The organism is Nannocystis sp. RBIL2 (assembly GCF_026626745.1).
In the GTDB taxonomy this organism is placed as follows: Bacteria; Myxococcota_A; Polyangia; order Nannocystales; family Nannocystaceae; genus Nannocystis.
This window is the reverse complement of sequence record NZ_JAPNJW010000001.1, coordinates 1,202,501-1,260,171: the sequence shown is the minus strand read 5'-3', so window position 1 is coordinate 1,260,171 and position 57,671 is coordinate 1,202,501. Positions and strand designations below refer to the sequence as shown.

The following is a 57,671-nucleotide window of genomic DNA, read 5'->3' as shown; positions in this document are numbered from 1 at the left end:
CCGTCCTCGGCGCCCCAGTCGAACAGGCCGGCGCCGACGAGGGTGCGGGTGTCGCCGCTGGCGAGGTCGAGCTCGCGGATCGCCGAGGTCTCGCTGTCGGCGATCCACACCCGGTCGCCGGCGCGCGCGAAGCCGGACGGCTGGGCGAAGCAGGCGACCCGCGGCGGGCCGTCGACCAGCGCCTCGCGGCCGTCGCCGGCCAGCATGTCGACGGTGAAGCCGCCGTCCGCGGCCGGGACGAGCACGCCGAGCTGGTGCGAGCCGGCCAGACACACCAGGATCCGCTCGCCGTCGAGGACGAGGTCCCAGGGCGAGCGCAGGGCGGTGGTGCGGGCCGGTGAGGGGCTGGCGATCGGGACATGTCCCATGGAACCTGTCCCGGCGACCGTGTCCAAACGGTCATGCACGAGGTCGGCGCGGACGACGGTGTGGTTGCGGGCGTCGCAGATCCACAGCGAACCGTCGCCCGACCAGGCGAGGCCCTGCGGGTCGTCGAGGCGGGCCTCGGCGAATGCGCCGTCGCGGTGGCCGCGGTGGCCCGAGCCGATCGTGACGAGGACGTCGCCGTCCGCCGAGAGCACGAGGACGCGGTGGTGGCCGGAGTCGGCGACTGCGATCCGGCCGTCGCCAGCGACCGCGACCTTGCCGGGGAAGGCCAGCGGACGCGGCGGTGGCGGCTCGCCGCGCGGAATCGTCAGCGGCTCGCGGGCGAGGGTGCCGTGGGCTTCGCCCTCGGCCAGGAGCCCGCGGACGAGGGTGTCGAGGGCGGCAGGGTCGGGCTCGCCGGGGGCGACGGCGGCGATCGTGCCGTCGGGGCGGACGACCACGAGGGTGGGCCACGAGCGGATCGCGTAGCGCTCCCAGATCGCCAGGCCGTCGTCGACGACCACCGGGTGGGCGACGTCGTGGCGCGCGATCGCGTCGGCGACCCGCTCGGGGGCAGCCTCGCCGGGGAACTTGGCCGAGTGGACGCCGATGACGACCACCGGCTTGCCGGCGTAGCGCCGCTCGAGGTCCCGCAGGACCGGCAGCACGTGCATGCAGTTCACGCAGCAGGACGTCCAGAAGTCGAGGACGACGACGTGACCGCGGAGCTCGCGGAGTCGCAGCGGGCGAGTGGTGCCGAGCCAGGCGCGGGCGGGCTCCAGCTCGGGGGCGCGGAGGCGTTCCATGGCGGGACGCTAGCCGACCGGGGGACGCGGGCGAGGACCGATGCGCGTGAGGTGGCGTGACGTCCGGGGTGTCGCCGAACGTGATCATGCGGACCGGCGGCGGTTGAAACAGGGGGGTCCGGGCACTAGGCTTTGCCCGCGATGCAGCCGTTCCCCTCGCTCGTGCTCCGCGCCGGCGGCGCGGCCGCCCAGGGGGCCTTCGCGGAGGCCCAGGCGGCGTTCCTCGACCCCGATCCGGCCACCGTGCGGCGGCTGCGCGAGCTGCTGGAGGCCAGCGGCGCGGGGATCGTGGCCCACTTCTACATGGACGCGGAATTGCAGGGCGTGCTGTTCGCCTGCGACTGGCCGCACATCCACATTTCCGACTCGCTGGTGATGGCCGACCGGGCGCTGCAGATGGCCCGCGACGGCGCGCGGTCGATCGTGGTGCTCGGGGTCGACTTCATGTCGGAGAACGTCCGCGCGGTGCTCGACGCCGCCGGCTTCGAACATGTCCCGGTGTACAGGGTGGCCGAGGAGGCGATCGGCTGCTCGCTGGCGGCGGCCGCCGAGGCGCCGGCCTACGCGGCCTACCTGCGCCGCGCGGCGCAGACGCCCGATTCGCTGCACGTCGTGTATATCAACACCAGCCTGCGCACCAAGGCGTACGCGCAATCGCTGGTGCCGACGATCACCTGCACCTCGTCGAACGTGATCCAGACGGTGCTGCAGGCGTTCGCGCAGGTGCCCGAGGGCCACGTGTGGTTCGGGCCCGACACGTACATGGGCGAGAACCTGCGGGCGCTGCTGACGAGCCTGGCGGAGATGGACGACGCGGCAGTGCGCGCGCTCCACCCGGCCCACGACGCGGCCAGCATCCGCGCGCTGCTGCCCCGCTTCCACCACTTCGAGCAGGGTTCGTGCATCGTCCACCACATGTTCGGCGCCGAGGTGGTGCGCCGGGTGCAAGAGCACTACGCCGACGCCCACGTCACTGCCCACCTCGAGGTGCCGGGCGAGATGTTCGCGCTGGCGCTGGAAGCCCAGCGCGCCGGCCACGGGGTGGTCGGCTCGACGTCGAACATCCTCGACTACATCACTGCGCAGGTGAAGAAGGTCGGGGATGTCCCCGGGGACAGGTCGCCGGTGCGCCTGCAGTTCGTGCTCGGGACCGAGGCCGGGATGGTGACTGCGATCGTCCACCAGCTGCGGGCGCTGCTGCAGACGCTGCCGCGCCCGGTCGAGGTCGAGATCGTGTTCCCGGTGGCCGACGCGGCGGTGGTAGCGACCGGCGACGTCCACCTGCCGCTGGTGCCGGGCGTGGCCGGCGGCGAGGGCTGCTCGACCGCGGGCGGCTGCGCGACCTGCCCTTTCATGAAGATGAACTCGCTGGACGCGCTGCTCGAGGTGCTGGCCCGCGCGCCGGAGGCCGGCGACAAGCTGGTGGCGTTCGCGCCGCGCAAGTACGTCGAGAAGATCGGCGAGCAGACGATCGCGCAGCTCGGCGAGCTGCCGATCCGCCACATGCGCGAGTTCTCGCGCACCAAGCAATTGCCGGCGGCGCTGGTCACAGACATCCGCGCGCGGGGGCTGTCGGCGGCGTCGTAGCGGGGCTCCGTGCGAGAGACGACGCGCGGGCTCTCGAGGCCGGCGCGTCGCGGCGCGTGATTCACCAGCCGAGGTGCTCGCCCAGCGCGGTCACCAGGTTCTGGCCCATGGCCTCGTGCGTGGCGACGCTCGGGTGGCCGTCGCAGCCCCAGCCGTTGGCCTGCGCATTGATGTCGGCGAAGGCGACGTCCATGTCGCCGGCCTGGTGGCGCTGGTCGACTGCGCTCTGCAAGTAGCCGGCGACCATCGTCGCTTCGTCGCCCCACAAGAGCGGCGCGACCGGGAGTATGAAGGCGTCGGGGTAGACGTCGCGCAGGTGGGTCAGGAACGCCACGTAGGCCGGTACGAACACGTTCTCGGCGGGGTCCTTGTCGGTGCTGAAGTCGTTGGTGCCGAGGTTGATGACGACGACGTCGGGTTGCCAGCGCGCGTGGTCCCACGCGGTGCCGCCGTCGCCGGCGATCGTGCGGTCGTAGATCTGCGGCATCGGCTCGAACACGTCGTCGCCGTAGTTGTTGACCATGCCCTTGCCCGACCAGGCGACCGTGTGCAGCTCGGCGCCGACGGCCCGCGCCGCGACCGCGCCGTAGGTGAGCCAGTGATTCTCGGTCTCGGCCGAGAAGCTGCAGGGGGAGATGCCCTCGTTGCCGTAGCCGCAGGAGATCGAGTCGCCGATGACCTGGATCCGCCGCGTCACGGGCGGGGGCGAGAGCAGCTCGCCGGTGATGTCGAAGCCGAGGACGGTGGTGACGCCGAACGAGCCCTCGGTGCGGCGGTACAGCTCGACGGTGTGCTCGCCGGGCGCGAGGCCGGTCGCCAGCGGGTAGGTCTGCGCGCCGGGCTGGGTGTTCAGCGGCGGCTGGACCGCGCCGTCGACGACGACGGTGAACCATCGACCATTGTCGTCGAGGCTGACGTGGAGATCGGTGCCGTCGAAGCGGACGACCGCGCCGACGCCCGACCAACTCATGCGAATGGCGCTCGGATCGCTGTCGTCGTGGCGGCCGACGTAGTGAATCCCGGGCGGACGGGCCGGCTCGCCGGTGGTGCTGTCGTCGGTGGTGCCGGTGGTCGTCGTCGTAGGATCGACGGGGTCGGTGGTGCTGGTGGTCGAGGTCGTGGGCGCGGCGGTGTCGGTGACGGGCTCGTCGCCGCTGGTGCCGACGGTGTCGCTCGAGGCGGTGGTGCTCGTGCTCGCGTCCGCGGTGGAAGTCGAGGCTGTCGAGGTGCCGGTCGAGGCGTCGGTGTCGCCGGGGTCGCCGCCGCCATTGCAGGCGACGAGCAGCAGCAAGGAGATCGAGAGCGTCCGCATGGCGCAGCGAGTCTATCAGCGGCTCGCGAGGCGCACGGCGGCGCGGGCCCGCGCGGACCTTCGCGGCTGCGGACCGGTGCTCACCGATGTCGCCGCCGGGCCCGAGCGAAGTGGATAGTCACCTGTCCCGAAGTGCAGATGAGCGCGGCGTGCCCGGCGAAGCAGACTTCGCGCGAGCGCGGCCGGTGGTTTGAAGATCAGCCGGAGCGATCGGGCGGGGGCTCAAAAAATCTCGGCGATCAGGCAGCGCAGGCTGCCGCCGGCTTTTTCGAATTCGTCGACCTCGACCGGGAGCAGGCGGAAATCCCAGCTCTCGAGCGCGGCGCGCGAGGCCGGGCGGAGCGCGCGGAAGGCGGTGGCGCTGAGCATCAGGTCGCGCTCCGAGACTGCGATGCAGTTGGCGGCGAAGGCCTGCTTCTCGGCGTCGTCGAGCTCGAGGGTGCGGCCCTCGTAGGCGCGGGCGATCGCGGCCGGGACCTCGGGGTCGGCGAACGAGCCGGGGTGGAGGACGCAGGCGCGCCCGGCCAGCACCGCGAGGACCACGTTGGTGTGGTACTCGCTCGGCTGCAGGGCGAAGCGGAAGGTCAGGCGCAGGCCGAAGGCGGTGTGCATGGCGGCGCACCCGAGCTCGTCGGCGCGCTGGCTGAGTCCGCACAGGCCGAGGCCGCGCCGGCGGTCGATCACGAGCGGGCCGGTCAGCTCGGAGACGCCTGGCTTTTGCGTCATGTCCGTGAGGGCATGTCCGAAGGTCCAGGTGAAGAGGTCGCGCACGTCGTTGCGGGCGGCCTCGGCGCGGCGGACCGGGTGGCGCATCGAGCCGACGATCAGGCGGTCGGGGATGGTGGCGAAGGCGTTGTTGGTGAACACTGCGTCGTCGAGGCCGTCGCGGCCGGGGAAGACGAGGACGGGCAGGCCGCAGGCGCCGAGGGCCCGCACGAGGCCGTGGTGCTGGGCGAAGGCGCGTTCGAGGTCGATCTCGCCGGCCTGCATGTAGGCGTTGTCGGTCGCCTCGGGGCTGATCCGGAAGCCGATCGGGCTGACGACCATGGCGGCCGACATGGTCGGCTTGCCCCACGCGCCGCGGGCCTCGATCTGCTCGGGGAGGGCGGCCAGGAAGTCTGCCGGACTGGTGACGATCATCGGCCGCGCATGCTACCACCCGGGGCCGGGCGACTGGCGGGCTCAGCCGGGGGAGACGCTCAGGAGCCACTCGTATCGCGGCTGGGCGCCGCAGTCGCCCGGGACGTCGGCCCGCGCGAGGGAGAGGTCGCCGTAGAGGTCATCACCCTCGGGCGTGCCGAACAGGAACAGCGGGATCGTGGCGCCGGGATCGACGGGCGGGCTCTCGATCTCGGCGTTCCACAGCGCGGCGATGAAGCGGAGCCGGCGCGCGCCCGGCGGCTCGAGGCAGCAGTCGCCGGCGCAGGGGCACGCGATCGCGCCCGGGCCGTGGGGGATTCCGGTGAGCGCGAACGGGCCGACCGGGTCGGTGTGCGGCACGGCGCCGGTGAATCGGTACATGAACTTCGGGACAGGTTCCGGGTGACCGCGACGGAGGCCGACCACGGCCAGGCCGCCGACCTCGCACTGCGCCGGGTCGGCGCCCGCGCGGCTCCACTCGACGTCGAGCTGCAGGCAGTCGCCGGCGGCCAGCTGCGCCGGCAGGCCGACCAGGCCGTCGGGGAGCGCGAGCGCGAGGTCGAGCGTGACGGCGGGGTCGCAGGCGCCGCAGGTCGCGTCCGCGCAGACCGAGACCTCGAGGTGATCGACGCCGGCGGCGATCACCTGCAGGCCGGAGAGCTGCTCGACGGTGCCGCACTCGCGCGCGCTGAGGTCGGTGGCGAGCCCCTGCTCGACGCGCGTCAGCGTGACGTCGACGCCGTCCGGCGCGTACGGACAGTGGCCGAAGTCGGGCTCGCCGGTGCTCGTGTCGGCCGCGGTGGTGCTGTCCGAAGGGTCCTGTCCCGGGGTGGAATTCTCGCTCGTGGCGGTGCTGGTGGGCTCTTCGCCGCCGGAGGTGGTGCCGGTGGTCGGGGCCACCTCGGCGGTGTCGCCCGGGGCGGAGGCGCCCGTGGTCTCGCTGTCGCCCGGCGCGCCCGAGCCATCGTCCTGCTCGGGATCGTCGGGCTTGGGGCAGGCGGCGAGGACGGACGCGAGCGCCAGGGGAAGGAGGTTGCGGGGGGTCGAGAGCGCGAGGGGCATGCGCGCCAGTCTCGGGTTCGCGCACGATCTGTGGCAGGACACGCGGATCTGCCTGCGAGCTCCGCGAGGGCCGCGCGGGCGCGCGCCGTCAGAACTTGCTCACCGGGATTTCGATGATCTCCGGCCACTCGAGGGTTTCGGCCAGCCAGCTCTGCACCTCGGGGCCGTCGAGGCGCGTGGCGGCGAAGCCGACGGCGTCGTCGCGGCCGCACACGTTGTGGCGAGTGAAGGCGAAGGCGGCGCCGAGCGGCTCGAGCGGGGTCTCGTCGGGGATGGCGCGGCCGTCGGGGATCCCGAGCACGCGCGCCGCGGTGACGCCGACGACCTGCCGATAGCCGCCGCAGGTCGCTACCACGGGGCCGCCGCTGTCGCCGTGGCACAGGCCGTGGGCGTCGGCGGTGAGGCCTCCGGGCGGGGTGTACGGGAGCAGCGTGTTGGTGTCGACGCAGTGCTGGCCGCCCGAATCGACGCACAGCTTGGGCTGCGCGACGAGCCCGACCTTGCGCAGGATGCCCCAATCGAAGGTGCCCGCCGCGACTGCGCCGACGCCGAAGCCATAGACCTCGGCCGTGGTCTTGCAATCGGCCAGCGGGTCCAAGCCGGACAGCGCCACGGGCGAGACGGAGACGGCCTGGTCGAGCTCGACGATCGCGAGGTCGAACTTGAGGGCCGGCTTGCCGCCGTCCCAGCTCGGGTGCCTGGCGATCGAGACGGCGCCGATCGTCGGCTCGTTCGGGTTCAGCACCGGCTGGGGCTCGCCGACGCTGATCTTCAGGTGCTTGGCGGCGGTGGTGTCGTGGAAGCAGTGCGCCGCGGTGAGCACCTGGGTGGGCGTCACGAGCACGCCGCTGCACGAGCGCACGCCGCCGTACGGCCAGTCGTAGGCGATGTGGACCGCCGCGGCCGCGACCTCGTCGCCGGGCTGGATCTCGTCGTCGCCGACGCCGCCTGGATCGGGCGCCCCGGTGAGCTCGAGGTTGCCGAGGTTGCCGCAGCTCCACGGGCCGCTGGCGTCGCTGATGCTCACGCTTGGGAAGTCGCGCAGGTTCTCGGGGTAGGACGTGGTGCCGGCGCCGAGCACCATGTTCATGCGAGAGAGGTTGTCGGTGACCGCGGTGGGCAGGTCGGAGATCCGCAGCAGCGCGTGGCCTCCGAGTGAGGAGCTGGTGACCTGGTACTCGCAGTCCTCGCACACCGCTTGTTCGTTGGCGCTGTTCCACAGCGACCAGTCGACGCCGGCGAACCACGCCGGATTGCCGGCGGTGCCGGGCAGGCCACTGACGTTGTCCACGCGCTTGACCGAGAGATCGACGCACAGGTCGAGGTGAGCCTGGCCGGGGGTCTTCGAGGGGACGACGCGGAAGTCGGTGACGCACCCGCGGCAATAGCTGCCGCCGGGGCTCTCGTCGAGCACCGGGTCGCCCCCGAGCTCGTTCTTGCGAAATTCGGCGTCGGGCTCGACATCGCAGGCGACGAGGTTTGCGAGCAGCGTGCTCGCCAGGACCGAGAGTGCAGTGGACGAAATTCGCGCGTAAACCATGGTGAGCTCCTGTATCGAGGTCTTGCCCACCCGCCGGGCCTGACTGATACGCGAAACTTCGCCATGGCAGTGAGCGTCGTCACTGCTCGCTTCTGCGACGTCCGATCGGCGTCCCCTCGCTCCATTCTCCATCGTCGTCGTTCGTGCGCCTGCAACGATCACGGCACGAACAGCCGCAGCATCCGCAGGTCGTCCTGCAAGCTCGGCTCGAGGCTGGCACGGGCCGAGAGATAGGCGGCGCGCCACGCCTCGGCGACGTCGCCCGCGGGCAGCGAGGCGAGCGCGGCGTAGAACTCGAGCGCGAAGGTGCGGGTGGCGTCGGCGTCGACGTCGCGCACCGAGCCGACGACCTGTCGCGCACCGCGGAGCAGGAAGGCGTGCGCCAGACTGAGGCCGCCGCCGAGAGTGTCGGCGTCGACGAACGAGGAGCGACACGCCGACAGGTAGACGAGTCGCGGCACCGCGGGCGCGGCCAGGATGGCCTCGCGCGTGAGCACGTGGGCGCCGCCGAAGGCGAGCTGGACGTCGGCGGCGAACACCGCCTCGTCGGCCGGGTGCTGCCCGTGCGCGGCGAGGTGGGCGAGCGCGGCCCCGCCGGTCAGGAGCGGCGCGAACGGTTCGGGCGAGTCTGCGGCGCGGTGGTCGACCCGCACGCCGCCGGCCGCGAGCGCGGCAGCCACCGCGCGGCCCTCCTCGGGCAGCGAATAGTCGCTGCCGCTGATCACGAGGGCCCCGCTGCTGCGCGGAGAGGGCTCGCCGCAGGCGGCGACGTCGAGGCCGTACTGCACCGGCGCCGCGTCGAGGAGGATGCCGCCGTCCCACGGCAGGGCGTGGAACGGCAGGGCGTGCAGCGCGTCGGTCGGGAAGATCGTCACGACCTCGGCGGCGGCGATGTCGGCTTCGAACGGCGCGAGCAGCTGTTCGGTGAATGTCGATAGTGTCTCTTCGGACAGGCGATGCATATCGCCGGGGAGCGGCGCGACCCGCAGCGCCTCGGCGCGCACACCGGTGGTGGTGACTGCGAAGCCGACCCACGGGGCGAGGTCGCCGGCGCCGGCGGGGTCGAGCGGGAAATACACCAAGTGCAGCGCGCCGGGCCCGGGCAGGTCGTCGCGCGGCCGCTCGGCCTCCTGGCACCATTCGCGCGCGTGCATCCGCAGGGCGCGGTTGCGGGCGTTCCGCGCCAGCGACAGCGCCGCCCCGTCGTCGCCGTCGCCGAGCAACAGGTCGAGCAGGCGCCGCGTGGTGGTGGCGAACATGCGATAGCGGCCATCGGCGGCCGCGCCGTAGGCGGCGACGTTGCGCGCGTGGGCGTGGGCCTCGAGCACCGCCTCGGCGGCCTCGTAGGCGGCGATCGCCGCGTCACGATCGCCGCGCGCCTCGTCGACCAGGCCGCGCGTCCAGGCGACGAACCATTCGCCCATCGGCACGACCTCGCCGAGTTCGGCGCCGGCGAGCGCGGCCTGCCATGCATTCGCCTCGTCGACCCGGCCGCCGGCCAGGGCCGCGCGCAGGCGGACGATGTTCAGCCACATGCGCTCCTCCGGGCTCATCGCCGCGTCGCCGAGGCCGGCGAGCGCGCTGTCGACCTCGTCCAGGGCGCCGCGCTGCAGGGCCGCGAGGGCGAGGTTGATGCGCACGTTGTTGGCGTGCGAGCGGTCGCGCGTGCCGTCGGCGGTGAAGGTGGCGAGCGCCGACGTCAGCAGCGGGACCGGATCGGCGCCCGCGAGCCCGGCCTCGCGCAGGACGAGCAGGCCCCAGGCGATCTGATTGCGCAGGACCGCCGCGGCGTAGGCGTCGCCCTCGCGCGCGAGCACGTCGAGGAACAGCGACAGCGCGGCGAAGCTGCGGTCCCAGGCCACGCGGTTGCGCAGGTGGGCGGCGAGCTCGGTGCGCAGCGCGGCGCTGGCGGCGAGGTCGCGGGTGAGGTCGAGGAACTCCGCGGCGCCCTGCGGATCGCTACGGAACAGGCGGGCCAGGAACAGCGGCTGGGCGGCCTCGACGACGCGGCGCAGGGCCGCCAGCGCGGCGGCGAAGTCCATCTGTCGCTGCCAGTGCAGCGCCCACATGAAGTGATAGCGCGGGAGCTGCAGCGGGTCGGCGAGACAGCCGGCGTCGGCGTAGCGCCGGAGATATTCGCCGGCGCAGCCGAGCTCGGGCAGCCGCTCGCCGCACACGCGAAACCCGGCCTGGGCGGCGTCGCAGGCGGCGGCGAGGTGGTCGGGCGAATCGCCGGCGAGCGCGGCCAGCTCGCGGTCGACGAGGTCGAGCTCGCGCTGCGGCTCGCCGGCGCGGTGGGCCGCGCGTCGCTCCTCGCGCAGCGCGGTGGCCGGATCGCTCGGTGATTCGAGGCCGGTCGCCCGGAGCCACAGCGCCGCCGCCAGGATCGCCGGATTCATCGCTGCACCGAATGGCTATTCGACGATCAGCCGCGCGGGCGGATCGAGCCACACGAACTGCCCCGATTTCGTGTCGCGCGCGCCGCAGGTCACCTGCCAGGTGCCGCGGCCGAGGTCGGCGAGGACGTGCAAGGCCTGGCCGCGCTCGTCCTGCGGCGCCGGCTTGCCGCCGAGCATCCGCTGATTCGCCGGCTCGCTCGCCTTGGTGGCCCGCACCGCGACGATCTCGAGCGAATCGTCGCCGCGGCACTGCAAGTAGAAGTGATCGCCGCCGGCGACCCGCAGCTCGGCGCCGCCGGCCTCGTCGCCGCGCAGCGCCGGGAACACGCGCACCTCGCCCGCGCCGGTGCCGTCGCCGACCGGGCCGGACGGCCGGAACACGATCAGCAGCATCGCGGCGGCCGCAGCCGCCAGCGGGGCGGTCCAGCGCAGCCAGCGAGTGCTCCGCGGCGCCAGCGGCACGACGTTGCTCGGCCGTGGTGCCTCGGCCGGGGCCGCCTGCTCGGGCCGCGGGAGCTCGGTCGATGCAATGGACCGTGGCGCCGCGACCGGGGCCGAGAGGGTGGCGAGCGCGTGGGCGACCATGCGCGAGCGCGCGGCGGGATCGAGCGGCGCCAGCTGTTCGCGCAGCGCGGGATCGTCGGGGAACGCGGCCTCGGGGGGCGTGCGGCCCTCGCCGACGGCCAGCCACGGCTCGGGGATGTCTTCGAGCGCGCGCAGCTCGGCGTCGAGCGCGTCGTCGTCCGTCGTCGGTGGATTCGAGTGGTTCGCCGGGGCCTTCATGCCGTACCTCCCTGGGGCCTCAAGAACTGCGCGAGTCGCCGCAGGAGCCGTGATTTGCGTTGTTGATAGGTCTGCGCCGAGATGCCGAGCCGCTCGCACAGCTCGTCCTGCGCGAGTTGCTGGTCGTAGATGAGCGCGAACAGCTCCTGGTCGCTCGGCGACAGCGCGCTCACGGCCCGCTTGGCGTCCATCAAGCGGTCGAGCACCTCGATGCTCGAGCCGGTGGTGTCGCTGGGGTCGGTCGAGGTCATGTCCTCTTCCAGGAGTTCCCAGGCGAGGGCCCGTTTACGACACAGCTTCTGCAAGCAAAGCATCGTGACCCCCATCACGAATCGCCGCAGCGCGCCCTCCTTGTGGACGAAGTCGGGGCTCTCGCCGAACTTCCGCAGGACCCTCGCGTCGCGATTAAACAGGTATGTGAGCACTGACTGCACGTCGTCCTCTTTGCTGCGCTCGGGACCGACGCGGAGCCACGGTTTCCTGTGAAACAGCAGGGCGCGGGCCGCGATGACCGGTGGCTCGAGCTCGGTCACCAGCGCCTGCAGTTCGGCCGGATCGCGGCTGTCGAGCGCGCGCACGAGCCTGTCTCGGGTCCAATCGGACATCGCTTCTGGTAGCACGGCGCCGCGCGGCCCATACTGAACGAATTGCTGTGAGCTTGGACGACGGCGCGCCCCGGTCAGCCTCGCCGGCGTCGGGGGAACTGGTCGCTCCCGGATCTCCGCACGCGTCCGGGGCCCGGGGTCGCGGGCCGATCCGCGCTGACAGCGGGCGCGGCTTCGCCCGCTGTCAGCGGGGTTCGAGCCGCCGCGACGGGGGCATGGGGAGTCACGCCCGAATCGAGGGTGTGATGATTGCGGGGGCCACGAGTGCCCTCAATGCAATGGGGCATCGTCACCAGCGCGAATGCGACGATGCCTCGAAGAGACGCTCACTCGGCTTCGGGGGTCGAAGCGGGGGCTTTCCCGCGCGATCGCGGGTTCGCGCGGCTCGGGCCAGGCCCCACTGCGACCCGGGGGAAGCTCCAGTGAATGGCGGCAGCGGCGTGAGCTTGTCGCGGCCGTGACGGGCTCGCGCCCCGGAGCCTCGTGGTATGCACGCCCGACTTCGGGAGCCCGAGACTTATGCAGATGAATTGGATGCAACCCTTGCGCGCGCCCGCGTGGGCGCTCGCGCTGGCGGCGAGCGGGTGCGGTGCGAGTGGCGGTGATTCGGCGACGCAGCCGACCACGACCGACGACACGAGCGCGAGCACGACCGACGGCGGACCGACCACCTCGACGACCGACACGCCGCCCACCGGGACGACGAGCACGGACACGACGGCGAGCGAGACCACCGGTCCGGACCCGACCGAGGGCACGACGACGACGACCACCACGACGGTCGGCACGGACACGACCGACGGCGTCACCAGCACCAGCACCGACACCACGGCCACCGAGACCGCCGGCGAGACGACGGTCGGGACGACCGACACGACGACCGAGGCGACGACCGAGACGACCGGCGAGGAGACCTTCGTGAAGGTCCAGATCGTCGCGTTCAACGACTTCCACGGCAACCTCGAGCCGCCGAGCGGCAGCGGCGGCAAGGTCAAGATCGACGCCAATACCTCGGTCGATGCCGGCGGTGCGGCCTTCCTGGCCCACCACGTCGCCGCGCTGCGCGAGCAGAACCCCAACACGATCGTGGTCTCGGCCGGCGATCTCATCGGCGCGTCGCCGCTGGTGTCGGCGCTGTTCCACGACGAGCCGACGATCGAGGCGATGAACCAGATCGGCCTCGACTACAACGCCGTCGGCAACCACGAGTTCGACGACGGCGCGAACGAGCTGCTGCGCATGCAGGGCGGCGGCTGCCACCCGGTCGACGGCTGCGGCGACGACACGCCGTTCCCGGGGGCCGCGTTCCAGTTCCTGGCCGCCAACGTGCTGACGCAGGAGGAGCCGGTCGAGACCCTGTTCCCGAGCTATGCGCTGCACATGGTCGAGGGCGTGCAGATCGCCTTCATCGGCCTCACGCTCGAGGCGACCGGCAGCATCGTCTCGCCGAGCGGGATCGTCGGCCTCACCTTCGCCGACGAGGTCGAGCGGGTCAACGCGCTGGTGCCCGAGCTGACCGGCGTGGGCGTCGAGACGATCGTGGTCCTGATCCACGAGGGCGGGCTGCAGAGCGGCCTCTACAACGAGTGCCCGGGGATCTCGGGCCCGATCGTCGACATCGTCGAGGGCCTCGACGACGCGGTCGATGTGGTCGTCAGCGGCCACACCCACCAGGCCTACAACTGTGTCATCGACGACAAGATCGTGACCAGCGGGGCCTCGTTCGGCCGCGTCTTGACCGACATCGACCTCGAGATCAGCAGCAAGACCGGCGACGTCACCATGGCCACGGCCACGAACGTGGTCGTCACCCGCGAGTCGGCGGACCCGGTGATCGAGGCGTTCGTGGCCATGTACAAGCAGCTGGCTGCGCCGCTGGCGAACCAGCAGATCGGCACGATCACCGCCACGCTCGAGAAGTTCGCGCCGGACGACTCGCCCGGCCTGTCGACGATGGGCGCGGTGGTGGCCGACGCGATGCTCGACGCCACCCAGGACCCGATCCTCGGCGGAGCCGAGCTCGCGCTCATGAACCCGGGCGGCGTGCGGGCCGATCTGGCCTACCCGAAGTCGGGCGGCGAGCCGGTCGACGGCATCGTCAGCTACGGCGAGGCGTTCGCGGTCAACCCGTTCGGCAACAACCTGGTGGTCTTGACCCTCACGGGCGCGCAGATCGACGCGCTGCTCGAGCAGCAGTTCGCCGACGGCCAGCAGGACAACATCCTGCAGGTGTCGGCGGGCTTCTCGTACGCGTACAGCGAGAGCGCGCCGGTCGGGTCGAAGATCGACCCGGCCAGCATCGAGCTGGACGGGGTCGCGATCGTGCCCGATCAGGAGTACCGCGTGGGCACCATCGGCTACCTGGCCGACGGCGGCGACGGCTTCAGCGTGTTCAAGGCCGGCACCGACCGCGTCGGCGGCGTGACCGACATGCAGGCGCTGCAGGACTACTTCGCCGACCACTCGCCGGTGTCGCCGCCGGCGCTCGACCGCATCACGCTGGTGCCGTGATTTCGGCTGGCCCGAAGGACATGCCCCCGGAGGCATGTCCTCGGAGTCATGGCCGAGACGACATGTCCGAACGCGCCGCCTCGGGGCGGCGGGCCGAGGTGGCCTGCAGGCAGCGCTGCAGGGCCTCGTGCAGGTTGCGGTAGGTGACGACGCCCGCGATCTCGACGCCGCTCGCGGTGAGCGCGTCGGCGACGGCGGGCTGGAGGCCGCACAGGACGCCGCGGGCGCCGAGCAGGTCGACGGCGCGGACGAGGCGGAGCAGGTGGTCGGCGGTGGTCTCGTCGAGGGCCTCGACGCCGGTGAGGTCGAGGATCGCGAAGCGGGCGCGGGTGCGGGTGACCTCGGCCAGCAGCCGCTCCATGATGTGGGCCGCCCGCGCGGCGTCGATGGTGCCGAGCAGCGGGAGGGTCAGGATGTTGTCCCAGAGCTGGATGATCGGCGTCGAGAGCTGGCGGATCGCGCTGTCCTGGCGGGCGATGATCTCGATCTGGGCCCGCAGCTCGTCCTCGCGGCGGCGCTGCTCGGTGATGTCGCGGAAGATGCCGTAGAGGCGGGTCAGCTTGCCGTCCTCGAAGAACGGCACGCCGGCGGCCTGGACGTGGCGGCGGTTGCCGCGGAAGGTGACGATCTCGAGCTGGACGTCGTACGGCTCGCCCTGCATGCAGCGCTCGACCGCGGCCGAGATGATCGGCACGTGCTCGGGGGCGTAGAAGTTGATCGCGGTGGCGAGGTCGGGGACAAAGCCGCGCGGGACCTCGTGGAGGCGGTGGGTCTCCTCGGTCCAGTAGAGCGTGTTGTTGACGAGGTCGACCTCCCAGCCGCCGACGGCCCCGGCGGCTTGGGTCTGGCGCAGCAGCTCGACCGAGCGCCGGACCCCCTCCTGCTCGGCGCGCTCGTCGGTGATGTCGCGGACGACGGCCACCACGGAGGCGCGACCCGGCCGCGTCGACGCGGCCTCGCTCTGCTCCTGCCACCAGCGCGTGGCGCCGCCGACCTGCACGCGGTACTCGAGGATGGCAGCGCCGGCGGTGAGCAGCTGCTCGCGTCGCACGACGCGGAGCTTGTCGCGGTCGTCGGGGTGAACCGCGGCGAGCCAGGTCCCGACCACCGGCGGGACGTCGCCGTCGCGCCCGAGCAGCTGGCGGACGCGGTCGCTGTAGTAGGCGGGGGCGTCGGCGGCCAGCGGGTCGTCGGCGCCGAGGTCCTCGAACTCGAGGACGGCGGCGCCCGAGAGGTGGAGCGCCCGCGTCATGCGGTCGAGCGCGGCTCGTTGCGGTTCGGTGGCCATGCGGTGGAGACGGCGAGGCGAGGCGGCGCGCGCACGCCAATTGCGCGGCGGAAGACCGTACGGCGGGCTGGACGTGTTGTCCAGCCCGCCGGGCGAGAGTTGTGAGCCAGCGCAGGCGCTCAGGGCGCGGGCGACTCGAGGCGCACGAAGTCGATCAGGAGGAGCTTGCGCTTGGCGATGCGCCAACCTTGCGGGGTGCGCACGACAGTGTCGAAGTAGGTGCCGTGCGCGACCTCGATGGCGCCGTCCGGATCGATGACGTGCGTGGCGCTGAGATACGACGTCATGGTGCCGGTGTTGCCGTCGAGATCGATGCGGACGTTGCTGACGAGGTGATGGGTCGCCACGTAACCGCTGTCGGCGAACACCTTCTGGACCTCGACGGCCCACGCCTCGGGACCGGTCGCCCCGACCCCGGGCGGGCCGTTGGGATCGGCGCCCGGGAAGTAAGCGCCGATCTGGGCGTTCGACGTGAAGCACTCCTTGTAGGTCGCCTTGCCCTTGGCGAAGTCACCATTGCCGATGGCGTCGGTGGCCTCGGCGTAGCAGTAGGTCAGATCGGCGATCTCGGCCCGGTCGGACAGGCGCTTGCCGGCGTCCTCTCCGCCCTTCTTGGCGTCGGCCGTCGGGCTGATGGCGACGGAGGCGAAGCAACTGACAGCGACCACGAGATTGCGTATCGAACGGTGTTTGAACAGCATCAGGATGAACTCCGGAGCGGCGATTGTAGCGACTGTCCATCACCGGCGCTGGCTCCGCCGATCGTACGCGGATCGGTCATTCACCCGTATGCGCGGGCACAGGTGGAGGTGCGGCGACTGTCGGCGGGTGTGCGAGTCGGGGACACCGAGCAATCGTGGGTGCCACTGTCAGTAGGGCTTCTGCCCGAGGAAGTTACCGGGGGGATCATAGTTGCAGACCCATACCTCGGCGTCGCCGCAGGTGGCCACGCCGCAGCCGACGCGCTGGCTGTCGCGCCACATGACCTGCGTGTAATGGCCGCACACGCCGCGGCAGCGGCCGGTCTTGGCGTCGTAGCCCGCGACCTCGGCGACCCATGCGGCGACGACCTGCTCGGCGGACGCAGCCTGGCCGCTGGCGCCGAACAGGTTCTCGCCGTAGCGCTGCGCGTCCGCGCCGGAGCGCGGGCGATGCTGGAGGTCGCAGCGGCGGCGCTGCAGCTTGTCGGCCCACTTCTGGGCGTAGCGCGCCAGCTCGGGCGACCACGTCAGCGGGGCGATGTCGAGCTGCGCGCGATGACGGTTGTGCGCGGCAGTGATGCCGGCCAGCCGGCCCGACTCGGGATCGGCCGCGGGCGCGGCGGCGGGCGTGGGCGCGGAGGCGGGCGCAGGCGCGGGCGCAGACGCGGAGGAGGTCGGCGACGGACCGGCGGGATCTCGGGCCGGCGGCGAGGCTGTCTCTCGGGACACGTCGGGGCGGCAGGCGAGCGCGGCGGCGAAGAGGAGCGCAGACGAGCGGCGAGGCACGCGGGCAGTGTAGATCGCCGGGCAGGGCGGCGCCGCGAGGAAAGTGGCGCGGCGAGGCGGGGAGCGCCGGCGATGCGTCGAGCTCGCTGGGGCCGGGGCGGCGCGGGGAGGCCTCGTATCGAGAAGAGGAGGAGGTGCGTCAGAACGATTCATGCGCATCGAAATGATGCATATGGGTCGATCGTTTTGATGCAGGTGCGGGCCGCTTGTGGTCACGTGGGGCGGCGCGGGGAGTGGCACGCGGCGTGCTCATGTCGCGGGCATGACCGCCGTCGACTTCCCGACCCGCATGTTCGCGCTCGCCACCACGCTCGAGCGCTCGCCCGCCGACGCAGTGCCGCTGGCGGAGGCGCTGGAGCGCGACCTCCTGGCCGCCGAGACCACCGACCCGCTCGAGTTCGGGTGGGCCCGCGATTACCACATCCGCGCGCTGTACCGCCTCGGCCGCGACGCCGAGGGGGTGGCGATGTTGATGACGCCGCCGCCGCGCGTGATGTCGATCTCGACCAAGAACGCGGCCTGGCTGCACTCCGCGGGGGCCGAGATGGCGCTGCGGGCGGGCGCGAAGGCGCAGGTGCGGGCGCTCATCGGCCGCGCGCTGGCGCTGCGGCGCGCCGGCGAGGACGCGGAGGGCTGCGGGATGGCCGTCGGGACAGGTTTCGCGCTGCTGGCCCGCGTCGGCGATCCGGCCGAGATCGAGGCGTGGCTGGAGCACGTGGAGGCGCAGATCGAGGCCGCGGGGACCGACGAGCCGGCGCGGGCGATGGCGGAGGCGCTGGCCGAGGTGACGCGCGCGCCGGAGTTCCTCGAGTTGCTGCCGGGCGCGGACCGCCGGCGCGGCGAGTGGGCGCTGCATCGGGCGGCGCTCGAGGGCCAGCTGGTGGAGGTGCGGCGCCTGCTGGACGAGGGCGTGCGGGTCGACGCGCGCCACCCGGCCTGGCCGGGGCTGCCGACGGCCCTGCTGGCGGCGAGCTTCCGCGGGCACACTGCGGTGGTCGAGGAGCTGCTGACGCGCGGCGCCGACGTGAACGCGACCAATGTGCAGGGGCGTACCGCGCTGCACCTCGCGGTCGATCAGGAGCACGCGCTGGTGGCGGCGATGCTGTGCTACGCGGGCGCGTCGGTCGACGCCGTCGACTTCCACCGCCACTCGCCGCTGCACGTGGCGGCCTGGCAGGATCACCGCGAGAGCGTGCGCGTGCTGCTGGCGGCCGACGCGGCGACCGAGCTGCGCGACGTGAACGGCGACACGCCGCTGGCGCTGGCGGCGACCGAGCCGGTGCCGGAGGTGGTGCGCGCGCTGTGCCTGGCGGGCGCCGATGTCGAGGCAGTGAACGCGTGCGGACAGACGCCGCTGATGCGCGCGGCGATGTCGGGGCAGGCCGACACTGCGGCGGTGTTGCTCGAGGTCGGCGCCGATCCGTCGATCCGCGATCACGCGGGCCGCACCGCGCTCGACTGGGCCCGCGTGGAGGAGCACCGCGGCGCGACGAATTTGTTGCGCCGGCATCTTCGGGTGGTCCGGGGCTGACGCGCTGGGCGCGAACGCGACACGGCTGTCAGGGCGGAGCGCGCAGCGCTGGGGCGAAGTGGTTGAAATTGCAGGTTGCCCTGTCCTTGCAACACGCGGCGGCCGAGGACCGATGCCGACCCCTAACTTTACGCAGCCGACACGTCCGCGCACCCTCGGTGCGCTCACCTTGCCCCTCCTCGCAGCGCTCGCCGGTGCCTGTAGCAGCGCCGCCGATCAGCACGGCTCCGGCTCCGGCGGCCTCACGGGGCCGGGCTCCGACAGCGGCCCGGGCTCGGGCTCGGCCAACCCGGGCGAGACGGAGGGCGGCGGGACCGACGGCTGGGACTCGGGCGACGGGGCGTCGACCAGCGGCTGGGCCCCCACGACCTCCGGCGCCAGCGGCGGCGACCCGGGCGGCAGCACCGGCACCGGCGAGGAGCCGCCGCCGCCGGACGACGGCGAGGACAGCACCTCGGACGCGTCGACCACCGGCGACGACAGCACGAGCACCGGCGAGCCCGCGTGCGACGAGCAGACCCCCGTCGTGCTCTACCTGTCGCCCGACGACTCGAACTCGACGTCGTCGCCAGTGCAGGTGCGCGAGGCGGTGCTGTCCGAGTGGGGCTCGCTGAGCTACGTGCCGATCCGGACGTGGGAGTTCCTCAACTACTACTCGTTCGGCTACGCGGCCGCGGAGAAGGGGATGGTCACGGTGCTGCCGGAGATCGCCCGCTTCGCCGAGGACCCCGACGATCAGTACGTGGTCCAGATCGGCGTCGCCAGCGAGACGGTCAGCAACGCCGACCGGCCGCTGATGAACGTGACTCTGGTGCTCGACGAGTCGGGCTCGATGAGCGGCGCGCCGATGGAGCTGCAGCAGGAGGTGTGCCGCACGATCGCCGGCAGCCTGCGCGCCGGCGACATCGTGTCGGCGGTCGGCTGGGACACCGTCAACGCGGTGAAGCTGACGAAGTACAAGGTGACGAAGGCCAACGATCCCGAGCTCGTCGCGCTGTGCGACGCGCTCGAGCCCGGCGGCGGCACCGACCTCAACGGCGGGCTGACTGCCGGCTACGAGCTGGCCCACGCGCAGTTCGACGCGACGCGGATCAACCGGGTGGTGCTGATCAGCGACGGCGGGGCCAACGCGGGCGTGACCGACATCGACATCATCTCCAACGGCGCCGGCAGCCAGGACAAGGACGGCATCTACCTGGTCGGCGTCGGCGTCGGCACGCCCGACACGTACAACGACGAGCTGATGGACACCGTCACCGACGTCGGCCGCGGCGCGTCGCTGTTCATCCCGTCGGTCGCCGAGGCGCACAAGATGTTCGGCGAGCGCTTCGTCCAGACCATGGCGGTCGCGGTCCGCGACGTGCGGGTGCGCCTCGACATGCCGCCGGGCTTCTCGATCGTCAAGTTCAGCGGCGAGGAGTACTCGGCCGACCCCGCCGAGGTCGAGCCGCAGCACCTCGCGCCCAACGACGCGATGGTGTTCCACCAGACCGTCGCGACCTGCGCGCCCGCGCTGGTCGACGAGGCCGCCGAGTTCAAGGTCGCCGTCCGCTGGAAGGACCCGATCACGTTCGAGGACCGCGAGACCGAGGTGACTAAAAAGATCCAGGAGTCGGTGGCCGCCGAGTCGCCGCTGCTCAAGAAGGGCGCCGCAGTGTTCGCGTACGCCGAGGGCCTCAAGGCCTACCGCGAGGCGCCCGAGGCGGCGACCCTCGCGCCCGCGCTCGCGGCCCTCGCCGTCGCCGAGGCGGCCCTGCCCGGCGACCCCGACCTGGCCGAGATCCGCACGGTCCTCGAGACGCTGGCCGGTGGGTGAACCGAAGGACATGTCCTGACGGGCATGTCATGAGGCCCGCGGCTCCCGCCGCGGGCCTTCGTTCATGAAGGGTCGTCGTTGAAGTAGCGAAGAACATGCCCGATAGGTCATGTCCTTACGAGCATGTCCTCATGGACCTGTCCTTCGGGGCAGACATATCAGCCCGCCCAGCACCAGCAGAGCAGTGACCGCGTAGACCGCCAGCGCGGCGCGCAGGCGCGGCGGGCTGTACTCGAGCTCGACCGTGTGCCGGCCCGGGCCGACGAGCAGGCCGCGGAACAGGTAGTTGGCGCGCAGCACAGTGACCCGCGCGCCGTCGACCCGCGCGGTCCAGCCGGGCCCCCAGGCCTCGTTCACCACCAGCACCCCTGCGGCAGGGGCATCGATGGTGAGCGCGAGGCGGTTGCGCATGAAGGCGTCGAGGACCGCGGGCACCGGCGCGTGCTCGGGCCGGAGCTCGGCGAGCGCGGCGGCCTCGTCGGGGCCCAGGCGCGGGGCCTCGAGCACTGCGGCGCGGCCGGGCGGCCGGGCGGCCAGGCGCTCGAGGGCGTCGCCCTCGCGCTCGACGAGCTCGACCTGCGCGGTCCAGTAGGCCAGCGGGGCGGCCTGCAGCAGCTCGACCGGCTGCCCGGGGATCCAGCGCGACTGCCCGGCGGCGGTGCGCTGGACGGCGCTGCGATGACCGCCGGCGTACCAGCGCACGTTGGCGGCGGCGAGCAGGCCGGCGTGCTCGCGCGCGCGCGCGGCGAAGGCCCGCCAGCGGCGAGTGACGAGGGTGCTGTTGCGGCCGAAGATGTCGCGCACGCCGAGGCGCGCGCCGACGCGCCAGCGGTAGTGCTCGTCGTCGGCGATGCGCCAGCCGACGCGGTCGTCCAGGCCCGCGAGGACGGCGTCGCGCGCGAGGTCGGGCGGCCGCTGGGCGATTTCGTGGATCTGCCGCGCCTGCACCTCGAGCTCGAGCAGGGCCACGACGATCGCCGCGGGCGCGGCGGCGCGGCGCAGCCACTGCCGCGCGCTGAGCAGGCCGCCGAGGCAGGCGCCGCCGAGCGCGACGAACAGCGCGCCGAGGCCGGTGCTCGTCGGCGCGCGGCTCCACGCGAGGGCGACGAGCAGGCCGAGGCAGGCCGGCGCGAACACGAGGGCGAGGCGGCGGGCGAGCGCGCGCCGGCGCGCCGGTTCGGCGCGCACGAGGTCGTCGAAGCCGTGCGCGGCGAGGACCGCGACGAAGAAGGCGAAGCCGAAGAAGTACTGGGCGGGGATCCGCCACAGGCCGAAGCCGGGGACGTGGCGGGCGAGGAAGGGCAAGAGGGCGAAGCCGTCGCCGCACGCGAGCAGGAAGAAGAGCAGGGCGCAGGCGGCGTAGGTGATCCGCAGGGCGTCGCGGCGCACCGCGAACACCGCGAGCAGCAGGGCGATGGCGCCGAGGTAGTGGACGGGCGCGCCCTCGCGCCAGGTGCCGGGGGCGAGGGCGTCGAACAGGTGCAGCGGGCGCGCGGTCGAGTAGACGACCTCGGCGAACTCGAGCTGCTCGCGCACCGTCTCGGGCAGCCACGCGAGGGTGGCGACGATGTTGGGCAGAGCCAGGCCGAGGACGACTGCGACCGCGACGGCCCCGGCGGCGGCGACCTGCGCGAGGTGGCGGCGCGCGGCCGGGAGCCCGCGGACGACCAGGACGAGCGCGACGATCAGCACCGGCGCGAGGCCGACGAGGTCGCGGAAGAAGTTGGGCGGGTAGCCGGAGAGGAAGGCCATGGCGGTGGCTGCCCCAAAGGCCAGGCCGCTGCGCGGCGAGGGCCGACGCACCAGCTCGAGGCCGGTGAGCACCAGCCACGGCAGCCACACCGGCGACCATAGGCCGGCCGAGTCCTTGGCCTTGGCGACGCGGCCCGAGAGCACGAAGGCGAAGCCGCCGAAGGTGCTGGCGGACTGCGACAGGCCGAGCCGCGCGAGCAGCAGGTGAGTCCCGAGGCCGCCGATGGCGACGTGCAGCAGCGCCTTGAACAGGACCACCCACGGGCCCTCGCCGAACACCGCGGCGCCGAACCACACCAGCCAGTTGAACGGGTAGAGGACGCCCGTCTGCGGGTCGGCGAGGAAGTCGTAGCCGCCGCGCTCGTGAGGGTTCCACAGCGGCAGCTCGCCGGCGCGCAGGGCGTGCACGGGGACCAGCAGGTCGCCCCAGTGCTCGTTGACCGCGTCCCAGCCGAGGAAGGCCTCGCCGCGGACGATCGCGGGGTGAAACGCGAGGAACACGCCCGCGTACAGGCACGCGAGCCCGAGCCCCGCGAGGAGGCGGCGCGCCGCGGTCACGGCTCCGCGCGACTTTCAGCCGGCGCGTCGGGCCGCGGGCGGTGAGGCTGCAGCGCGAGCTCGCGGACGACGATCGTCAGGCGATCCTCGAGCGCCTTCTGCCCGAGGTAGAGGTTGAAGCACAAGAACAGCAGCACCAGCGAGCTGAGATAGAAGACGAGGTCGACGCCGCGGCCGACGCCGACGCGGTGGGCGAACCAGGTCGAGACGTCGGGGAAGATCACCAGAAAGATGATGGCGGCGAACACCACGGTCATCGCCAGCTTCTGCACCGGCCGCCGCCGCGCTCGCACGAAGAAGTGGAACAGGAGGGCGAGGCTGCCGCCGATGAGCACGAACTGGATCGCCATGGACGCCCGCGGTCGCCGGAGGATCGGCCGCACCGTCGCGGAAGTCAATTCGCCGCCAGCGAGCGGAGCTTCGAGCGGCGAGGAGCGGACAGCGTTGTTCGCCGTGGTGGTGGCGATGGTTTCTCGGTCGCGGCAAGCCGAGGCCGCTCGCCGCGTCGACGGGTTCGCAGCGGCCGGCCTGCACCCGCGGCGATTGCTTCGCGGCCCTCGCGGCCCGACAATGCCGGCCGATGTCGCCGGCCTCGCCCGCGGAAGTGACGATCGTCGTGCCCTGCTACAACGAGGGGCCGGTGATCCGCGAGGTGCTGGCCGAGCTGCTGCGCGCCTGGCCGCACGTGATCGCGGTCGACGACGGCTCGAGCGACGACACCGCCGCGCGCCTGGGCGACACCGGCGTGACGGTGGTGCGCCACGCGGTCAACCTCGGCCAGGGCGCGGCCCTGCAGACCGGCATCGACCTGGCGCTCGCCCGCGGCGCCCGCTACGTCGTCACCTTCGACGGCGACGGCCAGCACCGGGCCGAGGACGTCGCGGCCCTCGTGGCCCCGCTCGCCGAGGGCCGCGCCGACGTCGCGCTCGGCTCGCGCTTCCTCGGCGGCACGGTGGGGATGCCCGAAAGCCGCCGCGTGGTGCTGCGCCTGGCGACCGCGTTCACGCGGGTGGCGGCCGGCCTCGACATCACCGACACGCACAACGGCCTGCGCGCGTTCACGGCCGCGGCCGCGCGAGCGCTGCGGATCACGCAGAACCGGATGGCGCACGCGTCGGAGATCCTGCACGAGATCCGCCGCCTGCGCCTGCGCTTCGTCGAGGTGCCGGTGACGATCCGCTACACCGAGTGGTCGCGCCGCAAGGGCCAGTCGGCCCTCGACGCGCTCAGCATCCTTTTCGACCTGCTGGTCCGGCGGATCATGGGCTAGCTCGGGGGGACATGTGCGAAGGGGCATGTCCCCGGAGGCATGTACCCGAGAACATGCCCCGAAGCGCAGGGCGCCCCGCGCTCACTTGCCGATCTTGATGCCCGCGCCGGCCTTGGCCTTGCCGCTGCCGCTGCCGCCGCCGCCGACCGAGACGCCCGCGCCGCCGCCGACCGAGATCCCGGCGCTGCCGCCGACCTTGATCCCGCCGCTGCCGACGTTGACGCCGCCGCCCGAGCCGACCTTGACCGAGCTCTCGGCCTTGGCCGAGTGGTCGAGGTCGATGCCGCCCTTGGCCTTGGCGACGCCCTTGACGTCGACCTTGGGCGGGGTGACGTCGATCTTCGGCACGTCGACGGCGGCCAGCGCCAGCGCCTCGACCTTGACCGCGGCGCGCAGGGCCGCGAGGTGAGCGGCGGCCAGCGAGGCCGAGACGTCGCCGGCGAACTGCGCGGCCCCGTCGGCGCCGATCTGGATGTCGACCGGCGAGACGTGGGCGCTGACGTACGCGGGCCGCTTCACGTCGAGGGCCCAGCCGAAGAAGGCGCCGGCGCCCGCATCGGCCAGGACGACGCCGTCGGCCTTGAATTCGGCCTTGAAGTCGCGCTCGAACTTGAGGTCGGCGCCGCCCTCGACCGCCGCCGAGTAGCTGGCCACGACCTTGAGCGCGCCCTCGGCCTCGGCGCGCAGGGTGCCGATGGTGGCGACCAGGACGGCGAGCGAGGCGTCGAGCTTGCTCGAGGGCACGGCCCGCAGCTCGAAGTCGACGTTGGCGCCCGCGCGGATCTCGACGACCTGCAGGTAGTCGAGCTTGCCGTCGGCGTCGAAGTCGACGCGGTGGGCCGCGGCGCCCGGCGCGTTGAGGAACAGCTCGAGCTCGGCGGCGGTCTTGATCTCGCCCTTCGCCAGCAGGTCGACGACGCCCTTGAGGTCGAGGTCCGCGGGCTTGAGCGCGACCTTGGTGCCGATCGCGGCCTCGACGTCGGCGACTGCCTTGAGCTGCGGGACGGTGACCTGCGCGGCCGCGTCGGCGGCCAGCTTGGCCTTCGCGTCGGCGTCGGCCTGGGCCTTGGCGGCCGCGTCGGCGACGGCCTTGGTGTCGAGGTTGATGTCGGCCTTGGCGTCGGCCTTGACGTCCGCCTTCGCGTCGACCTTGCCGTTGCCTTCGGCAGCGGAGTCGCAGGCGAGCAGGAGGACCAAGAACGCGAGGGGAGTGCGGATGGTGGCCTTCATGGCCGGCAGTATCGCCGAGCACGCGTCGCAGCGCCACCGGCGGCGGGACCGGCGCGATTGGGGCCGCGAGGCCACGCCATGGCGAAAGGGACATGTTCGATGGAACATGTCCCTCGGGAGCTTCACAGCGGCGTGAAGCTGATGTCGTAGAACGTCCAGCTGGCGCACCCCGTCGCCTCGACCGCGAGCAGGGACAGCTCGTGCTGGATGTCGTGCAGCACGACGAGGACGGTGAGGCCCGGGCCGGCGGCGAACTCGATCTCGCCGCCGGTGTCGCTGCCGCGGACGCGGAACCGGCCGCTGCTCGGCCCCGACAGTCGGAGCTGGGCCAGGTACGAGCCGCCGGGCACCAGGCCCTTGAGCCAGATCTCCACGCGCGCCAGCTCGGGATCGTCGTCGGTGAAGTGGGCCAGGTCGGAGTCGCCGCCGAGGACGCGCGCGCCGTGGAAGTCGAGGTGGCCGCGGCCGTCGATGTAGGGCCGACGCGGCGACAGCCGCAGATCGCTGGCTCGCAGGTCGTCGCCGCGGTCGAGCCGCCTGATGTCGACGCCCTCGACCCGCCGCAGGAGGTCGAGCAGGTGCGCGTGCGAGAGCCGCTCGGGCGGGGCAGAGCGGGGCGGGGGAACGTCGGGCTCGCGCGCGAGCCCGGCGGCCGTCGCCTGGGGTTCGCCGAGCAGCGGGGTGGCATCGATGACGACGATCGAGTCGAACATCGCCAGCGGTTCAATCGGCTTGCGGTCGGCCATGATTCACCTCCCTCATGGCAGAGTCCGCTGGGCCCGCGCCATCGTCAAGCTCGCGCGCCGCGGATAAGCTGCGGTCGATGCGTCGCTCGCTGGCCCTCGTCGTCGCGCTGCTGTGTTCGAGTTGTGTACACGCAGACAAAACGCGGTCTCCCGCGACGCATGCGCCGATCGACGTGATCGAGCTCGAGCTCGCGGAGGCGCAGCGACGGATGCAGACCGGGGTGCTGTCGTCCGCAGCGTTGACGGCGGCGTACCTCGAGCGCATCGCGGCGATCGACGACGCGGGCCCGGCGCTGACCGCGGTGGTGGAGATAAGCCCGCTCGCGCTCACGGAGGCCGAGGCGCTCGATCAGGAACGCGCGCAGGGGCGGGTGCGAGGGCCGCTCCACGGGATCCCGGTGCTGATCAAGGACAACATTGACGTCGCCGGGATGGTCAACTCGGCCGGCTCGCTGGCGCTGGCGGAGCACCGACCGCGGGTCGATGCGCCGCTGGTCTCGCGCCTGCGCGCGGCCGGGGCGGTGATCCTCGGCAAGACGAACCTCAGCGAGTGGGCCAACTTCCGCTCCAGCGATTCGACGTCGGGGTGGAGCAGCCGCGGCGGGCAGACGAAGAACCCGTACGCGCTCGATCGCAACCCGTGCGGCTCGAGCTCGGGCACCGGCGCCGCGATCGCGGCCAGCCTCGCCGCGGTCGGCGTCGGCACCGAGACCGACGGCAGCATCCTCTGTCCGTCGGCGATCCAGGGGCTCGTCGGGCTCAAGCCGACGGTGGGGCTCATCCCTGGCGCGGGCATCATCCCGATCTCGGCGACGCAGGACACTGCAGGGCCGATGGCGCGCACGGTGCGGGACGCGGCGCTGCTGCTGAACGGGATGACCGAAGGGACAGGTGATTACGCCGCCGGGCTCGACGTGGCGGCGCTGCAGGGCAAGCGGATCGGCGTGCTGCGCCAGGCGATGGGCGCCGACCCGCGGCTCGACGCGATCACCGAGCAGGCGCTGGCGTCGCTGCGCGCGGCCGGGGCGGTGTTGATCGATCCGGTGGAGATCGCGACCTGGCAGCAGTGGGGCGAGCACGAGTTCGAGGTGCTGCTGTACGAGTTCAAGGACGGGATCGACCGCTACCTGCGCGAGTCGGGCGCGCCGGTGTCGTCGCTCGCGGGGCTGATCGCGTGGAACCGCGAGCACGCGCGCGCGGTGATGCCGTGGTTCGGGCAGGACGTGCTCGAGCAGGCGCAGGCGAAGGACGGGCTCGACGCGCCGGCGTACGCGGCGGCGCGGGCTGCCGCGCGCCGGCTGGCGTGGGACGAGGGGCTCGGGGCGACGTTGACGACGCACCGGCTCGACGCGGTGGTGGCCCCGGCGATGGGCCCGGCCTGGCCGACGGACCCTGTCCTCGGGGACAGGATCGGCGGCGGCAGCTTCGGGGTGGCCGCGGTGGCGGGGACGCCGAGCCTGACTGTGCCGATGGGTGACATCCACGGGCTGCCGGTCGGGCTGGCGTTCCTCGGCAAGCCGCGCGGCGAGGCCGAGCTGTTGGCGATGGGCTACGCGTTCGAACAGAAGGCGCGCGCTCGCCGGGCGCCGACGTTCCGGCCGACCGTGACGCTCGCGGAGTGAGCGGGTGAGCGGGAGTCAGCGGTCGGGGCGCTCGGGCGAGCATGACGCTCCGAGCGCGGGGCGGCATGAAGCGCGCGGCGAGCGACAGCGCGACGAGCAGAGCCTGGCGCGAGGTCGGGGCGGACCCCGGGCCAGGACGCGGTCGCCGAGCGCGCGGGTGAGGGGCAGACCGCGAGATAGAAGCCATTGAGAGGCTGAATTCGCGGGGTGCGCGGATTCGCGCGAGGGCTTTCGAGGGAGGCCCGAAAAAAATCCGATCCCCCCGGGCGGGTCGCGACACCTCTGGGCCGAACGCGCAAGACCGGCGCCTGCGATCCGGGCCGGGCGATCGACCTCCATCGCCTGGCCCCCGGGTCAGGTCAGGTGCGCCTCGACAACAAGTCTTTTGAGACAGGAGCCAATGAACATGTCCCGAGTTATCCTTCTTTCCACCCTCGCGCTCGGCATCTCGACGGCCCTCACGGCCGGCTGCGAGCGCAACCCCTTCCCCGAGGGTCCCTGCAACCTCGGCTGCCCCGACGAGGGCCTCGCCGAGGGCAACGCGTCGATCTCCGGGATCGCCAGCGTGGACGCCTTCTTCGCCGCGGTGGTCGGGTTCGACAAGGCGGCGCTCGAGGTCAAGGCCGGGGTCGACGCCGAGCTGCGGGCGATCGCGGTATCGCTCGATCTCGACGCCGGCGCCAGCGCGGCGGACATCCGGGCGGCGCTGTCGGACAAGTTCTCGGGCGCGATCGAGGGCGGGCTCAAGGTGAAGTACGCGCCGCCGCGCTGCACCGTCGACGCGAAGGTGGCGATCGACGCGTCGGCCAAGTGCGACGCGGAGATCGATCCGGGCATGGCCTCGGTCGAGTGCAAGGGCTCCTGCACGGTCGACGCCAGCGCCTCGGCCAGCTGCGACGCGTCGGCCAAGGTGATGTGCAAGGGCACGGCCCCGGAGCTGAAGTGCAGCGGCACCTGCACGGGCACCTGCGAGAGCACGACCGGCGTCCAGTGCGAAGGCACGTGCAACGGCGGGTGCGACGGCTCATGCACCGTGACGAACGCCAACGGCGACTGCGCGGGCGAGTGCATGGGCACCTGCACGGGCACGTGTGAACTCAAGGCCGGGGCCCACTGCGAGGGCGATTGCCAGGGCTCGTGCGAGTACGAGGCGCCCGACGGCCAGTGCGAGGCCGGCGCGGAGGTGCGCTGCCAGGCGGCGGCCGACGCCAGCGCCGAGTGCAATGGCTCGTGCGACGGCGAGGTGGTGCCGCCGAAGGCCAAGGCCGAGTGCGAGGCGAGCGTCGAGGCCGAGGCGAAGATGCAGGCTCAATGCACGCCTCCGTCGCTCGAGATCCTGTGGCAGTGGAATGCGGACTTCGAGGACGAGCTCGATCGGGCCAGGTTCAAGGCGTGGGTCGAGGGCTTCCGCCTGCGCTACGCCGGCCTGCTGGCCGCGAGCGCGCGCGCGGAGCTGGTGATCGGCGCCGGGGCGGGGCTGGGCGACGCGGCGGTCGACCTGCTGGGGTCGTTGCCCGGCGAGCTCGACGGCGATCTTCGAGCCGCGCTGGGGCTGCCCTGCGCGCTCGCCGAGCTCGAGAGCGTGGGCACGCTCCTCCAGAGCGGCTCGGGCGCGTTGAGCGGGAGCGTGTCGGCGGTGGGCGAGATCAGCGCGGCGCTGGCCGGCGGCTGAGCGAGAGGCCCTTGGAGGCAGGGGCGGGTCGTGCGATCCTCGCGACCCGCGCCGCATGTCGAAGTCCACCAGACCCGAAGACCAGGTCGAGGCCGGGGGCCCGCGCGCGGCGGCGATGGCCCGCAACGACGAGGACCTGGCGCTGCTGGCGGCCTGGCGAGCCGGGGACGCGCGCGCGGGCGACGGGCTGGTGCGCCACTACGGGCCGCAGGTGGTCCGCTTCTTCGCCGACAAGGCGCGCGACTTCGAGGTCGACGACCTGGCGCAGCAGACGTGGGAGGCGCTGACGCACGCGCGCGACCGCTTCGTCGTGCCCGGCGAAGAGGTCGTGGCCGGCGAGCCGATCGCAGCCAGCTTCCGCGCTTACCTGTACGGGACGGCGCGCTTCGTGCTGTTCGCCCACTACCGCAAGAAGACCCGCGCGGCCCAGTTCGATCCGAGCCTGTCGTCGCTCGAAGATCTGTCGCCGTCGCCGAGCCGGCTGGTCTCGGCCCACGCGAAGCTCGAGCGCCTGTCGGCGGCGCTGCGCAAGCTGCCGCTGGACCTGCAGATCTTGCTCGAGCTCCGCTACGCGCAGGAGATGACGAGCGCCGAGATCGCGGCGGTGTACGAGATCCCCAAGAACACCGCGAAGAGCCGGCTGCGGGTGGCCAAGGAGCGCCTCGACGCCCAGCTGGCGCGCATGGGGCTGGGCCCGGCGCCGGGGTGAGGCAAAAGGCCAGTTCATCGCGCCGGCGGGGATGTCCTCGAGGACAGGTTATTTCAGGCTCGCCGGCGGCGAGCGGCGGACACGGGGTCTCGCAAACGAGAGCCGGGCCCGCGGCGACCGGGGCGAGCGGCAGCGGCTGCTCGAGGCCCACGACTACTTCGAAATTTCTGGTCCCGTACAATCAGAGCAGGAAGGTGAAGGCGAACTCGCCGCCGTCGAGGCTGGGGCGGAAGCGGGTGCCTGCGACCAGGCGCTCGAGGCAGGGGCTCACGTCGTAGCCGGGCGGGAGCGCGACTGTGGCCTGGCCGCGCGGGGAGACGGTGACGGTGCCGGCGAGCCTGACGGTGGCGGTCATGGTGCGGAAGCTCGAGTCGGCCTTGCAGGCGCGCACGTCGACGGCGCGGCGCTCCAGCCGGGCCCGCGCGGCGGCCGGGTCGAACGGGGCGAGCGGCTTCGGCGGGCGCGCGCTGCTGGCGCTTGCGACAGGTGCTTTGGGCAATGTTCTCTCGGACATGTCCTCGAGGACCGGTGCGGGCGGCGTCGCGCTCTCCGGGGCGCCTGCGGGTCGCGCGTCAGGTGACGACGGGACCGCCGAAGCGCTCGCCGGGCCGGGTGAAGGGAGGTTCGGAGGGGTCTCCGCCGCAGCGCCGGAGGCTGACGCGAGGGGTTCCGCGGGAGTGGGGCCATTCGCCGCTGGGAGGGGACTCGCGGTCGCGACCGTGGTCGCCGCGCCGGTGTCGTTCGGCTTCGCGGCGGCCGGCGTCGCGCTCGGGTCGGCGGTCACGTCGACGAGCGTCGGACCGGCGGCGTCGCCCGAGGCCTCGCGCATGCTGACGGCGACGGCGGCCACGGCCAGCGCGCCGCCGAGCGAGGCGGCGAGGAGCAGGCCGCGGCGGGCCGGGCGCTCGCGTGGTCGAGCAGACATGTCCTTCACGACATGGCCGGAGGGACTGGCGAGCGCGGCGCGGGCGTCGGCGAGGGCGGCGATGAGCGCGTCGGCCGACGGGTAGCGGCGCTCGGGGTCCTCGGCGGTGGCGCGGTCGATGAGCGCCCGCAGCGGCTCGGGCAGGTCGGCGCCGTGCAGCACGGGGGCGTGCGGCGGCAGCTCGACGTCGCTGGGCGCCTGGGCGGGCAGGCGGCCGAGCAGGAGGGTGTGGAGGACGACGCCGAGGGCGAAGATGTCGACGCGGTGGTCGGTGCGGCCGCCGCGGTAGATCTCGGGGGCGATGTAGCCAGGCGAGCCGCCGACGGTCCAGGTGGTCTTGGCCGTGCCGGAGAGGATCTTGGCGAGGCCGAAGTCGAGGACCTTGATGAAGTCGGGGTCGCCGTCGCGTTCGACGCGGAGGCAGTTCTGCGGCTTGATGTCGCGGTGGACGACGCCGCGCTGGTGCGCGGCCGCGAGGGCGCGGGCGATCTGGGTGACGACGTGGAGCGCGCGGGGCCACGCAAGCGGGCCCTCGCGCGCGAGCGTGCGGGCGAGGTCTTCGCCCTCGAGGTACTCCATGACGAAGAAGGTCGGGCCGGCCTCGGGCGGGCCAAAGTCGGTGATCCCGACCACGTTGGGGTGATCGATCTTCGACGCGGCCTGGGCCTCGAGCAGGAAGCGGCGGCCGATCTCGGGCTCGTCGAGGTAGCGCGCGCTGATGATCTTGAGCGCGAACAGCTTGTCGAGGTGGACGTGGCGGGCGAGGAACACCACGCCCATGCCGCCGGCGCCGAGCCGGCGCACGACCTCGTAACGGCCCTGCAGGACCTTGCCGACGAGCTCGTCGTAGGTGAAGAGGCGCCGCAGCTCGGGCCAATTCGGGAACGTGCTGTCGCCTGCCTCGTCCACGCGTCGCCTGCGGCGCCCGAGTCTAACACGCGCAGCCGCGGGGGCCGTCAGAAGCGGCCCTGGAGCCCGATGCCGAGGTTGCCGGGGCCGAAGCGCGGCCCGACTGCGACGGGCGCCCGGCCGCGGACGGCGAGGCCGACGCTGAGCAGGACGAGGCCGGTGAGCAGGGCGACGCCGGCGATCGGCGCGGCGATCCGGACCAGCCTGTCGGCGTCGTAGCCGCGCTCCAGGATCTCCTGCACCTCGAGGTCGCTGCCGCCGTCGCAGGCGATGTCCATGCCCCAGCAGACGCGGCGGCCGTCGCGGGTGGCGTCGCGGGCGAGGGCGATCCCGACGCCCATCGGCACGAGCGCGGCCGCGCCCACGCCGAGCACGGTCGCGCCGGCGATCCGGAGCGCGCGGCCGGGCCGGGCCGACCCGCGTGGCGCGGAGGACATGTCTCCGGGGGCAGGTCGTGGCGCGGCGGCGGTCGCGGGTGAGGTGGCCGGAGGGACATGTGAGCTGTCTGGAGGGACAGGCCGTGGGGCCGCGGGCCGGGTGTCCCCGGGGACGGGTTGACTCGGGGCGGGGTCTTGCGGGGCGGGTCCTTCGGGGGCGTCGCAGTCGACGGCGCCGAGGCCCTGCTCGATGCGGCCCAAGCGGGCGCGCTCGTCGGCGAGGGGGTCGGCGCCGGCGAGGTGCTCGCGCAGCAAGCTGCGGGCCGGACAGAGCTGCTCTCGCGCTCCGGCGCCGCGCTGGTGGGCGCGCAGGCGGGCGTCGACGCTCTCGCGCAGGAGCATCAGCCGCGGGCCGGTCTCGTCGGCCGGGGTGAGGCGGTAGGCGCGGGCGAACTCCTCGGCGGCGCGCGCGTCGTCGCCGGCCTCCTTGGCCGCCTGGCCTTGCTCGTAGGCGAGGTCGCGGGGCGAAGGGGCGGGTGGTCCGAAGGACAGGTCGCCGGCGATGGCGGCGCGGGCGGTGGCTGTCTCGAGGGACAGGAGGATGGCGAGGGCGGCCGCGAGGCGGCGAGCGGGCCGACTCGCGTGACGAGACGGGGGGCAGCCGGCCGTGAGCGCGGGAGGATGGGGGCGCGCATCGCTGGCTGTGCGCCGCAGACGAGGCGGCCGGGCGATCACTGTGACGTCTTCGCCGGCACGCATACGTCGTCCAGGCACTCCATCTTGGAAGGGCAGGGAGCAGGGCACTTACCTTGACCCGGACACACGCTCTCGTCGGTGTCGGCCTCGCACCCGGCGCTGCAACAGCTGAGCGCGCACAGGGGCTGGCCGTCGACGTCGAGGCAGACCAGGCTGTCGGATTCGCGGTGCTTCTCGCAGTTGCCGGCGATGCCCTCGCACAGGTCGGCGCAGAAGCCCCGCTCCGCGCCTTCGCGGTGGACGCAGCGCGGCATGCCGTAGGCGTGACACTCCTCGTCGTCGTCGCAGGGGGCGTAGGCGAGGGTGTAGCTGGTATCCTGGTGCTCGCCGCGCTCGCAGTGCTCGGGCGCAGGCCGGCAGCGATACCCGGAGCAACACAGGCCCTGGTCCTGGCCGCACGCGTCGTCGCGGTTGCACACTGCGCCGAGCAAGAAGTCGGCCTTGAAGCAGGCCATGAAGGCGCTCCCGAGGCCGAACAGCACGACGCACAGGCCCACTCGCGCGGCGTTTCGCACGGCGGCGAGGATAGCGCGTGGCCGCGGGCGCGGACAAGTAGTCGCCATGGCGCTGCTGTCGGTGCGTGGGGCCCATGGGCGCTCTGGACTGTTCGCACACGCGAGGACGAGCGCGACGGCGGAGTGGACTCGGGTCGTACGCTCGGCTCGGCAGTCGGCGCGAAGCCCGGAGGATCGGTGGGAGGTGATTTCGCGAGTTGCGAGAGATCGGCGCTCGCACGATCGAGCGCGCCGATCTTTGAAGCGCGAACCGCGAGCGCTAGCGAGGCGGTTTAGTCGTGACGCGCCGCAGCGGTCGATGCGACGGGGTCGTGAAGGAGGTTACGGCGAGCAAAATCGAAGTGGGCTCGCAAACTACGGTGCCGATCGATGCGATCGCAGGTCGCCGTCGAGTGGCATGTCGATCTTCAGGGCGCGCCGAGCCGGTCCTTCTGCAGCGTGAGCTCGTGGACGTCCCGGATCGACGAGCACGACACGGATCGCAAGCGCAGTGGCCAGGCGAAGCCGAAGTAGCGACGCGAGCGTCGCAGCGGCAGTGCGCATGCGCTCGTGGTGTGCAGCCCTCGGCGATCGTCCACGAGCGTGCATCGGCCTCTTCCGTGAAAAACGGCCACGCGGGCGCGGACCCGCGCGGTGCTCGAGTCACGGCCTCGCCGAGCTGTTCTCGTGTATCATCGGCGCCGCGAAGATGGGTCGCAGGACCGTGATTCTGCCGTCGCGCGGCGCTTTGATCGTCAGCACCGATCTGCACGGTTGCTGGGCCGACTTCATGGCGCTGCGCGAGCACTTCCTGACGGCCTCGGCGACGGAGCCGGCGACGCACTGGGCGATCCTCGGCGACACCGTCCACGGACCCAGCGACGAGGCGCGCGGGCGGCGGCCCGAGCTGTATGACTATTCGGACATGTCCGCCGAGATCGTGGCGGCGATCCTCGAGCTGCAGCGCGCGTATCCGGGTCGGGTCCACTACGTGCTCGGCAACCACGACCACGGGCACGTCGGCGGGCCGCGGACGGCGAAGTTTCACACCGACGAGGTCGCGGCGCTCGAGGGCCGCTGCACGCCGGCGCAGCTGGCCGACCTGCGGGCGCTGTTCGAGCCGGCGTTGCTGGCGATCGCGGCGCCGTGCGGGGTGCTGCTGTCGCACGGCTCGCCGGACGATCGCCTGCAACAGTTCGACGACCTCGACGGGGTGCGGCTGTCGCCCCGCGACAACGACCCGTACCGTCGCCACCTGCTGGCGACGTTCCTGTGCAGCTACGGCCAGCGCGACGAGGTGACTGCGCGGCTGCTGGCGCGGGTGTCGGCCAGCGCGGTGCCGGTGTCGCTGGTGATCCACGGCCACGACCGCGACGAGGAGGGGTTCTTCTCGAGCGGCCTGCGACAGGCTTGCCCGGTGATCTTCGGGGCGCCGAAGTCACACAAGCGATATGTCTTTTTGAACCTGTCCTCGAGGTACGACTCGGTGTCGGACCTGCGCGACGGGCATGAGATCCGTCGGCTCTACCCGGCCTGACGCTCGCACGAGCGATATGTCTTTTTGAACCTGTCCTCGAGGTCCGACTCGATGTCGGACCTGCGCGACGGGCACGAGATCCGCCGGCTCTACCCGGCCTGAGGCGGCGTTGTCCGCAGGGACAGGTTGGGCTAGGCTGCGCGCGTGCCACGGCGTGCACGCGCCAGCGAGCGGGCCGAGGCGCTCGCGCCGATGCTGGCGGCGGAGGTTCGGGCGCTGCAGCCGCGGCTGGCGCGGCTGACGGGCGAGGCGGAGGCGGAGGCGCAGGCGCTGGTGGCGGCGCTGTTCACGGCGCGTGGGCTGTCCGAACAGACAGGTGATGGGGCGACCCTGGCGCGAGCGCGCGAGCTGGCGCGCGCGGCCGGGCTGCAGCGCGAGCTCGCGGCGCTGACCGGTCCGCTGGCGGACGAGCTGGCGCGGATCGCCGGGCGACTCGACGCGCTCGAAGTGACGGGCGGCGAGGAGGCGGCGGAGGCGTTCTTCGAGCCGCTGCTGGCCAGCCTCGATCCGCGGCAGCGAAGGCGGAGCGGGGTGTTCTACACGCCGCGGCCGCTGGTGACTGCGATCGTCGCCGGCGTCGACGAGGCGCTGCGCGAGCAGCTCGGGCTCGCCGACGGCCTGGCGGCGACGGACTCGTGGGCGCAGGTGACGGGCGAGGCGGACAAGCCCGGGCCGTTCGTGTCGATCCTCGACTTCGCGTGCGGGACGGGGGCGTTCGTGCTGGCGTGCGTGCGGTCGATCGAGCGCACGATGAAGGACCGCTGGCGCCGCGAGCTCGGCGTGGCCGCGGACGACGATCCGGCCGTGCTGCAGCGCTGGCGGGCGTACGTGCCAGCGCACCTGCTGCCGCGGCTGCACGCGTACGAGCCGATGCTGGCGCCGCTGGTGGTCGCGCGGCTGCGTCTGGCGGACGCGCTGATCCGCAGCGGCTACGCGCCGAGAGGCGAGGAGCCGTGCGGCCTGGTGCGCCGCGACGCGCTGGCGCAGCCGCCCGAGCGGCGCTTCACGGTGGTGCTCGGCAATCCGCCGTATGCGTCGTCGTCGTCGGCGCCGGGGTGGCTGGTGGCCGAGCTGCGCCGCTGGAAGTCGGGGCTGACCGAGACCAAGAGCGACCTGCTGCGTGACGAGTGGAAGTTCCTGCGCCTGGCCGAGTGGCTGGCCGAGCAGGTGCCGCGCGCGGTGGTGGGGCTGGTGATCAACCGCGATCTGCTGGTGGGGATCGCCAAGCGCGGGCTGAGGGCCAGCCTGCAGGCGACGTTCCCGTGGCGCCGGGTGATCGACCTCCACGGCGACGTGCGCGGCGACGTGGTCGACGAGAACGTGTTCGCGATCACCCAGGGGGTGGCGATCGCGTGGCTGTGCAAGGGCGGCGGGGCGGGGCACCACGGCGGTTCGTTGCGCGGGCGCCGGGCCGACAAGCTGGCGCGGCTCGGCGTTCCCACTGAGTTGACGGGGCTGCTGCGGCCGCACCTGCCGCGGGCGCCGTATTACCGCTGGGACATGGCGGGAGAGACAGGTGATGTGCCGGGCGAGTACGCGGGTTGGTGGCCGTTGCCGGCGATCTTCGCGGTCCACAGCTCGGGGATCCAGAGCAAGAACGATCCGGTGTGCATCGGCTGGACTGCGGCGGAGGTGCAAGCGCGGGTCGAGCGGCTGGCCGGCGCGAGCGAGGCGGAGGCGCGGCGGGAACTGGCGATCGCCACGGACGGGGCCTGGTCGCTGACGGCGGCGCAGGCGGAGCTGCGAGCGCTCGGGCCGGCGCCAGAGCGGGTGCGGCGGATCCTGTACCGGCCGTTCGACTGGCGCTGGACGTACATGTCCGAAAAGTCAGGTGGATTCTTGGGCCGGCCGCGCGCGGCGGTGATGCGGCACATGCTCGCCGGCGACAACCTGGCGCTGATGTACAACCGCCAGATCGTCGGCCCGCGGGTGTCGCACTTCGGCGTGACGCGCGACGCCATCTGCCACGGGACGTTTTATCTCGGCAACCGCGGGCAGGACTTCCTGGCGCCGCTGTACCTGCTCGGCGAGGACGGGGCGCGCGCTGCCAACCTGCGGCCCGAGTTCGTCGCGGCGATGCGAAGCGCGACGGGGCTCGAGTTCGGGCCGGAGGCGCTGCTGCGCTACGTCTACGCGGTGGTCCACAGCCCGACGTACCGGGTGTGCTACGGGTCGGCGATCCGCGAGGACTTCGCGCGGGTGCCGATCGCGGCGGCGCCGGGGCTGGCGCAGGCGCTGGTGAGGCTGGGGGAGCGGCTGGTCGGGCTCCACCTGCTCGAGACGGCGGAGGTCGTCGAGGGGCTGGCCGAATGGACAGGTGAGCCAGGGGGCGTCGTCGAGGTCGTGACATGGTCCGAGGGACATGTCTTTATCGACAGGAAGAGAACGCGCGGCTTCGCCGGGGTGCCGGCCGCGGTGCGGGCGTTCGAGGTCGGGGGTTACGCGCCGTGCGAGAAGTGGCTGAAGGCGCGCCGCGGCCGGACGCTGACGGCCGAGGAGGTGCGGCACTACCGGGTGATGGTGGCGGCGCTGCAGGCGACGCTCGCGGTGATGGACGAGGTCGATCGCGTCATCGCGGCGCACGGCGGCTGGCCGGGGGCGTTCGTGATGGGCGAGCCGCCACCAGGATCGTGAGTCCCCCTTCGACGCGCTCGCGCGCCTGCGGCTCACTCGTCGCCGGGCTCGAGCGCGGCCGGGCGGGCGCCGGCGGGCAAGGCTCGCTGGGCGCGGCGGATCTGCTGCAACAGCTCGTCGGCGCGGGGGCTGCCGACGTGGGTGACGTGGCGTTTGCCGCGAGCGTCGCGCCAGACGATCCGCACCGCGCGGCCGCCGTCGCCGGGCATGTTGTAGATCCACTCGCCGGCCAGCGAGCGCTTGATGCCCCAGCCGCCGAAGCGGCGCCAGTCGTACTGCACGAGCTCGGCGTGCTCGATGCCGGCGATCGGGATCTTGGGGCCGAACATGGCGTACTGGACGTTGACGTGGCCCTCCGACACCGTGACGCGCAGGACCGAGGACAAGATCCACATCAGCCCGAACAGCGGCAGGCCGACGGCGATGCCGATGGCGCCGCCGACGAGGCCGCCGGCCGCCAGAGCGGCGCTGGCCACTGCGATGATGCTGAAGATGAAGATCGCGTGCAGCTGCCACGGCGCGCGGTGCTTGTGGCGGTACAGGACGGTGCCCTCGCCGGCCATGTAGTGCTGCTCGTACGCGTCGGGCGGACGCGAAGTGTCGACGGGGACGAGCGCGTGCGGCTCCTCGGCCATGGCGAGAAAATGTCGCGGCGAGGCGGTGCTGTCAACGCGAAGGCCGAGCGCCGCGACGCACCAGGGCCGCCTGCGCGAACCCGGCGGCGCCGCCCGTGGCGTGGCCGAGCGCGCTCAGCGGCGCGAAGACCGGGCCGGGGACGGGCTGCAGCGCGTGGGCGAGGTCGAGCGCGAGGAAGCACAGACCGTCGACCGCGAGCAGGAGGTAGGGCTGGGCCACGAGACCGCCGCGCATCGGCAAGACATGACGGAGCAGCAAGGCGGCGGTGGTGAAGACGACTGCGTCGCAGAGGGTGCTGACGGCGACGGCGACGTCGCGGATCGAGTCGAGGACGAGCGCGGCGAGGATCCAGGCGACGACGCCGAGCGTGGCGCAGGCGAGCAGCACCGCGACGACGCGCTCGCCCGGGCGCAGCGGGACGGTGAGGCCGCTGCGCCGGAGGACGCGCAAGAAGCCGAGCAGGGCCAGCGCGCCGAGGACGTTGGCGACGATCAGCAGGGCGTAGTCGAGGCGGTGGTCCGTGACGAGGCCCTGCCGCTGGAGCGCGTGCGCGGTCACGACGAGGCCGAGCGCGACGGCGCGGAGCAGCCACGGACGGCGCGGCGGATCGCCGGGGCCGAAGCTGGTCGCGGCCAGCACTGCGCCGAAGGTGCCGACGACCTCGGCCGCCAGCGCGTCGACGCCGAGGTGCAGCCCCGCGAGCACGAGCACGAGCGCCAGCAAGCGCGGCGTGGACATCCCAAGCAGGATGCCAGACCCGAGGCGCGGCGAAAAAGGCCCTATCCGTTGGCGGCGACGGCGACCATGGTGGCCTGACGGGCGGCGACGAGGGCCTGGATGTCGAGCAGGAGCTTGGCGTCGGCGAGCGGGCCGAGAGCGCCGTCCTCGCCGACCAGGTGGACGAACGCGAGGTTCGCGGCGAGCCCGAGGTCGCCGCGGCGAGACCACCACCGACTCGCGGTCAATCGATCGCGGATCGCGAGCACGTCGGCGACGATCCGCTCGACCGGGAGGGCGAGGAAGCACAGGATCGCCAGGTCGTCATACTCCTGCTGGCCGATCTTGGCCCCGGCGGCGCGGAACTGCTGGACGACGAGGGCGAACCGCTCGGCGATCTCGTGCGCGCCGAGGCGGCTGAGATAGAGGATGTTTGCGGCCGTCTGCAAGGCGTTGCCCTGCCACAGCCCGGCGTGCTCGTGCAGCGCGCGGTAGATGGCCTCGATGCCGGCGCCGATGGCCGCCGGCGTGCCGTCGCAGCCGACCATCATGGCGCAGGCGGGGAAGTCCTCGGGACCGGTCAGCCACCAGTGATAGCGCTTCATCTCGGCGTAGATCGCCGCGAAGCGCTCGACGTGGGCGCGGGTGGCGGGGGCGCCGCCGAGCGCGCGTCGCAGCACCAGCGCGGCGAGGGTCTCGTAGACGCCGCCGCGGCGCACGCCGACGTCGCGGAAGATCGCGGAGACGCGGTCGACCTCGGCGAGGAAGGCGTCGGCCTGGTCGCCGGTCTTGACGAGCTGCGAGGCGAGCACGCGGCGGGTGTCGCCGGGGGTGCTGCTCCACCAGCCGAACCTCTGCGCCAGCTGACGGTCGCACTCGCGGACCTGCTCGGCGATCGCGGCGGGTTCGCCGGGCACGCCGAGCAGGTTGATGGCGACCAGGCGCAGCGAGTCGCCGTTGCCGCCGAGGTCCTCCAGGGCCGCGAACAGCGCCTGGAAGCGGGCGAACGGGTCGGCGGCGGGGCCGGGCAGGGCGTGCTGGTCGCGGAACGCCATGGCGCGCCCGGTCAGTTTATCACTGGGCGATGATGGTCTCGCAGCCGAACTCGATGTTGATCTTGGCGTCGGGCACGCCCTGGATCTTGGCGCAGGTCTGCGGGCAGACGACGATCTTGGTCGGGTTCTGCTCGTCGTCGTAGTACCAGCCGTCGCTGACGTCGGCGCACTCGGCCGGGCTCGGGACCTTGCCGAAGGTCTCGGGGGTGCCGTCGTCGAACTCGACGTTGACCTTGTCGAAGTCGATCGGCTCGCCCATCGGCTCGGGGATGGTCCACTCGCAGGCGAGGGTGGCGGCCTCGATGACCTGGGTCGACAGCTCGTCGAACACCGGGGTGAAGTTCTGCAGGCAGAGGTCGCCCCACTTGCCGCCGGTGTCGGCGATGAGGTCGAGGTAGACGTCGCCGGCGTCGGCCGTGAAGGCGCAGCACACCGCGTTCTGGATGCACCACAGGATGTCGCTGGGGCCCTTGGCGCCGCAGATCGCGTGCATCTTGTAGTCGGCCATGCCGGCCTCGAGCGCCTTGAACTGGGTGTCGAAGGCGCCCGCGCCGAGGTTGGAGTCGTCGTCGGTGACGACGACGAGGTGAGTGGCGGCGTCGGGCCGCAGCAGGTCCTTGTATTGCGGGTAGGTGTCGAGGATGAGCTGCAGGGCGTTGTTGCTGCCGACGCCCTGATTGATGCGGGTGTAGGTCGGCGGCTTGCTGTCGGCCGGACAGTTGCCGGAGCCGAGCGGGGCGCCGACGCAGATGCTGTTGTCGGAGATCACGATGACGCGGACGTCGATGCCGCTGTTGATGATCTTGGCCGAGAACTGGTTCATGTTCGCCTGGACGCTGGCGATCTCCATGTCCATCGAGCCCGAGTTGTCGATGGCGAAGATGATGTCGGCCGGCTGCTTCTTGTTGGTCGCCGTCTCGCTGACTGCGGCGCATTCGCCGGTGGTGCCGTCGGTGGTAGCGAGGCTCGTCGACGTCGTGGTGGTGTCGTCGCCGGTGGTGGTGGTGGTGGTATCGAGCGACGTGGTGCTGGTATTGCTCGCGGTGCCGGTGGTATCGGGCCCGGTGGTGTCGACCGGCGCGGTCGTGCCCGTGGTCGGGTCGCCGGTGGTCGGATCGGTGCCCGTCGATTCGGTGCCGCTGTTGCCGGAGGTGGTCTCGGTCCCGGCGGTGGCCGTGGCGGTGGCCGTGGCGGTGGTCGTGGCCGTGACCGTGCCGCTGGCCGAGGTCACGCCGGTCCCCGAGGCGCTGCCGGTGGCGACGCCGCCGTCGTCACCGCAGGCGACGAGCAGGAGAGAACAAGTAAAGAGGAATTCGAGGCTACGCTGCGACATCACACAATCTCCGACGACGCGACGGAAGCACAGGTCGCCCCCGGCTTTCAATCGGCCGGGCGGTGTACGTGCAACGAAGGCCGCGTGACCTTCCATGTCGGGGCGCGGCCTTTCAGGCGAGTCAGAGAATGGCGTGTCGCCGGGTCTTCGGTCCGCGCTCCTGAGGGCGAATGACCCCGAGGAGCGCGGCGGGCCCCTGTCGCTCCCGTCGCTTCAGCGGTACGTGGAGGCCTGGGCCTGCATGCGGCTGGCCTGGCCGGCCGTGAAGTTGGTCATGCAAGCATCGTCGGTGTAATCCATGTAGTTGCGGATCGGGTCGTCGCCGGCGGCGGGACAGGTGTTGCGGCCCACGGGGCAGCCGAACGCGGCCGACTTCTCGGCCGGGGTGTCGTCGACGAGGTCGCCCTGCTTGGAGCAGCCGCCCTGGAAGGTGTGATAGAGGCCCATCCAGTGGCCGACCTCGTGGACGCCGGTCATGCCGAGGTTGTAGGGGACCGCGCTGCCGCCCGGCAAGCTGGCGTTGAGGATCACCACGCCGTCGTACTTCGGGTTGCTGTTGTACTGGGAGGGGAAGGTGGCCCAGCCGAGCAAGCCCTGGCCGATGTTGCCGGTGTAGATGTTGAGGGTCTCCTTGCCGCCCCTGCGCAGGGCGTTCTTCGCCTGCACCTCGGCCGAGCTGCCGGAGGCCATGGTGTACCAGCTGTTGTTGTTGGTCCGGTCGACGCCCGCCAGCGCGAACGAGAAGCCTGTCCCGGCGTAGGTCGAATTGAGGAGGTTCAGCTGGGCGTTGATCTGCTGGTCGCTGACGTCGCCCTGGCCGGCGTTGTTGCGGATGACGTGGAACCACACCGGGATGGCCGCCCGCGCGCCTTCGATCGTCTGCGAGGGGCCGGCGGCGAAGCGATGCTGGAAGTCGGCCTCCATCGCCGCGATCTCGAAGGCGCTCGGGTGAACGCCGCAGCGGCCGTGCAGAGCCGCCTCTTCAGCGGCCGCCAGGTCTTCCACACAGGCGTCGTCGTCCATCTCGCAGATGTCGCGGGCGTCCTCGTCGAGGTCGAGAACAACGTCCTGCGCCTCGCCAGGGGTGGAATCGTCAGAGACATCGCAAGCGAGCGCGCACGCGCCGAGGATCGTGCACCAGAGAGTCGTGGTCTTCATGAGCTCCTTACAGCCCGATCACGGGCCCATCGTAGAGTAAACAACTTCGTCCAGGAGGAACCAGCAGCGATGACGCGCCTGCGTCGTGTAAGCCACACGGGTCCGCTTCTGTGTGTGAACTCGATTGCCCCTGTCGCGCCCGGGCGAATGTGCGAAGGTTACGCGTCATGCAGACTCGATTGACCTGGATTGCTGCCGGCTTGTGCGTGACGGCGTGTGGTCCTGCACCCCCGGAGAACGAGTCTGCGGGGGAGCAGACGTCGACGTCCATGACGAGTTCGTCGACGGGAGATCCATCGCCGACCGAGCCCGAGCCGACGAGCGCGACGAGCGAGACGAGCGAGACCAGCGGGACGTCGGGCCCGGCGCCGGAGTGCCAGTCGGACGCGGATTGCGAGGGCTTCTGCGAGTACTGCGTGGAGGGCGAGTGCTACGACGCGGTCGGCTGCTGCGCGGTGGTGCCGAACCTCGACGGGGCGCTCGAGCTGCGCTGCCAGGGCTACGAATGCTACGCGGACGACGAATGTGACGAGGGCCACGAGTGCGTCGGCCCAGGATGGTGCGACCCGATCGCGGCGATACCAGTGTGCGAACGGCTGCCGCTGACGCTGTCGGAGCCGTGGCTGCAAGGCTCTCCGAGCGCGCTGGCGCTGGTCGACGTCGACGGCGACGCGGCGCTCGACGTGGTGGCGTTGGACCCGGACGCGGGCGCGGTCGAGGTGCTGCTCGGCGACGGGCTCGGCGGGTTCGCGTCAGGGGTGATGTTCCCGACCGACATGTTCGGAGGCACGCAGCGGCTGGCAGTGGCGGACTTCGACGCGGATGGTTGGTCGGACCTGGCGGTGTCCCGGGCCGCGCCGATCGGGGAGCTGCATCTGCTGTTCGGGCAGGACGCGATGTTCGCGGCGCCGGTGAAGGAGACGCTGGGCGCAGAGCCGGGGCAGCTGTGGGCCGGCGACTTCGACGGCGACGGGCGGGCCGACCTGCTGGCCCGCGGGGCCGATCCGGCGCAGCCGATCGCGCTGCGCCTGGGCGACGGGATGGGCGGCTTCGGTGAGCCGTTCGGGGCGGCGCTGCGCGGGGTGATGTTCGCGACGTGGGTCGGTGCGGTCGGCGGGGACCCGGCCAGGCTCGACCTGCTGGCGACGGTGGCGAGCCCGCCGGCGGTCGACGTGTTCGAGTTCGTGGCGGGGATGGGGCTGCAGCCGATCGACGGGGTGACCGCGCCGGGGATCCGCGCGCTCGACAGCGTGGTGGCCGGGGACGTCGACGGCGACGGGCTGACGGACGTGATCGGGCACCGCAAGCCGCCGCCGGAGCTCGACCTGCTGACGATCTGGTCGCAGGGCCAGGCCATGCCGGACCTGCGGGTCGAGGAGGCGCCGCTGCTCGGGCCCGTGGCCGACGTCGACGGCGACGGGGCGGGCGACGTGCTGGCCGCGGGGTCAGGGCGGGTGCACGTGATCTTCGTCGCCGGCGGCGACGGGCCGTGCGTGCAGAGCCTGCCGTTCAGCCCGGGCATCACGCCGCAGGCGCTGGCGGCCGGCGACGTCGACGGCGACGGGCGGGCCGACGTGGTCGCGGCCGCGCCACAGCTGGCGGAGTTCACGCTGATGCGGACTGGGCCGTGAGGACATGTCACGGAGGGCATGCCCGATCGGGCATGTCCTCCGGAACATGTTTTTTGGAATAGGTACGGAAGATCAGGTCCCACAGCGGGCTGGAGATGCCGAAGTCGAGCGCGCGGTCGCCGAAGTGGTGGCGCAGGTGACGGCGGCGGACGGCCCGGCCGAGGGCGGTGCGCGGGCGCCGGTGGTGGGCGACGAGATGGGCCCACTCGTAGGCGAGGTAGCCGAGCAGGGTGCCGGCCAGCAGCGGCCAGCGGGCGGCGGAGCCGAGGGCGAGGCCGTAGACGCCGAACAGCAGCAGGGCCAGGCCGCCGCTGTAGAGCGGGGTGGCGACCAGGCGGTCGCGGTCGTTGGGGGCGACGTGGTGGTGGCGGTGGACGATGAAGCTGGTGACCTGCCGCGCGGGGGTGGTCGGGGCCAGGTGGAAGAAGCCGCGGTGCAGCCAGTACTCGACGAAGGTCCACACCAGCCAGCCGCCGGCGACCAGGAGGGCCAGCGGCGCGGGGTCGTAGGCGGCTGCCCCGAAGACCAGGCCGGCGGCGATCGGGCCGACCCACAGGAGATAGGGGCTGGCCCAGTGGGCCCGCGTCAGGCGCTCGTACAGCGGGCGGTGGAAGAAGCGCGGGGACCTGGCCTGAAGGTCAGGTTTGGCCTCGGGCCCGAGCGCGGCGTCCAGCAGCGCGTCGGTGAGGACCGGGTGGCGCGCCACGACTACTCCGCGGCGGGGGTCCGGTGGCTGCGCCAGAACTCGCCGAGCACGACGGCGGCGGCGCAGGCGACGTTGAGGCTGTCGAGCGCGCCGGTGCCGGGGATGTGGACGGTGTCGTCGGCCATGTTCAGGAGCGCGGGGGCGAGGCCGTCGGCCTCGGCGCCCAGCATGATGATGGACCGCGGCGGCAGCGGGGCGCTGTAGAGCGAGCGCTTGGCGCGGGCGGCGGTGGCGATCAGGCGGAAGCCGGCCCGCCGCGCGACGACCAGCGGGCCCGTACCCTCGGCGACGGGGACGACGTCGACGAACTCGGCGCCGCCCTCGGCGGTGCGCAGCATGGCCGGCGAGGCGTGCGACTCGAGGCCGCCGGCGAACACCGCGTCGACGTCGAAGTGGGCGCACACGCGGACGATCGCGCCGAGGTTGTGCGGGTTGCCGACGCCGCCGAGGTAGAGGAGGCAGCGCGGACGCGTCGGGTCGCGCCGCTGCAGCGCGCTCTGGAGGCCGATGGCCGGGCGCTCGCGGGCGATGAAGCAGATGCCCTCGTGGTGGACGGACTGGGTGATCCGCTCGAGCTCGTCGTCCTCGACGATGTGATAGGCGATCCGGCGCTCGGCGCAGCGCTTGAGGACGGGGCCGAACGCGGGCAGGCGCGAGGGGTGGACGTAGACGCGGCGGACGTCGTCGGGCCGGCGGGCGGCGAGCGCCAGGCAGGCGTTGACGCCGCAGACCTTCATCTCGGGGGCGGCCGGGGCGGCGGGGGCCTTGGGGCTTTTCAGGGCGCGTTGCATGCGGGCGCCGGAGGTATAGCAGGCGGCCGCGGGGGCTCCGGCGTCGGCGCTCGTGAGCCCGGTCGGGTCAGGCGGGGCGCCCGGCCAGGTGGTCGTAGACGACGCCGTACTGCCGCTGGAGCTCGCCGAACAGGAGCGGGGCGTGCAGCAGGTCGCCAGCGCGGCTCTTGGCCTCGAGCGCGGCGGCGATGGCGTGGAGGCTCATCAGCCGCAGGCCGCCGGAGCTGCCCTTGAGGCTGTGCGCGGCCTCTCGTACGCCGTCGATGTCGCCGCCGGCGATGGCGAGGCGCAGGCGCTCCATCAGCTCGTCGGCCTCGCGCAGGAACAGGGCCGCGATCTCGTCGGCCGTGGTGGCGCCCAGCAGGTCGCGCAGCTGGCGGTAGCCGGCCGTCGCCTCGCGCTCGAGCTCCGTCGGGGTCGACACCAGCGAGGGGTCGAGCTGCGGCGGCGGCGGCGGGACCTCGATGGGTCGGCGCGACCGCTCGAGCGCGGCCCGCAGCTCGCGGATCTGGATCGGCTTGCTGACGTAGTCGTCCATGCCGGCGGCGAGGCAGGCCTCGCGGTCGCTGTCCATGGCGTTGGCGGTCATGGCGACGATGCGCGGCTGCGGCCCGCCGCTGCGGCGGATCAGCCGCGTCGCCTCGAGGCCGTCCATCTCCGGCATCTGCACGTCCATGAGGACGATGTCGTAGGCGTGGCGGCTGATCGCGTCGAGCGCCTCGATGCCGTGGAAGGCGCAGTCGGCCCGGTAGCCGAACCGCTCCAGCATCAGCAGCATGAGCTTCTGGTTGGTGGCGTTGTCCTCGGCGACGAGGATCCGCAGCGGCAGCCGCTCGGCCAGGGTCGGGTCGAACTCGGACGCGCCGAGCTCGACCCGCGGGCTCGGCTGGGCGTCGCCCTCGCCGAGCACGCTGGCCAGCGCGGCCAGCAGCGAGGCGCCCTTGATCGGCTTGCTGACCAATGCGTCATGTTCTTCGAGACCTGTCCCATAGGACCGCCTCGCCATCGGCGCGAGCAGGACCACCGGGACGTGGGCGTGGCGCAGGGCGGCGAGCAAGTCCTTGTGGCGCTCGTCGGGCAACAGGGTGTCGACGACCGCGACGTCGACGGCGACCTCGCGCAGGCCGGCCAGCGCCTCGCCGGCGGTGGCGAAGGCGAGCGTCTGCAGGCCCCAGGCGTGGGCGTGGCCGGAGAGCAGGCGCCGCTGCGGGCCGCTGGCGTCGACGAGCAGCAGCTGCTTGCCGCGGAAGCGGCCGTCGTGGTCGGCGACGATGATCTGCGAGTTGGGCTCGCTGGCGGCGTCGATGGTGAAGTAGAAGGTCGAGCCGCGGTCGACCTCGCTGACGGCCCACATGGTGCCGCCGAGCATCTCGGCCAGGCGCTTGCTGATCGCCAGACCGAGGCCGGTGCCGCCGAAGCGCCGGGTGGTCGAGCTGTCGAGCTGGCTGAAGCTCTGGAACAGCCGGTCCATGCGATCGGCGCGGATGCCGATGCCGGTGTCCTCGACCGCGAACAACAGGCCGTAGCGCGGCGGGCCGTCGCCGGGGCGCCGCACGCCGCGGACGCTGACGTCGAGGCTGATGTCGCCGTGGGCGGTGAACTTGACGGCGTTGCTGAGGAGGTTGAGGAGGATCTGGCGCAGGCGCGTCGAGTCGGTGACGAGCCGGCGCGGGACGTCGGCGGCGATCGAGACGGCGATGTTGAGCGGCTTGTCGCCGAGCTTGCTGGCCGCCACGAGGTCGACCACGCCGTCGATGAACTCCTGCAGGTTGAAGGCCTCGCTCTCGAGCTCGAGCTTGTTGGCCTCGATCTTCGAGAAGTCGAGGATGTCGTTGATGATGGTCAGCAGCGACTCGCACGAGGAGCGCAGGGTGTCGACGAAGTCGCGCTGCTCGCTGCTCAGCGGGGTGTCGAGCAGCAGCCCCGTCATGCCGATGATCGCGTTCATCGGCGTGCGGATCTCGTGGCTCATGTTGGCGAGGAAGGTGCCCTTGGCGGCGTTGGCGGCCTCCGCGGCCTCCTTCGCGGCGGCCAGCGCCTGCTGGGCCCGCGTGCGCTCCGTGATGTCGGTGACGCTGGCGCGCACGAGGTTGCGGCCGCTCGCCGGCAGGCGCACCAGCCGGACCTCGCACGGGATGTCCTGCCCGGCGCCGTTGCGGTGGACCCACTCGAACACCGGCGCCTCGCCGGCCATGGCCGCGAGCACGTGCTCGTGCGCGCCCTCGAGCGAGTTGCGGCCGTCGGGCTGGACCGGCGGGCTCATGATGCCGGGGCCGACGTGCATGAGCTCCTCGCGCGAGAGGCCGTACAGCCGGAGGGCGTTGGCGTTGGGATCGACGAACAGGCCGGTGTTGCCGTCGACGACGAGGATGGCGTCCGGGGCGTACTCGAACAGGGTCCGGAACCGCTCCTCGCTCTCGCGCAGCGCGGCCTCGGCCTTGCGACGCTCGGCCAGCTCCTGGCGGGCGGTGATGTAGAGGCCGGCGTTGACGACGCTGATCGCCAGCAGACCCGCGAACGGGGCCATCTCGGCCAGGGTCATGGCGTCGACGGCCGTCAGACCGGTGAGGCCGCCGATCACCATCACGCCGAGCCGCCGCTCGTGGGTCTCGACGGGCGTCAGCGCGAGGCCGATCGAGCTGTCGGCGGTGGGCGGGACCAGCAGCGCGTGCCCCGACTGCCACACCTCCATCACCGGGCCGCCGCGGTTGGCCTCGATGTGCTCGCCGAGCGAGCGGATCACCGAGCTCGCGCCGGCGATCGCCCGCAGGCCCTCGGGCTGGGCGAGGTAGAAGGCCGCGCCGCCGCCGTCGAAGAACTGCTCGGCGTGCCACAAGATCGAGCCGACCAACGCCGGCAGGTCGACCTGCTCGCCGAGGCCGCGCCGGATGTCGTGCATCGCCGCGAGGTAGTGGTCACGCCACGGCAAACCGAACTCCCGAGTGCCCCTGCGCCGTCATCACCGGTTGCTCTGTGGCAAGGTGTACCAAAACTCGCCACGCTCACGCGCAGCGGCGCGCGCGCCGAGGGGCCTCCACGTCGCGTCCATACGCTGTTCTCGCGCCTCACCCCAGGGCCCCGCGCGGGGAGATCTCCGGGACAGGATCAGCGCCACAACGGCGCGCAGGGGCCGCTGTGCGTTGTTCGGGCGCAGACCGGGCGATGCGGACCGGACCGCGCCCGAATCGCGACGGCGTACTGCGGCGTCGACCTCGCGGGCGTCGCCCGGTGCGCAGTCCCCGTGCGTGGACCCAGGCGATCGCGCGAGCGCTGCCGCCGCGCTCTGGGGCTGGGCGGAGACGGATGTGAGGACATGTCTCCCTCGACATGTCTCGCTGGGCATGCCTGATGAGACATGTCTGAAGGGGCATGGCCGAACGAGCATGTCCTGAGGGACATGCCCGCGCGCCGACAAGAGCGGCCGAGGTCGCGGCTCGCGGCGCGTCAACCCGGGCGGGTGTCGAGCGCCTGGCGGACGCGGGCGGCCAGGGCCTCGAAGCTGCCGGACACGACCACGCCCTCGCCGCCGGCGTGGCGCGACAGCACCAACACGCGCAGCTCGGACTGGGCCTTCTGCAGGGCGCGCGCGGCGTCGGCGGTGCCGGCCGACAGCTCGGACGAGATCAGGGCGAGGGCCGGTGGCGGCCGGGTCTGGCGCTGCAGCGCGAGCGCCTCGTCGAGGTGCTCGGCGATGTGGACGGTGTAGCCGAGCTGGCGCAGCGCAGCGGCCACGGCCCCGCGCAGGTGGAGGTCGTCGTCGAGGATGAGCACCGACTCGACGCCGCGGGTGTCGGGCGCGGGGGTCGGGTCGACCGCGCGCGGGATGCTGAACACCCGCGGCAGCACGACCTCGATCGCCAGCGAGTCGAAGCTGGCGCGGAAGCTCGACTCGCCGTCGCGGTTGAGCCGCAGGGCGCCGCCGCCGTGGCGGGCGATCGCCTGCGCCAGGACCAGCCGCGCGCGCAGGGCCTCGCCCATGTCGGCGCCGCCCGACTCGACCGGGTAGGCGAGGAAGCGGATCCGGACGTACTCGCCGGCGGGCAAGCCGAACCCGAGCGAGCGCTCGATGCCCAGCGTCTGCGGGGCGACGTCGATCGCCAGCTTGGAACCCTGGGGCATGTATGAACGGATGTGTCGGACGACGGCGACGACCAGCAGCTCGAGCTGGCGCGGGTCGACGCGGACGGCGCTGCGCAGGCCCTCGACCGGGAGGTCGAGCGCGAGGCCGTCGCCGAGCACGCGCGAAAGCAGGCCGCCCATGCGGGCGATCAGCGAGGCGGGGGCGACGTCGACCGGGTCGGCGAGCTGGCGGCGCGCGAACGCGGCGAGCTGGCGGACGAGGTCGTTCGCGTTGCGGGCGGCGCTGCGGATCCGCTCGTCGGTGGCGAGGTTCTCGATCTCGGTCAGCGGGTTCTGCAGGTCGGCGCTCATCGCCGACGCCAGCCGCGCGACCGCGCCGGTCCGCTCGGCGTGGCGCAGCATCGCCGCGGCCTGCAGGCGGTCGGTGATGTCCTCGCTGACGACGATCACGCCCGAGGGCTTGCCGTCGCCGCCGGTCAGCGGGATCCGGCTGACCGCGAGCCACTGCTCGCGGCCCGCCGCGACCTGGGTCGCCTCGATGCGGGCGATCTGCGGGCGCCCGCTCTGCAGCACCTCGCGCTCGTGCCGCCGCGCGACGTCACCGCCGTCGCACAGCTCGGGGCGCAGGACCAACTCGCGATCGCTGCGGCCGGCCAACTGGGCTCCGGTGAGGCCGGCCGCGCGAGCGAACGCGCGGTTGGCCCCGCGGTAGCGCAGGCGGCCGTCTTTCCAGGCGATCCGCTGCGGCAGGTGATCGAGGACTGCGGCGGTCTCGTCGATGCGCACGAGCGCGGCGGCCAGCGCGGCGGCCAGGGCGCTGGCCGCATGGGCATGTCCTTCGGACCAGGTGAAGCGCTGGCCGAAGGCGGCGAACAGGAGCACGCCGACGAGGCCGTCGCCGCGGGCCGGGGCGGCCAGCAGGGCGGGGGCGCCGAACAACCGCAGCGGCTTGAGCTCGGGCGGCGAGACCTCGCCCGCCGGGGCGCTGACGACCCGACCCTCGGCGAACGCCTCGAGCCAGCGCGGGGGCAGCCGCAGCTCGTCGCCGCGCGGAGCCCCACGCTCGCGCATCCACACGCCGCGCGGCGCAAAGCCGAGTCCGCTGGGCTCGAGGAACGCGGCGAAGTCGAGCCCCTGCGGCTCGGCGAAGGCCGCGAGCGCCCGTTCGGCCGCGCCCGCGCCGGGGAGCAAGAGGCTCCGCAAGGCCGCGGCGAGGGCGGGCAGGCAGCGTTCATCGCCGGGGTCAGGCATCTGGAGGTGACAGTGTATCAGGGCCGGAGGTCGGTTAGCCTGTCGCGGCATGATCGGCCTGCCGCAAGCGCTGCTCCTTGACCTCGACGGAACCCTCGTTCACAGCGAGCACATCCATACCGAGGGCCTGGTCCGCTTCTGCGCGGGCCGCGGGCTCGAACTCAGCGAACCCGAACGGCTGTTCGTGATCGGCCACGCCTGGCAGGAGATCTACGCCGAGCTGCGATTGGAGGCCCGCCTGGGAGCAACCCTTGCGGAGGTGCTGGCTGGCACCACGGCGGCCAAGGACGCCATGTTTGCGGCCGGGTTGAGGCTTCCGGTCCTCGAGGGCGCGCGCGAGCTGGTCTCTTTGGCCCACGCCGCCGGGATCGCGGTGGCGATCGTGAGCGGTTCGGCGCGCTCGGAGATCGTGCAGGCGCTGGCGGTGCTCGAGATCGGCGAGCTGTTGCGCTTCTACGTCGGCGCCGAGGACGTGATCCGCGGCAAGCCGTCGCCGGAGGGCTACGTCCTCGCGGCGCAGCGGCTCGGCGCGGCGCCGGAGCGGTGCCTGGTGGTCGAGGACAGCGAGGCCGGGATCGCGGCCGGGATCGCCGCCGGCATGCGCGTGCTGGCGACCTCGGCGGCCAACCCGCCGCCGGATCGGCCCGGGCACCAGCGGCAACACGCCGCCCACCGCGTGGTCCCCGGTCTCGCCGGGTTGCAGCTGGCCGACCTCGCGGCGGTGATGACGTCGTGAGCGCGCCCGTCCTGGTGCTGATGCCCGACGCCGAGGCGCGGGTCGATCTGGCCCGCCCGGTGCTCGGCACCACCCCCGCGGTCCGCCTCGCCGACGCCGCTCGCCGCGCCGGCTTCGTCGAGGTTCTCCTGGCCCCGGGGACATGTTCGATCGTACATGGCGCGAGGGTCGTGTCGTCCGGCGAGCCGATCGCGGCCCCGGCGCTGCTCGTGTTCGAGAGCGCGGTGATCGCCGAGCCGCTGCTGCGCGCCTTGGTCGAGCAGCCGCTCGCGGCCGACGAGGGCTACTCGCTCGGCGACGGGCTCGGACGTCCGAGTGCGTGGTGCACCGGTCACCTCGCGTGCGTGCCGGCCGAGCTGCCGATCGCGGAGGAGTTGCCGTGGCCGGCCGATCGCGGGCCCGCAGATCTCGCGCGCTACGTGTACGGCGAAGATCGGGCACGCCTCGAAGCGGTGATCTGGAGCGATCGCGGCGACGCTGTCGAGGGCGCCGCGAGCGCGTCGGGGTGGCTGCGCGCGATCGTGAATCGCTTGGCCGACAGCGGTCGTCCGCTGGGACAGATCGAGCTCGCGGCGACGGTGACGGCGGTCCTCGCCGGGCCGGCGGCTCTGCTCGGTGGTCGGCTCGGGATCGTCCTCGGGGCCGCGCTGCTCTGCATCGGGGTGCAGCTCGCGGCAGTGGTGCCCGCGCTCGCGCGACTGGTCCGCGGGCGTGGGGGCGCGGCCGACGTGCAGTGGCTCGCGCCCGCGGTGCGACCGTTCGGGCACGCGGCCTACGTCGCCGCGTTGACCTACGCGCTGGTCGCCGAGGCGGGTCGCTCCAGCGTCGCTGGGCTGGTGCTGCTCGGCCTCGGCGCGGGCGCGGCGTTCCTGTCGCTGGCCCACGCGCGCGACGTGCTGCGCGGCGAGCGACCGCGCTTCGAATTGCCGAGCGTCGACGCGTTTGCGGCGCGGCTCGGCGCCACGCTGCCGGCGTGGTCGAACAGCGACGTCCGCGTCGAGGTCGTCGCGCTGGCGCTTGCCGTCACGGGCGCGCCCGGCCTGCCCTGGGGTGTGCTCGTCGGCGCCGCGCTCGCGCGGCTGTGGCGGTGGTTCATCGCGCCGAGAGGGTGAGCGAGGCCTCACAAATCGAGCCTGACCGATCGCACTCGTTGGAGACACACACATCGGGTCTCGAGTCGCGCCGCGCCATGCCGCGGGGGGCAGCGCACGCGCGGTGTTTGACCCCACCTGGCCCGGATGCTAGGTTTGCCGCCAGGCTCCTTCATGGCACGCAAGATCCCGCTTCTCCCGCTCCGCGAGCTCATCGTCTTCCCGCACGAGGTCGTGCCGCTCTTCGTCGGGCGCGAGAAGTCGATCAACGCCCTCGAAGAGGCCATGGCAAGCGACCGGAGCATCCTGCTCTGCGCGCAGAAGAAGGCCAAGGTCAACGATCCGCGGCCCGACGGCATCCACACGTTCGGCACGATCGGCAGCATCATCCAGCTGCTGCGTCTGCCCGACGGCACCGTCAAGGTGCTGGTCGAGGGCAAGAGCCGGGCGAAGATCGGCCGCTACCTCGACCACGACAAGTACTTCCTGGTCGAAGTCGACGTCGTCGAACCTTCCGCGGTGACCGTCGAGGAGGAGCCCGAGCTGGCGGCGCTGATGCGCTCGGTGCAGGCGACCTTCGAGAACTACGTCAAGCTCAACAAGCGCGTGCCGCCCGAGCTGGCCGCGAGCGTGGCGAGCATCGACAACCCGTCGCGCATGGCCGACACGATCGCCGCGCACGTGAACTTCAAGCTGTCGGCCAAGCAAGAACTGCTCGAGACCGAGTCGGTCCGCGCGCGCCTGGAGAAGCTCTACGAGCTGATGCAGAACGAGATCGAGATTCTCCAGGTGGAGAAGAAGATCCGGACGCGCGTCAAGAAGCAGATGGAGAAGAACCAGAAGGAGTACTACCTCAACGAGCAGATGCAGGCGATCCAGAAGGAACTCGGCTCGCAGGACGAGTTCAAGAACGAGATCGCCGAGCTCGAAGAGAAGGTGCGCCGCAAGAAGATGTCGGCGGAGGCGACCGACCGGCTCAAGAAGGAGCTGCGCAAGCTCAAGATGATGAGCCCGATGAGCGCCGAGGCCACGGTCGTGCGCAACTACATCGACACGGTGCTCGCGCTGCCGTGGGACGAGCGCACGGTCGAGAAGCTCGACGTCGACGAGGCCGAGAAGATCCTCGACCAGGACCACTACGGCCTCGAGAAGCCGAAGGAGCGCATCATCGAGTACCTCGCGGTGCGCTCGCTGGTGCCGAAGCTGAAGGGCCCGATCCTGTGCCTCGTCGGCCCGCCCGGCGTCGGCAAGACGTCGCTGGCGAAGAGCGTGGCGCGAGCGACCAACCGCAAGTTCGTCCGCGTGTCGCTCGGCGGCGTGCGCGACGAGGCCGAGATCCGCGGCCACCGGCGCACCTACATCGGCGCGATGCCGGGCAAGATCATCCAGGGCCTGCGCAAGGCCGGCTCCGCCAACCCGGTGTTCCTGCTCGACGAGATCGACAAGATTTCGATGGACTTCCGCGGCGACCCGTCGGCGGCGATGCTCGAGGTCCTCGACCCCGAGCAGAACCAGGCCTTCGTCGACCACTTCCTCGACCTCGACTACGACCTCAGCGACGTGCTGTTCCTGTGCACCGCGAACTCGCTGCACTCGATCCCGCTGCCGCTGCAGGATCGCATGGAGATCATCGAGCTCACGGGCTACACGGACGAGGAGAAGGGCAAGATCTGCCGCCAGTACCTCATCCCGAAGCAGCTCGAGGCCAACGGTCTGTCGACGGTCGAGGTCACGTTCACCGACCAGGCGGTCGGCGAGCTCATCCACCACTACACCAAGGAAGCCGGGGTCCGTAACCTCGAGCGCGCCGTCGGCTCGGTGGTCCGCAAGCTGGCCCGCGAGTACATCAAGGAAGGCAAGAAGAAGAAGGCGTACAAGGTCGACGTGCGCACGGTCCAGCGCCTCCTGGGGCCGCAGAAGTTCCGCTACAACGTCGCCGAGACCAACGACCAGATCGGCATGACCAACGGCCTCGCCGTGACGATCTTCGGCGGCGACCTGCTGCCCGCCGAGGTCACCGTGTCGGCCGGCAAGGGCAAGGTCACCCTGACCGGCAAGCTCGGCGAGGTCATGCAGGAGTCGGCGCAGGCGGCTGTCACCTACGTCCGCTCGCGCTCGCTGTCGTTCGGCCTCGAGCCCGACTTCTACGAGCACATCGACTTCCACGTCCACTTCCCCGAGGGCGCGGTGCCCAAGGACGGCCCCTCGGCGGGCGTCACGATCGTGACCTCGCTGGTGTCCGCGCTGCTGCAGGTGCCGGTGCGCAAGGACGTGGCGATGACCGGCGAGATCAACCTGCGCGGTAAGGTGCTGCCGATCGGCGGGCTCAAGGACAAACTGCTCGCGGCCTTCCGCGGCGGCATGAAGACGGTCATCTGCCCGCGAGACAACGAGAAGGACCTGCAGGACGTGCCGAAGAACGTGCTCAAGGCGCTCGAGGTCAAGCTCGCCGACACCATCGACGACGTGCTCCGCGCCGCCCTGTCGATGCCGCCGGAGGACCATCCGAACGCGCCGTTCCGCAAGTTCATGTCGGGCGAGCTGGTCGCCGGCCCGGCCGACTGGCGAGCGGTCGCGCAGTACCTCGACGAGCGCCGCCGCAAGGACCGCGCCGCTCACGAGAGCGAGCACGGGCCGCACTGAGGCGCGAAGCGCCGCCGCACGGAGCCGCCGGGACGCGAGTCTCGGCGGCTTCGCCGTTTAAAGGCCCGCGCTCTCGCTGCGGCGACGCGGATGAAGCGTCAGCGCCTGTCAGCCGGAGCTCGGAGGTGGGGAGCGACTGACAGGCGTGACGTGTCTACTCGTCGGGACTCTCGTCGTCGCCGACCGCGAAAATCACATGGCCGAAGAGACCTGTCCCATCGCGCAGGTCTCGGCGGCCATGTTCTTCCGTTCATGGAAGAGGCGCGCGGCTCACTTCTTGGCGCGCTCGAACGTGACCTTGTTGATCTTCACGTCGTCGAGCGGGCGATCGGCGCGGGTCTTGACCTTGCTGATGGCGATCGCGTTCTTGCTGTCGCACTTGCCGAACACTGCGTGCTTGTCGTCGAGGTGCGGCGTGGCCGCGACGGTGACGAAGAACTGCGAGCTGCCGGTGTTCGGCCCGCGGTTGGCCATCGACAGGATGCCCGGGCCGGTGTGGCGCAGGGTCTTGTCGAACTCGTCGACGATGAGGAAGCCGGGGCCGCCGGTGCCGGTGCCCAGCGGATCGCCGCCCTGCAGCATGAAGCCGGGGATCACGCGGTGGAACAGGGTGCCGTCGTAGAAGTTGCCCGTCTTCCAGGTGTCTTCCTTCTTGACGTAATAGGGCCGCACGCCGCGCGCGAGGCCGACGAAGTTGGCGACCGTCTTGGGCGTCTGCTCTTCGAACAGCTCGCAGCGGATCGGGCCCATCGTGGTGTCGAGGGTGGCGAACAGCTTGCCCTTCGACTTGTCGGCGAGCGCCTCGTCGCCGGCCAGCGCCTGCTCGAGGGTAATCTCGCCCATCGGGTCGCCCTGGGCCTTGTTGAACTCGAGCAGGTCGGCCGGGGACAGGCCGGGGCGCGCCATCTGGCCCTTCTTGAACTTCGCGGCGGGCGGCGGCGGCTCGGTCTTGGTCTCCTGCTTGGTCTCCGGGGCCTTGGCCTCGGGCGCCTTCACTTCCGGCGCCTTGGCGTCGGGCTTCTTGGCGTCGGTCTTGGTCGGCTCGGCCTTGCTGGCGTCGGTCTTGCCGGCGTCGGGGGCGCAAGCGGCAAGCACCAGCGCGCAGGAGAGGGAGAGGATGCGGACGTGCGAGATCTCGGGCATGGTCGTAGGTCCGTAGACGGCGAGGGTTTTCCCACGACCGCGCGCCGCGGCCAGTGAATCTGCGCGCGCAGAGCCGTGAGGAAGATCGCGGGTCACGGCGCGCGGCGGATGGTGACCGTGGCGATCTTCGGCGGGTTCGCAGGGTCGGCCAGAGCGCGGCGGGCCAGCTCGCGGACGACATCCTCAGAGTCGCACGAGCCGATGATGGTGTGCTTGCCCTTGAGCTGGGTCAGCGGGGCGAACGAGATGAAGAACTCGGCGGCGCTGCTGTGCGGGGCGCCGGTGTTGGCGAGGGCGAGCAGGCCCGGGCGATCGAACACGTGTCCGGCGGACATCTCGTCCTGAAGGACGAAGCCCGGACCGGTTCCGCGGCGGCCGGCCTGGATGAATTCCCCGTCCTGGACGCGGTGGACGGGGGTGTCGTCGTAATAGGGCGCCGTGTGCCAGGGACCCTCAAGGGCGTCCTGGAACGGGCGGAGGCCGCGGGCCAGGCCGACGAAGTTGGCGACCGCGATCGGCGCCTCGCTCGGGTCGAGGGTGCAGCGGATCTCGCCGGCGTCGGTGCTCAGGATGGCGAGCAGGCGAGGGCCCTCGGGGAGGCCGGCGACCGCTTCCTCGTAGGTGAAGCGGCCCGCGTGCGGGTCGCCCGCGGTCTGGTTGCGCGCCACGACCTCCGGCACGGGCGGCGGGAAGGGCCGGGGCCCGCTCGCACAGGCGCACAGCGCGACGAGGGCGAGCCCGAGGCCGGAGCGGAGAGGGGTGCGCACGGGCGTGAGCATACGTTACTCTCCGCATAGATGGACGTTCGTCGGGCAGCGCGGAGACCTGGCTCTTGGGCCAGCATCGTGCTCGGTTTGTCGGTCTCGTGGTTCGCGCTCGCGGGTTGCCGTCACTCGTCCAGCGGCGAGCTCGGCGCGCCGGCGGGGGCGAGCGCCTGGGACACCCGGCTCGACCAGCTCTTCGACGATCGCTTCACCCCCACCGCGGTCGAGCTGACGGGGCGCGCGCCGGGCGACGTCCTCGATCAGCGGCGCTTCAGCCAGCGCCTCGGCTACGCCAACGTCATCGTCCTCGTCACCGTGGATCAGGTGTGGAGCCGCACGTTGTTCGGGGGCCAGCCGCAGCAGCGGGTGGAGGTGACGCTCGGCCGCAGCTTGCGCGGCAGCCTGCCGCGCAAGACGACCCCGTCGCAGGTGCTCGTGCTGCGCCAGGCCGAGGAATTGCCGGCAGACGCGGTCGGGCGGGTCATGTTGATGTTCGTCGCCTGGGCGCCGGG

At 72.3% G+C, this 57,671-nt stretch carries 44 protein-coding genes (2 of these 44 running past the window's edge); 15 read left to right on the top strand and 29 right to left on the bottom strand.

From position 1 onward, the window contains the following. A protein-coding gene (locus OV090_RS04990) for a thioredoxin-like domain-containing protein (protein WP_267702317.1) crosses the window boundary here: on the bottom strand, window positions 1-1,172 show its 5' portion. The gene continues 751 nt to the left of window position 1, outside the view; only the first 1,172 of its 1,923 coding nucleotides appear in the window; its start codon is at window positions 1,170-1,172; its stop codon lies beyond the left edge, outside the window. Window positions 1,173-1,313: 141 nt separating this feature from the next. Between OV090_RS04990 and nadA the strand changes: the two genes are divergently transcribed. Further along, window positions 1,314-2,759 (top strand): quinolinate synthase NadA, encoded by a 1,446-nt coding sequence (gene nadA / locus OV090_RS04985; RefSeq protein WP_267702316.1) that lies wholly within the window; start codon window positions 1,314-1,316, stop codon window positions 2,757-2,759. A gap of 61 nt (window positions 2,760-2,820) precedes the next feature. Here the strand turns inward: nadA and OV090_RS04980 are convergent, their stop codons facing one another. The 7 genes from OV090_RS04980 to OV090_RS04950 all read right to left on the bottom strand — a co-directional run bounded on the left by OV090_RS04980 (window position 2,821) and on the right by OV090_RS04950 (window position 11,600). Further along, window positions 2,821-4,071 (bottom strand): SGNH/GDSL hydrolase family protein, encoded by a 1,251-nt coding sequence (locus OV090_RS04980; RefSeq protein ID WP_267702315.1) that lies wholly within the window; start codon window positions 4,069-4,071, stop codon window positions 2,821-2,823. 222 nt (window positions 4,072-4,293) lie between these two features. Beyond that, window positions 4,294-5,211 carry an arginine deiminase-related protein gene (locus OV090_RS04975; RefSeq protein ID WP_267702314.1) on the bottom strand — a complete coding sequence of 306 codons (918 nt, stop codon included), beginning with the start codon at window positions 5,209-5,211 and terminating at the stop codon, window positions 4,294-4,296. 42 nt (window positions 5,212-5,253) lie between these two features. Continuing rightward, the gene (locus tag OV090_RS04970; protein ID WP_267702313.1) at window positions 5,254-6,273 is read right to left on the bottom strand and encodes a hypothetical protein; all 1,020 of its coding nucleotides are present in this window, start codon (window positions 6,271-6,273) and stop codon (window positions 5,254-5,256) included. Between the two features lie 88 nt (window positions 6,274-6,361). Continuing rightward, window positions 6,362-7,813: a trypsin-like serine protease gene (locus OV090_RS04965; protein ID WP_267702312.1), complete on the bottom strand. Its 1,452-nt coding sequence runs from the start codon at window positions 7,811-7,813 to the stop codon at window positions 6,362-6,364. A 158-nt stretch (window positions 7,814-7,971) separates the two neighbouring features. Further along, complete coding sequence (locus OV090_RS04960) at window positions 7,972-10,212, bottom strand: CHAT domain-containing protein (protein WP_267702311.1); 2,241 nt, start codon at window positions 10,210-10,212, stop codon at window positions 7,972-7,974. Between the two features lie 15 nt (window positions 10,213-10,227). After that, entirely contained in the window at window positions 10,228-10,995 is a 768-nt protein-coding gene (locus tag OV090_RS04955; protein ID WP_267702310.1) for a hypothetical protein, read from the bottom strand. Next, window positions 10,992-11,600, bottom strand: coding sequence for a sigma-70 family RNA polymerase sigma factor (locus tag OV090_RS04950; RefSeq protein WP_267702309.1), 609 nt, complete (start codon window positions 11,598-11,600; stop codon window positions 10,992-10,994). Before OV090_RS04950 ends, OV090_RS04955 begins: the two co-directional genes overlap by 4 nt. Window positions 11,601-12,134: 534 nt before the next feature. Here OV090_RS04950 and OV090_RS04945 point away from each other — a divergent pair. After that, window positions 12,135-14,111, top strand: coding sequence for a bifunctional metallophosphatase/5'-nucleotidase (locus OV090_RS04945; RefSeq protein WP_267702308.1), 1,977 nt, complete (start codon window positions 12,135-12,137; stop codon window positions 14,109-14,111). Window positions 14,112-14,157: 46 nt separating this feature from the next. Here the strand turns inward: OV090_RS04945 and OV090_RS04940 are convergent, their stop codons facing one another. From OV090_RS04940 to OV090_RS04930, 3 genes are all read right to left on the bottom strand, one after another. Then, a complete protein-coding gene (locus tag OV090_RS04940) occupies window positions 14,158-15,399 on the bottom strand; it encodes an STAS domain-containing protein (protein ID WP_267702307.1) in 1,242 nt (413 codons plus the stop codon). A 119-nt stretch (window positions 15,400-15,518) separates the two neighbouring features. Beyond that, window positions 15,519-16,067, bottom strand: coding sequence for a nuclear transport factor 2 family protein (locus OV090_RS04935; RefSeq protein WP_267702306.1), 549 nt, complete (start codon window positions 16,065-16,067; stop codon window positions 15,519-15,521). A gap of 201 nt (window positions 16,068-16,268) precedes the next feature. Continuing rightward, on the bottom strand, window positions 16,269-16,886 hold the full coding sequence (locus tag OV090_RS04930) for a CAP domain-containing protein (protein WP_267702305.1): 618 nt from the start codon (window positions 16,884-16,886) through the stop codon (window positions 16,269-16,271). Window positions 16,887-17,148: 262 nt separating this feature from the next. On the opposite strand from OV090_RS04930, the gene OV090_RS04925 reads away from it, so the two are divergent. Continuing rightward, window positions 17,149-18,417, top strand: a complete 1,269-nt coding sequence (locus OV090_RS04925; protein WP_267702304.1) for an ankyrin repeat domain-containing protein — start codon at window positions 17,149-17,151, stop codon at window positions 18,415-18,417. A 169-nt stretch (window positions 18,418-18,586) separates the two neighbouring features. After that, window positions 18,587-20,233: a VWA domain-containing protein gene (locus tag OV090_RS04920; RefSeq protein WP_267702303.1), complete on the top strand. Its 1,647-nt coding sequence runs from the start codon at window positions 18,587-18,589 to the stop codon at window positions 20,231-20,233. A 129-nt stretch (window positions 20,234-20,362) separates the two neighbouring features. Here OV090_RS04920 and OV090_RS50475 read toward each other — a convergent pair whose 3' ends face one another. Further along, window positions 20,363-22,543, bottom strand: a complete 2,181-nt coding sequence (locus tag OV090_RS50475; protein ID WP_267702302.1) for a YfhO family protein — start codon at window positions 22,541-22,543, stop codon at window positions 20,363-20,365. Next, window positions 22,540-22,893 (bottom strand): DUF2304 domain-containing protein, encoded by a 354-nt coding sequence (locus OV090_RS04910; RefSeq protein ID WP_267702301.1) that lies wholly within the window; start codon window positions 22,891-22,893, stop codon window positions 22,540-22,542. The genes OV090_RS50475 and OV090_RS04910 overlap by 4 nt, the downstream gene beginning before the upstream one ends. 230 nt (window positions 22,894-23,123) lie before the next feature. On the opposite strand from OV090_RS04910, the gene OV090_RS04905 reads away from it, so the two are divergent. Beyond that, the gene (locus OV090_RS04905) at window positions 23,124-23,813 is read left to right on the top strand and encodes a glycosyltransferase family 2 protein (protein WP_267702300.1); all 690 of its coding nucleotides are present in this window, start codon (window positions 23,124-23,126) and stop codon (window positions 23,811-23,813) included. 81 nt (window positions 23,814-23,894) lie between these two features. On the opposite strand, the gene OV090_RS04900 is transcribed toward OV090_RS04905, so the two are convergent. Continuing rightward, entirely contained in the window at window positions 23,895-25,043 is a 1,149-nt protein-coding gene (locus tag OV090_RS04900) for a hypothetical protein (protein WP_267702299.1), read from the bottom strand. 122 nt (window positions 25,044-25,165) lie between these two features. Then, entirely contained in the window at window positions 25,166-25,789 is a 624-nt protein-coding gene (locus OV090_RS04895; protein WP_267702298.1) for a hypothetical protein, read from the bottom strand. Between the two features lie 14 nt (window positions 25,790-25,803). Between OV090_RS04895 and OV090_RS04890 the strand changes: the two genes are divergently transcribed. The 3 genes from OV090_RS04890 to OV090_RS04880 all read left to right on the top strand — a co-directional run bounded on the left by OV090_RS04890 (window position 25,804) and on the right by OV090_RS04880 (window position 29,792). After that, window positions 25,804-27,411, top strand: a complete 1,608-nt coding sequence (locus tag OV090_RS04890; protein ID WP_346660350.1) for an amidase — start codon at window positions 25,804-25,806, stop codon at window positions 27,409-27,411. Window positions 27,412-27,817: 406 nt separating this feature from the next. Beyond that, window positions 27,818-29,083 (top strand): hypothetical protein, encoded by a 1,266-nt coding sequence (locus OV090_RS04885; RefSeq protein ID WP_267702296.1) that lies wholly within the window; start codon window positions 27,818-27,820, stop codon window positions 29,081-29,083. Window positions 29,084-29,138: 55 nt separating this feature from the next. After that, window positions 29,139-29,792, top strand: a complete 654-nt coding sequence (locus OV090_RS04880; RefSeq protein WP_267702295.1) for a sigma-70 family RNA polymerase sigma factor — start codon at window positions 29,139-29,141, stop codon at window positions 29,790-29,792. A gap of 181 nt (window positions 29,793-29,973) precedes the next feature. Here OV090_RS04880 and OV090_RS04875 read toward each other — a convergent pair whose 3' ends face one another. From OV090_RS04875 to OV090_RS04865, 3 genes are read right to left on the bottom strand one after another with little or no spacing between them, the layout of a single operon-like run. Next, entirely contained in the window at window positions 29,974-31,626 is a 1,653-nt protein-coding gene (locus tag OV090_RS04875; protein ID WP_267702294.1) for a serine/threonine-protein kinase, read from the bottom strand. A gap of 47 nt (window positions 31,627-31,673) precedes the next feature. After that, window positions 31,674-32,762 carry a hypothetical protein gene (locus OV090_RS04870; RefSeq protein WP_267702293.1) on the bottom strand — a complete coding sequence of 363 codons (1,089 nt, stop codon included), beginning with the start codon at window positions 32,760-32,762 and terminating at the stop codon, window positions 31,674-31,676. Then, window positions 32,735-33,274, bottom strand: a complete 540-nt coding sequence (locus OV090_RS04865; protein WP_267702292.1) for a hypothetical protein — start codon at window positions 33,272-33,274, stop codon at window positions 32,735-32,737. Before OV090_RS04865 ends, OV090_RS04870 begins: the two co-directional genes overlap by 28 nt. 688 nt (window positions 33,275-33,962) lie before the next feature. Between OV090_RS04865 and OV090_RS04860 the strand changes: the two genes are divergently transcribed. Together OV090_RS04860 and OV090_RS50470 are read left to right on the top strand one after the other, a co-directional pair. Then, window positions 33,963-34,790, top strand: a complete 828-nt coding sequence (locus OV090_RS04860) for a metallophosphoesterase (RefSeq protein ID WP_267702291.1) — start codon at window positions 33,963-33,965, stop codon at window positions 34,788-34,790. Between the two features lie 144 nt (window positions 34,791-34,934). Further along, a complete protein-coding gene (locus tag OV090_RS50470; protein ID WP_267702290.1) occupies window positions 34,935-37,424 on the top strand; it encodes a type ISP restriction/modification enzyme in 2,490 nt (829 codons plus the stop codon). A gap of 32 nt (window positions 37,425-37,456) precedes the next feature. Here OV090_RS50470 and OV090_RS04850 read toward each other — a convergent pair whose 3' ends face one another. The 5 genes from OV090_RS04850 to OV090_RS04830 all read right to left on the bottom strand — a co-directional run bounded on the left by OV090_RS04850 (window position 37,457) and on the right by OV090_RS04830 (window position 42,323). Continuing rightward, window positions 37,457-38,059, bottom strand: coding sequence for a hypothetical protein (locus OV090_RS04850; protein WP_267702289.1), 603 nt, complete (start codon window positions 38,057-38,059; stop codon window positions 37,457-37,459). A gap of 31 nt (window positions 38,060-38,090) precedes the next feature. Then, window positions 38,091-38,798 carry a hypothetical protein gene (locus OV090_RS04845; protein WP_267702288.1) on the bottom strand — a complete coding sequence of 236 codons (708 nt, stop codon included), beginning with the start codon at window positions 38,796-38,798 and terminating at the stop codon, window positions 38,091-38,093. Window positions 38,799-38,839: 41 nt separating this feature from the next. Further along, window positions 38,840-39,832, bottom strand: coding sequence for a DUF4003 family protein (locus OV090_RS04840; protein ID WP_267702287.1), 993 nt, complete (start codon window positions 39,830-39,832; stop codon window positions 38,840-38,842). A 19-nt stretch (window positions 39,833-39,851) separates the two neighbouring features. Then, on the bottom strand, window positions 39,852-41,165 hold the full coding sequence (locus tag OV090_RS04835) for a vWA domain-containing protein (protein ID WP_267702286.1): 1,314 nt from the start codon (window positions 41,163-41,165) through the stop codon (window positions 39,852-39,854). Window positions 41,166-41,378: 213 nt separating this feature from the next. Then, the gene (locus tag OV090_RS04830; protein ID WP_267702285.1) at window positions 41,379-42,323 is read right to left on the bottom strand and encodes a zinc metalloprotease; all 945 of its coding nucleotides are present in this window, start codon (window positions 42,321-42,323) and stop codon (window positions 41,379-41,381) included. A 269-nt stretch (window positions 42,324-42,592) separates the two neighbouring features. Here OV090_RS04830 and OV090_RS04825 point away from each other — a divergent pair, with 269 nt between their 5' ends. Then, window positions 42,593-43,954 (top strand): VCBS repeat-containing protein, encoded by a 1,362-nt coding sequence (locus tag OV090_RS04825; protein ID WP_267702284.1) that lies wholly within the window; start codon window positions 42,593-42,595, stop codon window positions 43,952-43,954. Window positions 43,955-43,961: 7 nt separating this feature from the next. Here the strand turns inward: OV090_RS04825 and OV090_RS04820 are convergent, their stop codons facing one another. The 4 genes from OV090_RS04820 to OV090_RS04805 all read right to left on the bottom strand — a co-directional run bounded on the left by OV090_RS04820 (window position 43,962) and on the right by OV090_RS04805 (window position 50,782). Then, a complete protein-coding gene (locus OV090_RS04820; RefSeq protein WP_267702283.1) occupies window positions 43,962-44,660 on the bottom strand; it encodes a sterol desaturase family protein in 699 nt (232 codons plus the stop codon). A 2-nt stretch (window positions 44,661-44,662) separates the two neighbouring features. Next, entirely contained in the window at window positions 44,663-45,451 is a 789-nt protein-coding gene (locus tag OV090_RS04815; RefSeq protein WP_267702282.1) for a TrmH family RNA methyltransferase, read from the bottom strand. Between the two features lie 67 nt (window positions 45,452-45,518). Continuing rightward, window positions 45,519-48,350: a response regulator gene (locus tag OV090_RS04810; RefSeq protein WP_267702281.1), complete on the bottom strand. Its 2,832-nt coding sequence runs from the start codon at window positions 48,348-48,350 to the stop codon at window positions 45,519-45,521. Window positions 48,351-48,895: 545 nt separating this feature from the next. Further along, window positions 48,896-50,782, bottom strand: a complete 1,887-nt coding sequence (locus tag OV090_RS04805; RefSeq protein WP_267702280.1) for a PAS domain-containing protein — start codon at window positions 50,780-50,782, stop codon at window positions 48,896-48,898. Between the two features lie 49 nt (window positions 50,783-50,831). Here OV090_RS04805 and OV090_RS04800 point away from each other — a divergent pair, with 49 nt between their 5' ends. The 3 genes from OV090_RS04800 to lon all read left to right on the top strand — a co-directional run bounded on the left by OV090_RS04800 (window position 50,832) and on the right by lon (window position 55,252). Further along, on the top strand, window positions 50,832-51,518 hold the full coding sequence (locus tag OV090_RS04800) for an HAD family phosphatase (protein WP_267702279.1): 687 nt from the start codon (window positions 50,832-50,834) through the stop codon (window positions 51,516-51,518). Next, window positions 51,515-52,630, top strand: a complete 1,116-nt coding sequence (locus tag OV090_RS04795) for a hypothetical protein (RefSeq protein WP_267702278.1) — start codon at window positions 51,515-51,517, stop codon at window positions 52,628-52,630. Before OV090_RS04800 ends, OV090_RS04795 begins: the two co-directional genes overlap by 4 nt. A 153-nt stretch (window positions 52,631-52,783) precedes the next feature. Then, window positions 52,784-55,252, top strand: a complete 2,469-nt coding sequence (gene lon / locus OV090_RS04790) for an endopeptidase La (RefSeq protein WP_267702277.1) — start codon at window positions 52,784-52,786, stop codon at window positions 55,250-55,252. Between the two features lie 270 nt (window positions 55,253-55,522). Here lon and OV090_RS04785 read toward each other — a convergent pair whose 3' ends face one another. Then, window positions 55,523-56,395 carry a peptidylprolyl isomerase gene (locus OV090_RS04785; protein ID WP_267702276.1) on the bottom strand — a complete coding sequence of 291 codons (873 nt, stop codon included), beginning with the start codon at window positions 56,393-56,395 and terminating at the stop codon, window positions 55,523-55,525. 92 nt (window positions 56,396-56,487) lie between these two features. Beyond that, entirely contained in the window at window positions 56,488-57,162 is a 675-nt protein-coding gene (locus OV090_RS04780) for a peptidylprolyl isomerase (RefSeq protein WP_267702275.1), read from the bottom strand. A gap of 78 nt (window positions 57,163-57,240) precedes the next feature. Between OV090_RS04780 and OV090_RS04775 the strand changes: the two genes are divergently transcribed. Then, on the top strand, window positions 57,241-57,671 hold the 5' portion of the coding sequence (locus OV090_RS04775; protein ID WP_267702274.1) for a hypothetical protein. The gene runs 157 nt beyond the window's last position; only the first 431 of its 588 coding nucleotides appear in the window; its start codon is at window positions 57,241-57,243; its stop codon lies beyond the right edge, outside the window.

Bases quoted from the DNA above. Each gene is read 5' to 3' on its own strand.
- nadA (WP_267702316.1), top strand. From the start codon at position 1,314: ATGCAGCCGTTCCCCTCGCTCGTGCTCCGCGCCGGCGGCGCGGCCGCC.
- OV090_RS04980 (WP_267702315.1), bottom strand. From the start codon at position 4,071: ATGCGGACGCTCTCGATCTCCTTGCTGCTGCTCGTCGCCTGCAATGGC.
- OV090_RS04975 (WP_267702314.1), bottom strand. From the start codon at position 5,211: ATGATCGTCACCAGTCCGGCAGACTTCCTGGCCGCCCTCCCCGAGCAG.
- OV090_RS04970 (WP_267702313.1), bottom strand. From the start codon at position 6,273: ATGCCCCTCGCGCTCTCGACCCCCCGCAACCTCCTTCCCCTGGCGCTC.
- OV090_RS04965 (WP_267702312.1), bottom strand. From the start codon at position 7,813: ATGGTTTACGCGCGAATTTCGTCCACTGCACTCTCGGTCCTGGCGAGC.
- OV090_RS04960 (WP_267702311.1), bottom strand. From the start codon at position 10,212: ATGAATCCGGCGATCCTGGCGGCGGCGCTGTGGCTCCGGGCGACCGGC.
- OV090_RS04955 (WP_267702310.1), bottom strand. From the start codon at position 10,995: ATGAAGGCCCCGGCGAACCACTCGAATCCACCGACGACGGACGACGAC.
- OV090_RS04950 (WP_267702309.1), bottom strand. From the start codon at position 11,600: ATGTCCGATTGGACCCGAGACAGGCTCGTGCGCGCGCTCGACAGCCGC.
- OV090_RS04945 (WP_267702308.1), top strand. From the start codon at position 12,135: ATGCAACCCTTGCGCGCGCCCGCGTGGGCGCTCGCGCTGGCGGCGAGC.
- OV090_RS04940 (WP_267702307.1), bottom strand. From the start codon at position 15,399: ATGGCCACCGAACCGCAACGAGCCGCGCTCGACCGCATGACGCGGGCG.
- OV090_RS04925 (WP_267702304.1), top strand. From the start codon at position 17,149: ATGACCGCCGTCGACTTCCCGACCCGCATGTTCGCGCTCGCCACCACG.
- OV090_RS04910 (WP_267702301.1), bottom strand. From the start codon at position 22,893: ATGGCGATCCAGTTCGTGCTCATCGGCGGCAGCCTCGCCCTCCTGTTC.
- OV090_RS04905 (WP_267702300.1), top strand. From the start codon at position 23,124: ATGTCGCCGGCCTCGCCCGCGGAAGTGACGATCGTCGTGCCCTGCTAC.
- OV090_RS04900 (WP_267702299.1), bottom strand. From the start codon at position 25,043: ATGAAGGCCACCATCCGCACTCCCCTCGCGTTCTTGGTCCTCCTGCTC.
- OV090_RS04895 (WP_267702298.1), bottom strand. From the start codon at position 25,789: ATGGCCGACCGCAAGCCGATTGAACCGCTGGCGATGTTCGACTCGATC.
- OV090_RS04890 (WP_346660350.1), top strand. From the start codon at position 25,804: ATGGCAGAGTCCGCTGGGCCCGCGCCATCGTCAAGCTCGCGCGCCGCG.
- OV090_RS04885 (WP_267702296.1), top strand. From the start codon at position 27,818: ATGTCCCGAGTTATCCTTCTTTCCACCCTCGCGCTCGGCATCTCGACG.
- OV090_RS04880 (WP_267702295.1), top strand. From the start codon at position 29,139: ATGTCGAAGTCCACCAGACCCGAAGACCAGGTCGAGGCCGGGGGCCCG.
- OV090_RS04870 (WP_267702293.1), bottom strand. From the start codon at position 32,762: ATGCGTGCCGGCGAAGACGTCACAGTGATCGCCCGGCCGCCTCGTCTG.
- OV090_RS04860 (WP_267702291.1), top strand. From the start codon at position 33,963: ATGGGTCGCAGGACCGTGATTCTGCCGTCGCGCGGCGCTTTGATCGTC.
- OV090_RS04850 (WP_267702289.1), bottom strand. From the start codon at position 38,059: ATGGCCGAGGAGCCGCACGCGCTCGTCCCCGTCGACACTTCGCGTCCG.
- OV090_RS04845 (WP_267702288.1), bottom strand. From the start codon at position 38,798: ATGTCCACGCCGCGCTTGCTGGCGCTCGTGCTCGTGCTCGCGGGGCTG.
- OV090_RS04840 (WP_267702287.1), bottom strand. From the start codon at position 39,832: ATGGCGTTCCGCGACCAGCACGCCCTGCCCGGCCCCGCCGCCGACCCG.
- OV090_RS04835 (WP_267702286.1), bottom strand. From the start codon at position 41,165: ATGTCGCAGCGTAGCCTCGAATTCCTCTTTACTTGTTCTCTCCTGCTC.
- OV090_RS04830 (WP_267702285.1), bottom strand. From the start codon at position 42,323: ATGAAGACCACGACTCTCTGGTGCACGATCCTCGGCGCGTGCGCGCTC.
- OV090_RS04825 (WP_267702284.1), top strand. From the start codon at position 42,593: ATGACGAGTTCGTCGACGGGAGATCCATCGCCGACCGAGCCCGAGCCG.
- OV090_RS04815 (WP_267702282.1), bottom strand. From the start codon at position 45,451: ATGCAACGCGCCCTGAAAAGCCCCAAGGCCCCCGCCGCCCCGGCCGCC.
- OV090_RS04810 (WP_267702281.1), bottom strand. From the start codon at position 48,350: ATGCACGACATCCGGCGCGGCCTCGGCGAGCAGGTCGACCTGCCGGCG.
- OV090_RS04805 (WP_267702280.1), bottom strand. From the start codon at position 50,782: ATGCCTGACCCCGGCGATGAACGCTGCCTGCCCGCCCTCGCCGCGGCC.
- OV090_RS04800 (WP_267702279.1), top strand. From the start codon at position 50,832: ATGATCGGCCTGCCGCAAGCGCTGCTCCTTGACCTCGACGGAACCCTC.
- lon (WP_267702277.1), top strand. From the start codon at position 52,784: ATGGCACGCAAGATCCCGCTTCTCCCGCTCCGCGAGCTCATCGTCTTC.
- OV090_RS04785 (WP_267702276.1), bottom strand. From the start codon at position 56,395: ATGCCCGAGATCTCGCACGTCCGCATCCTCTCCCTCTCCTGCGCGCTG.